The following is a 57,671-nucleotide window of genomic DNA, read 5'->3' as shown; positions in this document are numbered from 1 at the left end:
TCAACTTTGCTCAAACTCCGCTTGTTCGCGGATATGATGCTTACTGGAAAGAGAAAATGGAAGGCAAAACAGAAATGGTCCCTGCTGAACCGCTTGGTCCAATTCATATGCCTTCACCTTCTATTCTTCCGTTCTTCATGGCTGTTGGCTTGTTCATCGCAGGTCTTGGATTCATGTATGCCAAAGGCGATTACGGTACAGGCGCATGGGCGTATATTCTAAATCATCACATTATCGCGATATTCGGAATGCTAATTACACTTGCATGCATGTTCTTGCGTTCGGTGTATGATGATCATGGATTCCATATCGAAGTGGATGAGATTCAAGGGAATAAGGGGGTTAAAGCATGAGTGGACATACACACGTAGATGGCCAACTCCCTCATGAGCCTGAAAAGGCAACCCTTGAGGGACGTAATAAAGTTCTTGGTTTCTGGCTGTTCCTTGGCGGTGAAACGGTATTGTTCGGTACGCTCTTCTCGGCGTACCTGGCACTCCGCCATCAAGTCGGCGACGGCAACCCAACTCCGATGGAGTTGTTCGATCTTAAAACAGTGGCAATCGCTACATTCATCTTGTTGACTTCGTCCTTGACCAGCGTGTTCGCGATCCAATCGATGCACACGAACAAAGTGAAGTCGATGGTATGGTGGCTGGTTATCACGGTAATCTTCGGTCTTGCCTTCTTGGGGCTTGAGATTTATGAGTTCAATCATTACGTTCACGAAGGACATAAGTTCTCAACAAGCGCATTCAGTACGTCGTTCTACACGCTCGTCGGCTTCCACGGTGCTCACGTATTGTTCGGGGTTCTCTGGATTACGCTTCTGATTCTGCAGATCTTCAAAAAAGGTTTGAATGTCGTTACAGCTCCTAAGATATATGTTGCCGGTATGTACTGGCACTTTATCGACGTTGTGTGGGTATTCATCTTCACCGTCGTTTACTTGATGGGAAAGGTGGGCTAACGAATGGCTAATCAACATTCCGCTACCGAAGAGAAGAAGCATCATAAGCATGAAGGTCCGAAGAAGCATATTATCGCTTTCATCTTCTCGATTCTGCTTACAGTTATTGCATTCGCAATGGTTGCAGCAGGCGAGATCAACACGTCGTTTATCTACATCTCGCTGGTTCTGATGGCATTCGTTCAAGTCTTCATTCAAATGGGCTTCTGGATGCACATGAAAGACCGCGGTCATATCTTCCCATTGGTCGGTATTCTAACAGGTGTATTCGTAGTATTCACGATTGTCATCATGGCCGAATATTGGGCTTGGTGGTAATACGGGTTTAAATTGAAGAGAGGGAGGTCCTAGTTGGCCCCCTCTTTTGTTGTAAATGTGTGTTTGTATGGAAAGGGGTACCATCATGCTCGGATTGCAATATTTCAGCTTTGAAGAGTTATGGAGCCCGTGGTTTTTCTTCATGATGACAGCATTGGTTATCCTCTATTTCTACTTGGCTGGACCTTGGAAGGAAAAACATGCGCCCAATGAACCTCGTGTCACGGTGCTGCAGAAGATCTTGTTTGTATCTGGAATGGTGCTTTATTATTTGGCGCAAGGCGGACCGCTCGAACTGCTTGGCCATATGATGTTCACCTTCCATATGGTGAATATGTCCCTATCGTATTTAATCGTGCCGCCGCTGCTCTTGCTCGGCATTCCCGCATATATTTGGCGTTATGTGTTTGCCAGACCGTTCTGGAGAAGATACAGTTCGTTAATGAATCCAATCTTCACGTTAGTCGTGTTTAATATGCTATTCTCGGTGTATCACGTACCGGCTGTTCATGACTACGTGATGACGCATTTTACGATTCATCGAATCTACTACTTGGTACTACTTGCCACTTCGTTTATGATGTGGTTCCAGATTACCTGCCCGGTGCCGGAGTGGAATCGACTGACCGATGTCCGTAAAATGGCGTATATATTCGCAAGCGGCATGCTGCTTACGCCGGCTTGTGCGCTTATTATTTTCGCCAGTCATCCGATGTATGCGACTTACAACGACCCTGAAGTTTGGGCTCAGGCGATGGGCTATTGCGTAGCCGGCGATCCGAGTCTGCTGCTCACGAGTTATGACGGCGGACCGACCTTCTTCAATTTAATGGGCGTAACCGAGGACCAGCAGCTAGGCGGTATCGTTATGAAGCTGGTTCAGGAAGTGATGTACGGCGCAATTCTGGCCTATGTCTTCTTCCATTGGTATAAGAAAGAACATGCTGATTCCGACGATGAATTGCCGGACAGTGGTGCGCTTAGCTAATAAATAAGTTTGATATTTCATGAATGGACGGGATGCTCCTTGTCACTTTACACGTTACTACCTACTATAAGTACTTCCTTTATCGCACTTAGTGCGATTCTCGTTGCGATCGGCTGGAGCCTGGCTATCAAGAGAAGGTTTGAGTCTCACAAGAAAGTGATGATTGCAGGCGCTGTGTCTGCGATGCTTTTCTTTATCATCTATGTATCGCGTACGATATTCGTCGGCAATACAGACTGGGGCGGCTCTGATGAATTGAAGCCTTACTACCTGACATTCCTATTCTTCCACATCGTGCTGGCAACAGTAGGCGCCGTATTCGGACTGACTACGCTGACACTTGGCTTCAAGAGCCGTTTCGCCAAACATCGCAAATGGGGCCGCGTGACGTCAGTCATCTGGTTCTTCACGGCAATCACAGGAATTACAGTCTACGTGCTGCTCTATCTCTTGTATCCGGGCGGTCATACGAAGCCGGTACTGGATGTATTGTTCGGTAATTAAGCAAACAAGAGAAAATAATGTATTCAAAAGGTGGCGCAGAAGCATTTTCTGCGTCCCTTTTTTGCGTTTAGGGGCTGTCTGCTTAGGGGGAGGTGCAATGCGTGCTCTTATCGCACACCTGGTTATGAAATGTTGCAAGAAATGCATCATTTGAAGCGGTATCGGGGGGATTTGAAGGCTTATGTTTACAGACTTGTAGGGAACCAGTAAAATATGTGAATAAGGAACAAATGATGTTTGAATCGAACAGGAGAGTGCGATCGATGCAGCTGCATGGACGACAATATACACGCCGGGAAATAGAAGCCAGAGTCGGGCGAATCGAACAAATTGGCGGGATTCGCAGACTGACGCTGACGGAAGGCAATGAAGCCGGTTCATCGGTGCTGTCTGTTCGAACAGGAGCAGGCTTATCGTTTGAAGTTATGCCTGATAAGGGACTAGATATCTCATCCGCGTCATTCGGAGGTGGATCGTTATCTTGGCAGTCAGCAAATGGAGATGTGCATTCTTCTCACTATGATGATCAGGAAGCAGGGTGGCTGCGCACCGCTTCGGGTGGTTTGCTGATGACCTGCGGTTTGATTAGTGCGGGATCACCGAGCCAAGTGGATGGCCGCTCTTATGGCTTGCACGGAAGAGCCCATCATACATCTGCAAGGCAAGTGGTTGCCGAAGGTTGGTGGGAAGGCGATGAGTACGAGATGCGAATCGCAGGTACGCTGGAGGAAACGTCCATGTTCGGCGGTCATCTTCGGCTTAGACGTGAGATCAGATGCAGACTGGGCGAGAATCGAGTTGCGATCCGCGACGTCGTAGAGAATGCGGGCTTCAAAGCTTGTCCGCATATGATGCTGTATCATGTGAATTTTGGTTATCCGCTGCTGACAGAACAGTCGCGGATTAAGTTCCCGGATGGGGATAAGGTTGTGCCGCGAGAAGCGGAAGTTCCGGTAGCGGGATATGACCGGTGGGATAAGCCGGATCCGGAATACGCGGAGCGTGTGTATTATCATGAACTGCCCGAGCGTGTAGGCGAGAAAGCATCCGTAACCATTCATCAGCCTGAGTTCCCGATTGCAATGGGACATACTTCGCCGATAGCGGTGAAGCTGAGCTGGAACACGGATACGCTTCCGAAGCTGGTGCAGTGGAAGATGCCGGGTGCCGGTGTGCATGCTCTTGGCATAGAACCTTCCAACTGCGATGTTGAAGGGATGGAGACCGAACGGCAGCGGGGAAGCTTGGTCATGCTGGAGCCCGGAGCATCGCTAGTCTATGAATTGGAATTGACAGTTAGCTAAGAGCAGCGCGGAAGGGCGAGTGGGCTAGATGACGATGAGCATGAATGAGAGACAGCAGCAGCTGCTCGGGATGCTGGAGAACAGCGGCGAGGTGAAGGTAGCCGGACTCAAGGAAACATTTGGCGTGACGGAGATGACCATTCGTCGCGATCTGGAGAAGCTGGAGCTGGCGGGTTACGTGAAGCGAACCTTCGGCGGTGCCATATTGGCATCGAAGGATGTGGCGCTGCAGGATCGCTCCGTCGTGATGACCGAGGAGAAGAATCGAATCGGAAGAGCAGCGGCAGCACTCGTAATCGAGAACGATTCGATATTTATCGATGGCGGCACGACTACCCTTTATGTCGCGAGGCATTTGAGGGCGGGAATGAATATCACGGTAGTGACGAATGCACTGAATATCGCGATGGAGCTGCTGGAACGAGGGATTACCACCGTTGTCACGGGCGGGATGGCGCTGGAAACGACATCTACGTTAGTAGGTCCCGGAACAGTAGAGGCGATTGGGAAAATGGCATTTGACCGCGTGTTCCTTGGGGCAACGGGGATTACGGCAAAGCATGGCTTCAGCAACTCCAACATGTACGAGGCTGAAATCAAACGGATGGCCATCGTGCAAGCGACAGAGGTCAATGTCGTCGTCGACCATACGAAATATGGGGCGAAGGAGCTGTTCTCGTTCGCTCCGCTGTCAGCGGTCCATCGCGTTATTTGCGATCAGTTGCCAGAGCAATCGCTAATTGAGGCTTGCCGCGAGAATGGTCTGCAGCTGTTGGAAGCTTAGTTGGCATGTCATTGTGTGTTTGTTTTAAACAATTTGATAGACAGGTGTAAAGAGCTCATATAGAATAATGTTATAAACGAACATTATTTGTTCCAACAGAACAGAGGGGGATGGTAGATATGGCATCGACAGCACCACGTCTCAATCGGATGTTTAGCGAGCAAGGAAAGTGTTTTGATGTTGCGGTAGATCATGGCTTCTTCAATGAGTTTTCCTTCCTGTCCGGTATTGAGAATATGAAGCAGGCGATTGAAACGATCGTCCAGGCGAATCCGGATTGCATTCAGCTCAGCATCGGTCAGGCGAAGTGGCTGCAGGCGGTTCCCGGCAAGAAGAAGCCCGGACTTGTCCTGCGTACGGATGCGGCGAATATCTACGGAACAGAGCTGCCGCGTTTCTTGTTTAGCGAGCTTGTGGATCGTGCAATTGAGAAGGCGGTCGCGCTTGATGCCGTCGCGGTATGTGTGAACCTGCTGCTGCTGCCGGGTCAGCCGGAGCTGCACCACCAGTGTGTGCGTAACATTTCGCTGCTCAAGAGTGAATGTGAGAAATATGGCATGCCGCTTATGGTCGAACCGCTGGTTATGCTGCCGAATGCGGCGAAAGGCGGCTATATGGTTGACGGCGATATTAACAAAATCATGCCGCTTGTTCGCCAAGGCGTGGAGCTTGGCGCGGATGTCATTAAAGCCGATCCATGCGACGATGTGACGGAATATCACCGCGTTATAGAGGTAGCCTCCGGAATTCCGGTGTTGGTTCGCGGCGGCGGCAGAGCAAGTGACGAAGAAATCGTAAATCGTACGGTAGAGCTGATGAACCAAGGCGCATCAGGTATCGTTTACGGCCGTAATGTCATTCAGCACCCGAATCCGGCAGGCATGACGAATGCACTGATGTCGATCGTGCATCATGGCGCTGCGGCATCGGAAGCGCTGGCCATTCTAGGCGGAGAGGGTGCGAAGTAGGATGGAGAGACATATCGTTCGTTTCGGCGTTATTGGCTGCGGCTTGATGGGCAAGGAGTTCGCCAGTGCGGCGGCAAGATGGCTGCACCTGGAGGGAGTCGGGTTTGAACCCCGTATTGTGGCGGTATGTGATGCAAATCCATCTGCGGCGGAGTGGTTTCAACGTCAGGTGCCAAGCGTAGAGCGCGTATACTCCGACTATAAGATGCTGCTGTCCGACCCTGATGTGGATGCTGTATATTGCGCCGTTCCACATAATTTGCATGCGCAAATCTACGTGGATATTATTGCTGCAGGCAAGCATTTGCTTGGCGAGAAACCCTTCGGCATCGACAAAGAAGCGAATTCACGCATCAATGCCGCAATGATCGCGCATCCCGAGGTGATTGTCCGCTGTTCATCGGAGTTCCCTTTCTATCCGGGCGCACATCAGATCATTCAATGGGTGAATGAAGGTAAATTTGGGCGAATTATCGAGGTGGAGGCAGGCTTCTGGCATTCGAGTGACCTTGATCCGACGAAACCGATCAATTGGAAACGCCGCGTAGCTACCAATGGCGAGTATGGTTGTATGGGCGATCTGGGGATGCATGTGCTTCATCTTCCGATGCGGTTCGGTTGGAAGCCAGAGAATGTGCGGGCCTTGCTAAGTAAGATCGTATCCGAACGACCGGATAGCAAAGGCGATAAGGTTCCTTGCGAAACATGGGATAATGCGGTCCTGGCCTGTGAAGTGAAGACAGCCGATCAAGAGTTCCCGATGGTGCTGTCCACGAAAAGAATTGCACCGGGACATGCGAATACATGGTTTATTCGCATTCAAGGAACAGAGATGTCCGCGGAATTCAGCACGAAGAATCCGAAGCAAGTCTCTTCGCTCCCTTATTCACCGGGTAAGCAGCAGGCATGGCATACGGTGGATGTACCGTATAAATCCGCTTATGGGACGATTACGGGAGGGATCTTCGAGTTTGGATTTTCGGATTCGATATTGCAAATGTGGGCTGCGTTCTGTGATGAACTTGTCAGCGGCAAGGATGGGATGAGGCAGCCGTTTTATTGCGCAACGCCGGAAGAAGCGCGTGGCAGCCACCTCGTATTCACGGCGGCACTTGCATCGCAGCGCACCGGAGAAACCGTAACGATCGACTGGAGGGATTAGCCTTGAGCTTGAGCGCTTTACGCGCAAACGCGGATGTCGAAGTTGTGGTGGCCGGTCATATTTGTCTGGATGTTATCCCTGCTATGCAGGCGAAGAAAGACGGAATGGGCGCGATTCTCGTTCCGGGTAAGCTGGTGGATATTGGGGCAGCCGTGATATCAACCGGTGGGGCCGTGTCGAACACGGGACTTGCGCTGCACCGGCTTGGTGTAGGCACGAAGCTGATGGGCAAGATCGGCGATGATTTGTTCGGAGGGGCTATCTTGGATGTGCTGCGCGGATATGGACAGGAGCTTGCAGGTGGCATGATCGTCGCAGCAGGTGAGCATACCTCCTATTCGCTGGTAATCAGTCCGCCGAATATCGACCGGATTTTCCTCCATTGTACGGGGGCTAACGATACGTATTCGGCCGATGATCTGCCTATTGAAGCGCTGAGAGGCGCGCGGTTGTTCCACTTCGGTTACCCGCCGCTGATGCGGAAAATGTACGAGGACGGCGGAACGGAGTTGGCTGAGCTGCTGTCGCGCGTAAAGGGAGAAGGGCTGACGGTATCGCTGGATCTGGCGAAACCCGATCCGGAGTCGCCTGCAGGTTTGGCGGACTGGCGAAGCGTATTTGTGAAAGCGCTCCCGCACGTAGATGTGTTTCTGCCCAGCTTCGAGGAGATTCTGTATATGCTCCGGCGGGAAGAATACGATCGGCTGTCAGCCGTTCATGATACGAATGATTTGTTGCCGTTCGCAGACGGTCCGCTTCTGCGGGAGCTGTCGCAAGAACTGCTGGAGCTTGGCGTCAGCGTAGTTGTGCTGAAGCTCGGCGAGCACGGGCTCTACCTGCGGACAACAGACAACCGTGCGAAGCTGGCGGCCATGGGGGCCGGAGCGCCTGCGGATGTAGATGCTTGGCTGGACCGTGAGCTGCTCGTGCCGTGTTTTGAGGTCGACGTTGCAGGGACTACAGGAGCGGGAGATTGCACGATCGCGGGATTCATAGCCGGATTGCTGAAGGGGTTGAGCCCTGAAGCAGTCTTGAATGGCGCGGTTGCGGTAGGCGCCAGCAATGTAGAGCATGCGGATGCGACTAGCGGCGTTCCGGCGTGGGAAACCTTGCAGCAGCGCATGGTGGCAGGGTGGCGAAGAAAAGCGGTGACGTTGACATTGCCCGGCTGGAGCAGTGAAGCTGAGGCAGGCGTTTGGTATGGGCTGTTGGAAGCTGTCACGATGACTACGCGAATGGCTGAATCCTAAGGAGGCGAATGAGTGTGAAGAGAAGCGATGTGCGTGCTGCGCAGCAGCGGACGGCGGAGTTGTTTGGTCAAGTAGGGATTGTATTGACGGCAGAGGAACGTGACAACATTGAGGTTGCAACGTTTGGATTAGAAGACTTGGAATCGCAAGGGCTCGAACTCATCACGTACATTAATAATGATCGCTATTGCGCGAAAGAACTTGTTTTGTTTGCCGGCCAAACCTGCCCCGAGCATCTGCATCCGCCGGTTGGCGCGGATCCCGGCAAGCTGGAAACGTTCCGCTGCCGCTTCGGTAAAGTGTGGCTCTATGTTGAAGGAGAGCAGGCTGCCGCGATCCAAGCGAAAGTACCGGCAGGCAGCGAGCCCTATTACACGGTGTTTCATGAGATTGAGCTGAACCCTGGCGAGCAATACACCATCTCCCCGGGAACGAAGCATTGGTTCCAGGCAGGCAGTGAAGGCGCGATTGTGTCGGAGTTCTCCAGCACGAGCCGCGATGAATTTGATATTTTTACCGATCCGAACGTACTGCGTATTCCTGTCATTGAAGAAGATCTATAGGATGTGCAGAGTAAAGGAGGCTGTCCCAAAAGTCATCCATGATGACGTTGGGATAGCCCCTTTTCGCTGTTGTCCTGGATCTCTTGAATGAGTAGGTTAAGGTGGGAATCCACTCACTTGTACCTTCGCGATGAACGCATGCTTGGTCACTCCCAACTCTAACGGTTGTGAGAGTGGTTATTTGGCCTATATTCACCTTTTTTATATTCTAACGGTTGCTGTAGAGCTTATTTGGACGTTTTCCACTAGGAAACAGCCTATTTGCTGCAAATAACCTCTGTAACAACCGTTAGATTTTCAAACAGGCTAATTTTTAAGAAATAGCCTCTATGACAACCGTTAAAAATTTGCTCTTCCCCGGATTAACTCTAAGGAGCAAAAAGTAGCTTATGGTGCTGTTCCAAAAGTCATAATTAAATGACCGGAACAGCCCCGCTGTAATTTAGAAAATACAAAAAGACCCAACGTAATGTAGTTGCCGCTATAGGTTGCCGGTTTTATCGCGAAGCACCTGCTCGACCTTGGCGAGATGAATTTCCATGCGGGAGGAGGCGAGAGCTTCATCCTGCTGTTCGATTGCATCGACGAGGGCAATGTGCTCTTCGAGCAGCCTCCGCGCAGACTGCCGTTCAGCGTAGAACCAGAGGGAGCGCGTATCGCGCATGCTCTCATGCAGCCGCATCGAAAGCGACTTCATGAGCTCGATTAGCATCGGGTTATGAGTCGCGGCTGCGATTTGCTCATGTAAGCGGACATCGGCCTGCTCGCTGAAGGCTTCGTCAGGCAGTTGCTGCTCCATCTGGAGAAGCGTCTCGTGCAGAGCGGTAAGATCGTCAGCGCTGCGATGCTTAGCGGCGAGTGCGGCGCAGCCAGTTTCGAGCACTTTGCGCACCTCCAGCAATTGAAGCAGCGAGTCGGCCCGATCCAGCCAGTCTTCCTTGAGGGCGGCAGTTGCGCTGTCCTCAAGCTGAGCGGGTTCAGGCGATAAGACAAAGGTGCCGCCGCCTTGACGAATATCGAGCAGTCCTTTCGCTTTGAGCGCGCTCAATGCTTCGCGGATCGTAGAGCGTCCGACCCCGTATTCGGCGGCGAGGTCTACAACGGACGGAAGCTTGTCGCCGGGGAGAATAGCACCTGATGTAATGCGGCTGTAGAGCTCGCGAGAAACCCATTCGTTACTCTTGAGCGGGCGTTCCATTCTATTCATAGGGAGAAACCTCCTGAGTGAGCAGCTGATGTTCAAAATGACGGTTATTTATCGATGTCGCATTTCTCCATCCTATGATATACTTTTTTCAAAGCAAAGTCATCAGACGACCTGATCTATTTTCCGCTGAGGGGGAACTCTTTCATGCTTCATGATACGGTTACAAGCAAGCTGCGCTCCATTGTTGGCGGGCAGTGGTTCAAGGATGATCCGGAATCGCTAATTACACATTCTTATGATGGAACGCCGATGCTGCAATCGCTGCCGGATGGCGTCATATATCCTGAGAATACGGCACAGGTGTCGGCCATATTGAAGCTGCTGCAGGAGCATCGCATCCCGGTTGTCAGCCGTGGCTCCGGTACGAATCTATGCGGCGGAACGGTGCCGGTCCAAGGCGGGATCGTCATGGTGATGCACCGGATGAACCGCATTCTGGAAGTGGATCTCGAGAATCTCACCGCTACCGTGCAGCCCGGCTTAAATACGAAGCAGTTTATTGCGCATGTGGAGCAGCTTGGTCTGTTCTACCCGCCGGACCCGAGCAGTATGGCGATCTCGACTATAGGGGGCAATATTGCCGAGTGTTCAGGCGGGCTTCGCGGCTTGAAATATGGAACGACGAAGGATTACGTCATCGGCCTTGAAGCCGTACTCGCAAGCGGCGAGATTCTTCGTACCGGCGGGAAGCTGATGAAGGACGTTGCCGGCTATGATCTGACGAAGCTGCTGGTCGGCTCAGAAGGCACGCTTGCTGTTATTACGGAAGCGACGCTGAAGCTGATCCCGCCGCCGAAGACGAAGAAGACGATGCTCGCGATGTATAAGGATTTGTACGGCGCGGCACGCACGGTCTCCAAGATCATTGAGAACCGCATTATTCCGGCGACGCTGGAGTTTCTGGATAATCCGACGATTCGAGTCGTGGATGATTTCGCGAAGCTGGGACTTCCGCTCGATATGGATGCGATTCTGCTCATCGAGCAGGATGGCGATCCGGAGATGGTGGAGCGGGATATTGAGCGAATCGCGGAGATCTGCCGCAGCGAGAATGCGGAGCGGGTTACTATAGCAGCCGATGATGCGGAGGCGCTGAAGCTGCTGACTGCGCGGCGGAGTGCTTTTACGGCGCTGGCCAGATTGCGTCCGACGACGATTCTGGAGGATGCGACGGTACCGCGCTCGAAGATCGCCGAGATGGTGCTCGCGATCAACGAGATTGCCGAGCGGCATAACGTGACGATCTGTACGTTCGGCCATGCCGGGGATGGCAATTTGCATCCGACCGCTACGACAGACGCGCGCGATAAGGATGAAATTCATCGTGTGGAGCTGGCTTTCGAGGAAATCTTCGAGGCCGCAATTGCGCTCGGCGGCACGATTACGGGAGAGCATGGCGTTGGCCTTGTGAAAGCACCGTATTTGGAGTGGAAGGTAGGCGCGGCTGGCATGGAGGTTATGCGGGCGATCAAGACGGCTTTTGACCCGAACAACATCTTGAATCCGGGCAAAATGTTCGCCAAATCAACACGCAAAAGGGTGGTGCTCGGCCATGGCTAACTCCCTTGTCTCCCTGCTTGAATCCAGGGAAGGCGGCAAGTGCAGTGAGCTCGCGACGACGCTGAAGAGTACGCTCGATTATGATCAGCTCACCAATTGCATGCGCTGCGGCTTCTGCTTGCCGGCGTGCCCGACCTTCCGCGAAACAGGCATTGAAGCGGAATCGCCGCGCGGACGTATCGCGTTAATGAAGGCAGTTGCGGATGGGATCATGGATCCCGACTATGCGTTTGAGACACAGATGAATCATTGTTTGGGCTGTCGTGCTTGTGAGCCGGCATGTCCTGCCGATGTGAAATACGGGCAGCTGCTGGAGCAGGCGCGCGATTCCATCGAGCAGCATACGACGAGCCATCGCTGGTGGGTGAAGCTGGCACGCAAGACCGCATTTGAGGGGATGTTCCCCCATCAGAATCGGATGCGGCTGCTTGGAGGAGCGCTGCAAATCTATCAGCAGTCCGGATTGCGCAAGCTCGTTCGCGGCGTCGGTCTCATGAAGCTGTTCCCGGCCCATATGGGGCAGATGGAGCAGATCTTGCCGAATGCTTCGTATCGCGGCGTGGTCGAGCAAATCGGCTCCTATCATCCGGCTTCAGGTGAGCGCGTGGGAACGGTAGGTTTGTTTCGGGGCTGCATTATGGATGTCCTATTCACGGAAACGAATAAGCATACGGTTGAACTGCTGAACGAAGCAGGTTTCGACGTCGTTATTCCCGAGACGCAAAATTGCTGCGGCGCACTGCATGCACACAGCGGCGAGCAAGCTGGGGCGAAGGAGCTGGCTAAACGCAACATCAAGGCGTTCCAATCCGCAGGCGTCGATTGGATCGCTTCCAATGCCGGCGGCTGCGGCGCGCTGCTGGTGGAATACGACCACCTGCTGCACGATGATCCGCAGTGGGCGCAAGGAGCAGCTTGGTTTGCGAAGCGCACGCTTGATGTGAGCAAGCTGCTCGTGGAGCACGGCCGCCTGCAGGCTGCGGCGACGCAGGCCGTGGCGGCGAGCAAGGCAGCCGCGGCGCCGAGCAGCGGAGGAGGCGGCGCGGCGAAGCCGAGCTCGAGCAGCGCGGCAGCAACCGCAGCAAGCAGCAGCGGTGACGCGGCGAAGCCGAGCTCGAGCAGTGCGGCAGCAGCCGCAGCAAGCGGCAGCGGTGACGTGGCGAAGCCGAGCTCGAGCAGTGCGGCTGAAACCGCCGCTGCCGGATGCGGCAGCTCCTGCGGAGGGGGCGGCGTAAGCTTCGCATCCACCGACAAGGTCCGCATCACCTACCAGGATTCCTGCCATCTTCGCAACGCGATGCGCTCATCCGAAGCGCCGCGCAAGCTGATGCGCAGCGTGGCGAACGCGGAGTTCGTTGAACTCCACGAAGCAGACCGCTGCTGCGGCTCGGCAGGGATCTATAATTTGACCCAGCCGGATATGGCCGGTCAAATTCTCGATCATAAGATGGATCATGTGAAACGAACGGATGCCCATTACTTGCTCACGAGCAATCCCGGCTGTCTGCTGCAGATGAAGCTCGGCATCGAGAAGCATGGGATGAGCGGCAAGATGGAAGCCGTGCATCTGGTTGATTTTCTGCATGAGCGGATATGTAAGTCGGAATAGGCACATAAAGAAACAGTCCGGGGTCTCAGTCCCAAATGCAGAATGAAGAGAAACCCAACGTTTATAAACGTCGGGTTTCTTGCGTTATCTGCTTGTTTAATAGCTTTTCTCTTCGTACTCTGCACAGTCGCAGCCATGAGCGTCTGTCGGGTCGCCAACCTTTCGCTATCGCCTAGTAACGGTTGTCAGCGTGGCTATTTCATAGAAACAACTACCTTTAAAACTCTAACGGTTGTGAGCATCGTTATTTACTGCGCAAGGGGTGATTTTTGCCGGAAAATGTCCAAATAAGCCCGCTAGCAACCGTAAGAAAATCAAAACGAACTTTTGTGGCCAAATAACCACTGTCACAACCGTTACAGGTTGGAAGATGGCTCTTATGCCTGCCGTTCCGACAGTCCCGGACAGTCTCTATCTCTCACTCACATCTGCCAATGAGGAAATAATCCTCGACGTGAACATGGTCCCTGGTGACTGAAACGGCAAAAGCAACGCTGCTGCCTCCGATACCGCTTGTCTCAATACGAACGCCGAAGACATTGACCCCTGCATATACATTGTCCAGCGTATAGCTGGAGCCCGGTTCTCCGATCGGATTTAGCGAAACCAGCTTCATGACATAAGGGATTTTCTCACCGGCTCCGGTGCCGGACGGCACGACTTGATAAACTTGGATTGCTGCAGTAGAAGGCTTTCGGTCAGTACTGAACACACAAATCGAAAGGCTGGTGATTTGTGGAACCTGGCCGTTCCAAATCGGTTCTGAATCATAGATAGGCATAACTCGTCCTCCTCTTGCTTAACGAATCTGAAAGTCTACTAACTACTATATGAAAGGAGGACAGGTTCGGTTAATAGATGGCTATCTATTTAACAGATAAATCCATATAAAAAAGAGGAGCGAATTCGCCCCTCCGATGAACACCTATATATAAAGCTGAATGAGTGAGTGTGAGTGAATTACACCCACCAACCATTATCCTTCTCATCCAGCAGTTCCGCGGAAACCTCGTTCCATTGGAACGAAGTCTCTTCACCGTTCAGCACCCAGCGGCTTGGACAAGTCGTGCGCAGCCAGTCCAGCGGTTCGCCAACAGGCAACGGCTGAGCCGCCAGCTCGAAAGCGGCGCGCAGTTCGAGCTCTTGCTCCTTCGTGACAATGGCCGGATCGGCCGATACGAACAGCGGCGTGCCGCTGCCTGCAAGCAGGCGCAGCCATTCCCGGTTGTACGCCCAAGGCACATCCTTCGTTAAGCCGAGGCAATCTGCGTCGTGGCTGTAGAAGGTACCATGCTGTGCCATTCGAAAAGCCATCGTATTCACGCCCATGTACCGAGTCCGCTCCCACCAGCGTCCGCTTGTATCGTCGCCGGTCCGCTGAATTTCGAACAATCCTGCAGAGAGATGACTGAAGGTGTTGCAGCCAATGATGTCCGCCTGACCGGAGGCTTCGGCAATGGTCCGGTACAAAGCGAGCGTAATTTCGGCGGTTGTCTTGGAACGGTCATGGAACGCATAAGGCAGTGCATGAGGCTTGGATTTCATTGTGAAGCCCCATTGTCCGAGCATGTCGTACGTCGTAAAATCATGCTTCAGCATATCGAATCCGTAGCCTACCATTCGTTCTACCGATTCGCGAATATGTGCCAAGACATCCGGAATACTAGGATCGAGCACGCTGCTTCCGGTTGATGCTTCCTTATAGCGAATCCATTCTGCAGGCACGTTCTCAGTCGTCAGGAGCGGGCGGAACCAGAGGCCGGGCTTCACGCCGATCTCTTTCATTTCACCGGCAAGTCGCTCCATGTCCGGGAATTTACTGTTGCCGATCCACGGCCCCCCATTACAGGTGCCTCCGTTATCTTTGGCTGACTGCCAGCCATCGTCAATGACCATATATGGACGATTGAGCGTATTCGAAGACAACGAAGAAATGAACCGCGAATCCTCCAAAATCTCTCGATGTGAGCTTTCCCCGTAAGCATAATACCAGTTATTACCGCCATATACAGGCTGCTTCGGCATTAAAGGCTTGTCACACATCATAGCGCAGAATCGTCTTGCCGCTGCAAAAGGCGTTTCACCCAGTGTGCCCGGATCATAAATGATATCGGCTACAGAGAGAGTACGCGCACCTAGAAATACGCCGCTATTCCCGCTTGTAACATCAGCCGTGAATGTTAGTCCATCCGAATCGAGCTGCCAGTAACAGAGCGAGTTTGCGCCTGTTTTCACACCGTAACCGGCCGTGCGCAGCCCATCATGGGCAAGGAAATACCAAGGCATAACGCGCTCCGGCACGATGCCTCGCCATTCGAGGTCCCCATAACCGCGCTCCCAGTGATCGCCGAGTATGAGCAAATTTCCTGCAGGTGCTTCGTTCCAGCGCAGTTTGATTGTGCGAACTGCTGCAGTAGGCGCTTCCAATTCCAGTGCGATTGTGTTCCCTCTGCGTTTCATCGTAATTGCCAGACCGGATGCTTCCCATCTATCCGCCCCGGCGCGGGCAAGAGTGTGCCACTTATCATCCGTTCGGATGACGATAGCGCTTGGTTCGTTTGACAAAATCATAGCTGTCAAAGTAATGCCTCCTTATGTAATCGATTTATAGATCTATTCTAATACGGATAACCCCTCCCGGCATACACATAAGTAACATCGGGTGCGGGGGTGGTAGGTATGGAAGCCTTTAAGTCTCTCCTGACACAACTACTGATCCTCCTCTTTACGCTGCTGTTCATATATCCATCGATTCTGTTCGCTATGCTGGTGCTGGGCTTTACGGATTCATGGAAGTCGGGTACCGTTATGCTCGTATCGGCACTGCTGCTTCGCTTTATTTTGAAACGTGAAGTCGCCAAGCTTCCTCCCATTCGCAGAACAAAGCAAGAGCAGTTGGGCAGCTTCCCCGGTGTTTATCATCATGAGGAGTCTCCGCCGCAGCTCAGCGACATCTACTACGATATTGCCGCAAAGTTGAGAGAAGAAGAGGAGATTGTTCGAATCGTGAATCAAATGAATGAGAAGCCTGGACCTAAATAAGCTACAACCGCCAAGTTAGAGCGTGCATGATGCTCTGGTAAGGTGTTTTTTTTTGCGTTTCCAATTGTTTACAAGTGTACGGATCGTTTTCTATAATGGAGTAATCTGACTAGCGATGGGGAGTGAACGTCTATTGAAGCGTTACGTGTTTGCAATTGTTGCAGCATTTATCATGATTTGCTTAGCTCTACTCGCCTATTGGGATGTGTACAGGCCACGGGTTGGTCCGGTCGGTAATGGGCCGGATGATGCTGCCGTTCTAAGAGTACTGATTTTTCGTCTCATTTATTCCGTGGGTCTACTAGTCGCTGGCATTATTGGTTTATATAAGTATAAGAAGAAATCGTAATGAAAGTAGGTCAGCCTGCATATGTGTATGGACTATTTATCCAATTACCGTCATGTTCAATCGATTGCGAAAGCAACGATGAATGATTTGCAGACCTATATCCGTGAAGGTGTAACGGAGCGCGACATCGTGGACAGAGCGGAGAGCTTCATGCGGAGTAAGGGAATTGCTAGCTTCTGGTACTATGGGATCGGAGCCTTCGTCCATGTCGGTAAGCGGACGCTGATCTCCGAATCTGGGAGAGGCTACGAACCGACGGCGTGCGTTGTTGGTCGCGATGATATTATAACGGTTGATCTCAGCCCGGAGCTGAACGCGTATTGGGGTGATCATGCTCGAACTTTTGTCGTCTGTGATGGCAGGGTGGTAGAGGAACAGGAGTTACGGGGTAGCGACATTGATTTTGCCGGTGGCGTCGAAATGGGGATCGCACTACATGATGCGTTTATTAGCTACGTGAAGCCGGACCGGACGTTTGAGCAAGTCTATCAATATATCAATGAGCTTCTGCGCCAGCATAGCTACGAAAATCTTGATTTTGCCGGTAATGTAGGCCATACAATTGTGTTTCATAAGGACGATCGAAGATACTTCGAGCGGGGAAATACGATGAAGCTCAGTGAAGCGGCGCTGTTTACGTTTGAGCCGCATATCAGTCGGAAGAATGGCGAGTATGGGTTCAAGCGGGAAGATATCTATTATTTTGACGAGGGCAAGCTTGCTTGCTTATGAGATTGGGCGGCTGTTGAAGCCGTCTTTGTTATTTCATGGGACCAATTGGAGAAAATAATGCATTCAACGGGGTGGTTGCTCCCTGGTAGTCTGGCGCGAATGTTGCAGAAACTGCAACATATTAACCTTCATAGCAGCGGTAGATGGGCAATTGTTGCAGAAACTGCAACAATACTAAGCAGTTTGGCCTCTAGGTGGCCGAAATAGCAAGGAATGTTGCCTATTGTGCAACATTCCTCAAGATTAGAGCAATATTGCTCGGAAATGCTGCAGAAACTGCAACACTTCTGATTACATTCGGATGAATTCTGGGCTGGAGCGGGAGTAGGAGTAGGAGTAGGAGCTGGTTGTGATTGACAGCTGAACTGTCAACTGAGTATACTGTATATATGAATATATACAGTATACAGAGCGGAGGCGAGCAGGGGATGACGAGCTGGCAAGGTGCATGGAGATTGCTTCGTTTTGATGGGAGCCGTTCTTGGATCGGACTGCTGATTACGATAGTATTCGTTAGTTACATGGTTGTTGTAATGATGCCTATATTTAACGATTTGCTTCTGCATAAAGATACAGGCGGCTCAGTGTGGGGATATGATTTCGTTTATTTGTCCATTCTGCCGACCATGGGTTTCCTGATGAACCGAAGTATGGTGCAATACTGGGGAAGAGATCCGTATACGCGAAATAATGCTTACCTGCGAACAATGCCGATTAGCTGGAATACGATCATCCTGGCAAGGTTGCTGCAGTTTATCGTTGTATTGACCATCGTTTCTCTTTATTTCTTTACTTTACAATACGTCGCATTAAATGAGCTTCGTGAGCTGATGACGCCCGGAGAGTATGTTATCTTCTCGTTCATCTGGTATGGTTATGCAATGATGGCGGGGTCCACTTATATCTTCTTTGAACAGACCGTAAAAGGGAAAATTTATATGCTCATCTGCTGCTGTTACCTGCTGTTCTACGCTTTAGTCGGCTTAATGCTGTGGCTGGCAGATACGCATCTGATGTTCACCACCATTGAGGTGTCACGTGATCATGCCATCCTTTGGCCGATTCTGTCGGTGTTCATGGGAATCATGGTGGCCGCACTGATGGGCGTTTTGATTCGGAAGCGAAATACGAAACGCAATTTGCTGGAATAGCGTAATGAATGCGAGAGAAGGTGTGGACGGTGTGGATTCCTATACAGCTGAATGAACATAGTGCGGAGCCGTTATACCATCAGATCGAGGTGCAGCTTCGTGCATTCATTGTCAGCGGTCAATTGCCGGAAGGGACGCTGCTTCCATCCATACGTGAATTGGCGCACCTGACCAAGTGCAGCATCATAACCGTTCGGCGGGTGTATCAGGATTTAGAGAGTGAAGGACTGCTTCGCACTCGGCAGGGAACGGGAACCTTTGTCGCGAAGGTAGACACGGAGTCAAGGGATCGACAGCGGCGAACCGCGGTCATGGAAGCGATGGAGCAGGCGGTGGAAGCTGGACTTCGGGTACATTTTAGCGATGAAGAATTGATTGACATGCTGCAAGACGTGCTGCGCCGGAAGCGAGAAGGAAGCACGGCATACCATCAGGGCGGGGAGGCGGATAAGGATGAGTGAAGCTGCTGTTCAAATTACCGGAATGACGCAGCGCAGGCCGAATTTCGAGCTTGGTCCTATCAATCTGGTCATTCCGAGCGGCTTCGTGACGGCAATCGTCGGTCCTAACGGCTCGGGGAAGAGCTCGTTGTTTCGACTGCTGCTGGACCTCGCCAAACCGAATAATGGGCGAATTGAGCTGCTGGGCGAGACTGTCGGATCAGGTAATGATACGAAGCTGAAGGAGCGAATGGGTTATGTGCCGGAGCAACCGGTCGATCTGGAGGATGGACTGCGCGGGAATCAGAAAGCGGCTTTCGTCCGGCAGTGGTACCCGAAGTGGGATGTTCACCTCTACCAGGAGCTGCTGCGCCGGTTCGAGGTAGACCCAGCGATCAAGCTGGGCAAAATGTCTAAGGGGATGCGGCGGAAATTCGATCTATCGCTCGCGATGGCGCATCATCCGGAGCTGCTGCTGCTTGATGAACCTTCCTCGGGTCTGGATCCGATCGCTTGGAAGACCATGATCGATGTGCTGCATCGTTATATGGAGCAGGGCAATCGGACTATTCTAATGGCTTCTCATATTGTCGACGAAGTCAAGCGGCTGGCAGACTATATTGTGTTCATGGTGCAGGGTAAGGTGCTCGGGATCTATGAGAAGGATAGCTTGCTAAGCGCATGGCAGGTGATGTATATCGATGCCGCCGGAGTCAATATCAATTGGAAGCAGATGCCCGGTTACCGCGGTGCGAGCCTATCAGGCGCAACGACGTACAAAGTGGTAACAGAGGATGCGCTGCAGGCAGAACGATGGCTTATGGAACAGAAGCTTGGATTAATCAGCAAACAGAAGCTGGAGCTCGATGAGATTTTGCTGCATCATATCGAACATGCGAGGGGAGTTTTCTAGAAGATGAATGCGTTGAAGCTTGAACATGTTTTTAAGCAATATGGGGACAAAACAGCTGTTAATGGGATCAGCTTCGAAGTTGCGCAAGGTGAGATTTATGGATTGCTCGGCGCCAACGGGGCAGGGAAAACAACAACGATGCGTATGGTGCTCGGCCTTATTTATCCGGATTCCGGGAGCATTCGATATGATGGCAAAGCGTATGGGAAAGAACTGCTGAAGGGACTCGGCTATTTGCCGGAGGAACGCGGTCTGTACCCGAAGGTGAAGGTGTCTGATCAGATCCTCTATCTCGCACAGTTGCGCGGCATGTCCAAGCGAGATGCCGACCAGAACTTGAAGCGCTGGCTGGATCGATTCGGCGTGCCGGAGTACTACAACAAGAAGGTCGAGGAGCTGTCCAAGGGGAATCAGCAAAAGATCCAATTTATCGCTGCCGTCATCCATCATCCGCGCATCGTTATTATGGATGAGGCGTTCAGCGGACTGGATCCGGTTAACGTGGAACTGCTCAAGTCGACCGTTAAGGAATTGCGTGATGCCGGTTCATGTATCTTGTTCTCGACACACCGGATGGAGCACGTGGAGGAGCTGTGCCGCAATATTACGATCCTGCATAAATCGAATACGGTTCTGCAAGGCAACCTGAAAGCCATTAAGAAGCAGTTTCCCAGGGAGCGCATTATTCTGGCTACGGACGGCGAGGTAACCGGTCTTGAAGCGATCGGCGGCGTCATGAATGTGAAACGACATGAGTATGGCTATGAGCTGCTGATCACTGATGAGACAGCAGGCCGCCCTGTATTGGAGCTGGCCATGGCGCAAACCGGCGTGAATCGTTTTGAAATCTTGGAACCGACGCTCAATGAAATCTTTATTAAGACGGTAGGTGAGAGCCATGAATAGCGGATTCTGGACGGTTGTCGGCTTTACGGCGAAGAATAAGGTGCGCGGAAAAGCATTTCTGATTACGACACTCATTATTGCAATCATCATGAGCATTGTCATCAATTTACCCTACATGATCGATAAGTTCAGCGGCGAAGGGAAACCGACTGTGGTTGGTTACTTGGACAGCACGAGCGAGAAGGTGAAATCAGAGTTATTCACCACCACACGAATTGCGGATATGCTTAACAACTACTACGGGAAACAGGAGAAGCCTGAGCTGAAGCTGGTTCCAATTGCGGATGCAGGTTCGGCGGAAGCCAATGAGAAAGCGCTGAAGCAGGCTGTGGCCGATGATGTTATTCATGGCTATATTGAGTTCTCGCCGGGTAAGGAGAGCGGTTTCCCAGCGATTACCTATAAGTCCGAGAGCTTGATGGAATCGAAGGTGTCGTCATCGTTGTCCGCGGCGCTGCAGGTGGTTAAGATGGAAGCGGTCATTGGCGGAGGCGGATTGAGCGACGATGTGAAGGCGCTCCTGACGAAGCCGATTGAGCTTGATTCCGTGCAGATCTCCACAGTGGAAGGTGCAGGATCGATCGGTTCAGGCAAAACGAAGGCACAGCAGGGGATGGATTTCGGAACGGTATACGTCATCATCATCATGCTGTTCATGGCCATTATGATCAGTGGCCAGATGATTGCAAGCGAAATTACGGCCGAGAAGAGCTCCCGCGTCATGGAGATTCTCATCACGAGCGTCTCGCCGCTGAAAGCCATGTTCGGCAAAATCTTCGGTATGTTCTTAGTCGTCCTGCTGCAGATGGCGATTTATGTTGTCGTGATCGTGATCAACATGACGCTGCCACAGAACGCGGATAAGCTCGGCGATCTGGGCATTTCACTGAGCGACATCGATCCGGTACTGCTCACGTATTCACTGGTATTCTTCCTGACGGGTTACTTCTTGTTCGCGACGCTGTTCGCGGCCGTCGGCTCTATCGTCAGCCGTACCGAGGATCTCGGTCAAGCGGTATTGCCAATTACGATGCTGTCGCTCGCGGGTTTCTATATCTGCATCTTCGGCGGCATGAACAATCCGGGCTCGATGCTGATGAAGATCTGTTCGTTTATCCCGTTCTTCGCGCCTTACGCGATGGTTTCACGACTCGGCTTGTCCGACCCGCCGCTGTGGCAAGTGTGGATATCGATTGCGACACTGCTGGCTTCCATCCTTGTCTTCGGCTGGTTGTCCGCGAAGATTTACCGCGCCGGTGTGCTGATGTATGGCAAGAAGCCGTCGCTTAAGGAGCTCGGCAAGGCGATGCGCGCTTATAAGTAATTTGGTGAAATTGTAATTTAATGATGCGAGTAATGGTTATAGTTGAGACTATATACAATATTTAATGAGGATTACTAAATCTTCTAAATGAGACCAGATATTATAGCCAGTTAGATCAAACCATTGATCTAACTGGCTTTTTTACATCATCGGGATAATTGAAAAGGTCGTTGCAGTTCTTTCCATTCGAACACTAACAGGGCCTTCTTGGTGTTGCCTTGCCTAATTAAACGTTGCCAATCTCGAGCTGGGCCGCTTTGATCTCATGCGGTTGTCTGCAGGGGATTCGAACGATAATCGTCGTTCCTTTGAGCTCGGAGCTCTCCATTTCCAATCCGTAGGCTGCTCCAAACAACAGCTTGATCCGCTCGTTAACGTTGTACAATCCTATGCTTCCTCTTTCGGCAGATTGTGATGAGAGGATCAGTTTCTGCCTGATTTCGTTCAATTTATCCGGTCCAATGCCGCTTCCGTTGTCGGCTATTGTGATACGCAGATCATTCTCATCTCTGTAGCCCTGAATCGTAAGCAGGTTGTTTTGACGCTTACGGTCGAAGCCGTGCATGAGATAGTTCTCGATAAGCGGCTGGAGAATCAATTTAATGATGCCGTACCCCATAATCGACGGTTCGACTTCGATCTCGTAGTGAAAGAAGTTTTGATATCTCGCATTGAATATTTTGAGGTACATGTTACATAAGTCGATTTCTTCAGCCAGGGTGACGACCGAATCTGCTTTGAGCGATGCCCGGAAGAGAGCAGCGAGCGAATGAATCATCTCTCCGCCCTCGTCATTCCCGTCGATCTCTAGTCTAGCTCGGATCGCTTCTAGGGAGTTGTACAAGAAATGCGGATTGATCTGATTCTCGAGAATTTTCATTTCTGCGATTTTTTGCTGCAGCTCGTAAACGTAAGACTTATTAATATGGTCCTGCAGGCTGTCGCACATTTTGTTGAAATGGACGGCGATTTGTTCGAATTCATTATCTTTATTGTTCAGAGGGATACGGTAAGCCAAATTGCTTTCAACCGTTTTGCTCATTGCTTTGACGATGCGGTTAACCCGCTTGGATATTATGCTTGTTACAAGAAAATAAACCGAGAAGATGAAGAGCAACAGAATAATGGCGGCGATATAAGTGGAGTTGTTAAAAATATTCAGCTGCTTCTTCAATGCTGACTTGGGCAATACGGCTGCATAAATAAAAGGGTCTTTATCGGAGCTGGCCATTCTGACCATGCTGTCCTCGGCCAACATCACGGAATCCGACGATTGGCGGAGCTGTTCGAAGTAGGGATATTTTCGCCCGTAGAAGGCAGCTGACGAATCGAAGACAACCTCCCCATCCTTCGTTAGCACAAGCAAATAGCCTTTCATGTCTTTGCCAAACTGGTTGATGGTATATTGCAGGTCGTCCATCCCGAATTCTACAATGAACCGACCCAGAAAGAGGCTGGAGCTCGGGTAGTAAAAGTTACTGGCGACGTCAAAGTAGTTCTTGGATGCTTGGGAGGCCACGTATTTCCCAGGATGGGAAGGAACAATAAAGCTCTCCTGTGAAGAATCCCGTAGTCGGGGAATGTTCTGCAGGATCGCTTCGGTATGGTCAAAGAAGGCATAGTCCAAATCATACATGTACAAATAGGCCCTCTGTGAATGGCTGTTATAGAAGATGAGGTTGTTAATGTTACGGTCAAGGCTTAATAGGTCTTCGAGTTTGTAAGCCATGTTCTTTCTCTCATAGGAGTCTAGGGGCACAGTTTCTGACTGGTCCGTAACGTCCATCATACTCATGATATAAGCAAATAACTGTTCGTCATCGTATATTTTGAGCAGGATGTCTTTAATCGTCTTCGTACGGTCGTTCATCGTATTCTGCAGCGCTGCGATAATTTGCTGATGGATCCCGATTTGTCCTTCCTTCAGCAATGCGTAGGAGTTTCTGGATACGTACCCTGTGAAAATATAGAGCGCAACGGATAGAACCAGAATATAGAGCAACAGGATTCGGGTAAAGAGCTTGATGCGTATCCGTTTTTTCATTTGAATTCTGCCGGTGACACACCGGTCGCCTTTTTGAAAATTTTATAAAAATGGCTTGGTTCCAAATAACCGACTTTGGCTGCTATGTCCGTCATTTTCATGTCGGTTTGCAATAGCAGTTCCTTTGCCTTCTCGATTCGCAGATGGTTCAGGTAGCTGCTGAACAAGATCCCGGTTTCTTTCCGGAACAGTTGACCCAAATAAGACGCATTGATATTAAATTTATAGGACAACGTCTTTAGCGATAAATCTTGGTTTGAATGCTGCAAGACATAGTCCAAGATCGGTTTTATCGTCGCGTTGCCAGTGCCGCTCTTATCGCCGAAGAGATCCGAAGCGAGGGCAACAGTGTCATAAACAAGCTTAGCCAGATCATCGAATCGGGTAGAGGACTCGAATCGAAGGTAAAGATGCTTGAACTGATCTGGAACATGCTGCGGATTAACAACTGACTTTTTCACGGTGTTGGCGATTTGAAACAGCAGCTCAAGCAGCTCATTCTTGAGCTGTGAAAGCGGGAGATGCGATGCGTCTTGAAGACCTCCTAACGCGGCCCGCGTCAATTCCAAACACTCTTCTTTCCTTCCGGCCAAAATTAGGTTATTGATGGTTTCGTAAGGAAGGCTCGGTATCTGTTCTTGTCCGGAGTGGTTCTTCATATCATCGTCGGAATCGATCAGACTGTTCGGCGGCAATAGAAAACTGTAGCCTTGCAGCTCTTTGGCGGACTGATAGCTGAGATCTGCGCCAAGCAGATCGGTTGTCCGTTGCCCGATCGTGATTAAGATTTGGAGGTCATTTCGAGCTTTAATCTCGGAAAGAAATAGCTTTAGCTGGCCTAGAAGGGGAGCGCCGCCGCTTGTTTCAGTGGGTTCAGAGAAAATGGCAACCACGTCGTAGGAAGAGTCACAGAAAGACAAACGCAGCGTATCGTGGTTAAACCATTGAGCCAGTTGATCGCGGATCGTTAAGGCAACCTTGTGCTTCTGTGCGTTATCTTCGCCGCTCAGAACTCGAATTAACGCAATGCGAAAACAATCGAGATTCAGCTCGATTTGAGCGATTTGTGATTTCTCTTGCAATTCGGCTCGTGAGATAGAACCTGAAACCCATCGAAGCAGGATGTTCTCGCGAAATGCATTCAACTGTTCGGCAAGTCCGATCTGACGGTTCGTGGTATCCTGCAGCTTCAGGGCGATCGCTGAAATGCTTGCAACGAATTCGTTCTTATCCAGCGGTTTCAGCATGTAATTCTCGACACCAAGCTTGACAGCCTGCTTTACATATGAGAAATCGTCATGACCGCTTAGGATAAGAATCTTGACGTCCCATCCACGCTGATGGATGCTGCGAATGAGTTCGATTCCATCCATTTGCGGCATACGAACATCCGTAATCAGAAGATGGACTTGGTGTTTCTCCATCAACTCAAGGGCTTCAATTCCGTTGTAAGCGTCCCCAATTACATCAAAGCCAAAATCATCCCACACGGTCGATTTCCTCAATGCTTCGACTACGATCGGTTCATCATCTACGATCAGCACGTTATACATGTGACAGGTCCCTCCAGTTAGCATCTAAGATAGCACAATTGATGATCGTGTGAAAAGGCTCTAGAGTTTTGACAGTTCGATTAAGAGTTTTGACAATTGAGCGTCATCCTCCATCTCCGTTACCATTAGTGTCAAGGGAGGTGACACTCAACCATGAGCAGCACAGCAAGCAGTAAAACTGTAACCGTTTCCGAGAAGGAAGGCAAGAAACTGTTTTATATGGCTTTGCCATTCATAGCGCTGGTATTCGTCTTCAGCTACTTGCCTCTTTACGGATGGATGTACGCGTTCTTCGATTACAAGCTCGGCCATAAGTTGTTCGATTCGGAGTTCAAAGGGTTCTTCTTCTTCAAAATGATTTTAAGCGATCCGATCACAGTCGACGAAGTGAAGCGGATTATGTCGAATACGCTAGGCATTAGTTTCCTAAGCCTGCTCGTTCAAGTATTGCCGCTAATATTCGCGCTATTCCTCGTGGAGATGAAGTTTGAGCCGCTGAAGAAAGCCATTCAAACGTTGACGACGCTTCCGAATTTCTTAAGTTGGCCGTTAGTGTATGCGTTTGCATTCTCCATGTTCTCGGAATCCGATGGCTTTATCAACAAGCTGCTGATACAGCTTCATATCATTGAGGATCCGATCAACTTCTTGGTTAGTTCGAGCCATGTCTGGTTGACTCAAACGGCGTACTTGGCTTGGAAAACGATCGGTTGGACAGCCATTATTTACATTGCCGCCGTAACGTCGATAGACAACGAGCTGTATGAAGCAGCCAGGATCGACGGCGCCGGGAGGTTCCGGATCATGTGGTCCATCACGGTACCGCATTTAATGCCTACCTTCTTCGTACTGATGATGCTCAGCATAGCCAACTTTTTGAATAACGGCCTCGATCAGTACTTGGTATTCCAGAACGCACTGAACACCGATTCCATCGAGGTGCTCGATCTCTATGTGTACAATGTCGGCATACGAAACGGCATGTCAGGCTATAACTATTCGTTTGCCACGGCGGTCGGCATACTGAAGTCGGTTGTCAGCATTGCGCTCTTGTTCTCGGTGAACTTTGCCTCGAAGAAGGTTCGCGGAGAAGGAATCATTTAAAGAGGGGATTGCCCATCATGAAACAAAAGGCATCATTCGGGAGCTTCAGCTTCAGCTTCATCAACAGTACGGCGTTTATCCTGTTTGCGCTGTTATGTATTTTTCCCTTGTATTACATCTTCGTGCTCACGGTGAGCGACAACAAATGGGTAACTTCCGGTGCGCTGGTCGTATTCCCGAAGGGGTTCAATATCCAGAACTATATTCAAGTTCTAAAGCTTGACGGAATCGGCATGGCGCTGTGGGTTACGATTCTCAAAACGGTTGTCGGTACAGCTTGTACGCTCGCAGGCTCGTCATTCCTTGCATTCTTGTTCACAAAGCCCCACATGTTTATGAGGAAATTTCTATACCGGTTCGTGCTGGTCACGATGTACTTTAATGCAGGCTTGATTCCATGGTTTATCAACATAAAAAACCTTCATCTGATGAATACGTTCGCCGTTTATATCATTCCGTACATCGTTGCTCCGTTCTATATCATTCTGATCAAGACGTTTCTGGAGAGCATCCCGAGCGCCTTGGAGGAGTCAGCCCAAATCGACGGAGCCGGTATATTTCGGGTATTCTGGAGCATCTTAGTACCGCTGTCCAAACCGATTCTTGCCACGGTTGCCGTATTCGAATCGGTCAATCAATGGAATAACCTGCGCGATAATTTGTTTCTTATCACAGATTCACGGCTGAATACGCTGCAATTTGTCTTGTACAAGTTCATGTCGGAAGCGGATGCGTTAGCCAGCAAAATTATGGTTAACGGTGGAGCGGGCCTATCGGCCTCGAATTTCACGCTCACACCGACCGCGGTCAGCATGACGATTGCCATGGTTGTTATTCTCCCGATTGTCTGCATCTATCCTATTATGCAACGTTATTTTACCAAAGGGATTATGCTAGGTGCAGTGAAAGGGTAGAACTACAATATAGACGCATGTATACAAATGGGGAGGCACACAAGAATGAAGAAGAAGGTTTCAGCTTTAGCGGCGGTGACAATCGCTACGATGCTCACTGCAAGTTTGGCTGGCTGTGGAAGCTCGAACACGGGGAATAACGGTAATGTTACCGGAAACACGAAGAGTGATGCGGCTTCGAACGACACGGCGAACGCGGCGAATTCGAATAACACGACGACTGCAACTGAGGAGAAGGCGCCGCTTGAAGCAGTCAAAATTTCGGCGTTGATTGGGCCAAGCAGTCTTTCCGGCGTTCAGAGCGATGAGATTTCAACAGAGATCTTCGAGAAGAAATTCGGCTTGAAAATCGATCATATCTTCGCCGGCGATAAATTCGACGAAAGGCTCTCCGCAATCATGGCAAGCGGCGATATGCCGGACCTGATCGAGTTCAAAGATAAAAAGCAATTCGAAAGCGCTGTCAAGGCAGGCGTTCTGATGTCCTTGGATGATCTGGTCGCGCAGTACGGTCCTGACATCACAAATAATCTTCCTTCGATGCTTCAATACATGAGAGACAACTATAGCGATGGATCAGGCAAGCTGTATGGCTTGGCATCGCAAATCGGCGTCAGTCAGCCAACGAACCTTCTTCATATGGCTCTCTATTCCAGATATGATCTCTACAAGAATGCCGGATCTCCGGAACTGAAAACCTATGATGATCTGCTGAACACATTGAAAACAATGCAAACGGAATATCCGAAGAATGACAAAGGCCAGAAAGTATATCCATTGCAGCTGTGGAGCGATTGGGATTCCATCAGTATGAGCTTGGTCGACTTTACGATTCCGGGATACATGGGTGTCAGCGCAAACTCGGGAACGCTGCAATTCACGGAATACGATCCAACTACCAAACAGCTTAAGAGTGTATTTGATCCTTCCAGCGATTACATGAAAGGCGTAGAATTCTTCCATAAAGCGAACCAACAGGGTATCCTTGATCCCGATTCGATCTCCCAAAAATGGCCCAACGCTGAGAGTAAAACGAAAGAAGGCCGCGTACTGACGACAATGTGGGGCTGGCAATCGCAAATCTTTAACGGCAATGATCTCGTTAAATCTAATCCTATGGCAGGCATGATTCCGCTGTTCCCGAAAGACGAAGCGAAAATGCTCGTACAAGCAGAATTGCCGGTCGGCGGGGGTTATGTGTTCGGCATTGGCAAAAACTCCAAAAATGCGGACCGCATTATCCAGCTGCTGAACTACTCCGCAACGGTACAGGGCTCGACTGAACTGATGAACGGCGTCGAAGGTAAGGCATGGACGCTCAACAACGGAAAAGCCGAATATGCACCTGAATACTTGGAAAAAGTGGCGAAGAACGATCCTTCCACAGCCGGCTATGAAAGCTTCTTGATGCTAAATAAATGGAACATCGATCCAAGAACGAACGAGTCGATTACGCATGAAGGCTGGTCGCAGTTCGTGAAGAAAAACCTGACGGCTGCAGAGCAGGAGTGGGCAACTGCGAATAATTCGTTGAATGTGTATGACTATGCCAAGAAGAATCTGACGGTCGTTCAAGACGATGGTGTAGTGGCACTCGCAGGAGCTCCTTCGGATGATATCAAGGTTATCCAACAGAAGCTGGGTGAAATCCTCAAAACGATGTCATGGAAAATGGTATACGCGAAGAATGACGCGCAATTCAACGAGCTTAAGCAAGAGCTGATCGATAAGGCAACACAATTAGGTGCGGATAAAAACTTCCAATGGGCTCAAACCGAGCTTACTGCCGCATCTGCAAAAGCATCCAAATATACAGAATATCACGTTCAATAACAGACTGATTTATCCATAAGTGTTATGGGTGCCGCGGCTATATTTGGAATCTACGGGCTCCAAATATAGCCGCTTTCTGTTTAAGAACGGGTTGAAGGAGACGTTGAACTTGAATTATTACGTATCTGTTCATGGTAGTGATTGGAACCCCGGTACGGAACAAGAACCGTTTGCGACGCTTGCGAAGGCGCGCGACTGCGTCCGCTCCATTAATGGCCTAATGACGAAGGATAACGTCGTTTATTTGCGTGGAGGCATCTATTATCTGGATAGCGAGTTCGTGCTTGACGAACGAGATAGCGGTTCAAACGGATTTAACGTTCAGTACCGCAATTACCCGGGCGAAACGCCGATTCTCTACGGAGGACAACGAATTACAAACTGGGAGCACATCAAATTTAGCGTCTATAAAGCGAAGGTTGGTCGTAATTGGTCATTTCAATCCTTAATCGAACACGATGAATGGGGGATTCGTTGCGCAAGCAGCTCGCTTACAGGCCCAGGGCAATGGTATTTAGATACACAAGAAGGAGAACTGTTCTATTGGCCGCGAAGCGGGGAAATCACGAACGCGGTAATTGCCGCACCGACCATGACAGATATGTTCCGTCTGGTTGGAAGCTCGCCTTCTACCCCGGTAAAGAACATTCAAGTTATTGGACTGCAGCTTCAATTAACGGATACTATCCAGCATTTTGATTATGTGGACTCCATTGATTTTGTAAACGGCAACGCAGAGCGTGAAGAAACAAAGCACGGTCTCATTTATATGGAAAATGCGGAATCCATTAGGGTTGTGAATTGCAAGCTCTTGAATGCCGGCGTGTGCGGAATATGGCTCAACAAGCATGCACAGCATAACGAGATTTATGGAAACTGGATTGAAGGCTCCGGTTTAAACGGGGTTTATTTTACGGGTTGGTCCTTTGACCAAGGACCGTTTCTGTCTGCAGAAGATGCTTATGTCAACAAGTTCAATATCGTATCCAACAATTTCATCTTTGACAGCGGCAAATTCGAGCTGACGCGAGGCTCCGGTATACAGCTTCATCAAAGCGGTGACAACGAGATCTCTCATAATCGCATTTTGAAGGCGCCTCGATATGGCATTTCCATGAAAGGCGATCGTTACGGAGTCCTCGAAAATCATGGAGCTATCTATGGGATCCCGGTGACGAGAGACAATCGCTATGATTTTCTTTATACCCGAAATAATCGGATCTTGTTTAATGACATCTCCAATGTGATGACGAATTCAGAAGACGGTGCAGGCCTTGAATCTTGGGGAGTAGGTACGGGGAATGTATACGATCATAACTGCGTACACGACTTTGTCAATCTCAACCATTGGCGCAACTGGTTCGGAGGCATCTACTTAGATGACTGCTCGGATTACATGACAGTCACGAACAATATCGTATATGGGATACACGGCGGTCATGCTTTCGGCATTATGGAGAAAGGCATTGAGAATCGGGTATTTAATAACATAATTGCGAATAACGGACTGACTTGGGCGATCTGGATGCAAGAATTTGCCGAGGTCTCTTATGGTTTGAAGCTTGGCTGCAACATCCTATACAACAATAATACGACCGCGATTTATGGCTTTGAACACCTTCCCGAAGGCTTTGCGGGGAATCCCGTTTATACATCTGTTTATGATGGTGAGCTGCCAGAGAGGATTGCGGGCTTCGATCATAATCTCATTTACGAGCCGATGGGGTCAACAGATGTACTTATGGGCGATAAAAGTACCGTTTATCTCTCCTATGAGAACTGGAAGGCGGCTTATGGACACGATGCACATACCGTATTCGGCAAGGATCCGCTCTTCGTGGATGCCGAGAATGGAGATTTCAGACTTCGTTCGGACTCGCCTGCTTGGGCGCTCGGTTTTAGACCGATCGATCAGAGCTTGATCGGTCTGAAGAGCGATTTCCCATGGGAGCCAATTCAAACAACGCCTGTCAGTGCGTTAATAGAAGTTAACGGTATTCGCAATCCTCCTCGTTTACATCAAGCAGCGAAAGAGGTAACGCTATGATTTATACAACATTCGGCCAAACCGGCCTTAGAGTCTCCAAGCTCGGCCTTGGCGGTGCACCGCTTGCAGGCGACTTCGGTAAGACGGATGAAGCGGAGGTGCAAAGCCTCGTGCACGAGGCAATCGATTCCGGAATTAATTTTATCGATACCGCGCCTAAGTATGGCATGGGCGAATCCGAACGCCGAATCGGCAAAGCGCTTGCTGGACGTCGAGATAAAGTCATTCTCGCATCGAAAGCGGTCCGCTCGGATCTTCGCTACGATTACGACAGCACGATCCGCTCCGTTGAAGAGAGCTTACAGAGGCTGCAAACCGATTGGATCGATATCCTGCAGCTGCACGATGTGGAATCGCAATCGGTCGATCTCATTATGAGCGAAACTGTTCCTGCTCTCGAGAAATTGAAACAGGATGGGAAAATTCGTTTCACAGGCGTAACGACGCGTGTTCTGCCTCTACTAATGGACTATATGAGGACAGGCAGCTTCGATGCCGTTCAATTCTATACCCGTTATATGCTGATCGACCATACGGCTAAGGATGAAGTGATGCCTCTTGCGCAGGAAACCGGTATCGGCGTCATCAACGGCAGCGTTCTGGGACTGGGCATGCTGGCGGATGCTCCCGCTCATTTTCTGGAAGAGGAAATCTCAAGTAAAGCGCAAAGCCGCATCGACCAGCTGCAATTCCTGCGCAAATCGGAGCCAAAGGGCCTTATTGAACCGGCCATGCGGTTTAGCATAAGCCATCCCGCTATTCATGTGACATTAACGGGAACATCCTCGCGAACGTCTCTTCGAACCAACCTGTCCTACTGCGATGGGAGAGGCTTGGAAGAGGAAGAACTTCAGAGCGTTTATGATCTGTTCCAAGGTCAGCCATTGTTTGACTAGTTTTTAGAGGAGTGAATGTAATGACATCAAGCATTAACGTGGTGGCTAAAGTACGCGCGGAGACACGTATCGTTCCTCCGCAATGGGCGCTTCAGGAGCAGCAGCTATTCGAAACCTTGAACAAGGCGGCCAGGGAATTCGTCGAACGTTATACGCGTCCGGACGGGACGCTCATTTGGTTTGATCATTGGCCGGGTATGGACGGATCGGACGATCCTTATGAAGGCTTCATGAACCTGGCACTGCTCTATGTGCTTGGCGGAAGCAGCGAGCTTTATGAAGTGTCGCGTAGGATCTGGGACGGTATCACCTGGCAGTGGACAGAGTACGGTCAACTTCACCGGGAATTTGATGCCTATTATGACTGGATGCACCACGGAGAAGGCTATCTCTATCTCTATTTCCTTGGATTGGCGGGGCCAGCGACGCTGAAGGACCGCCAGCGCGCCGTTAATTTTGCGCGCATGTACACAGGGGAAGACTCGGAAGCGCCGAACTATGATTCCGATATGAAGCTAATCCGCTCCCCGCTAAATGGGAGCCGAGGGCCGCGTTTTGAAGTCGATGGAGAGGATTGGAGCACGCACCGTGGCATCCTCGACGATTATTTAGCTCCATATGAGGATATTCCGGGCGTGGATTTCGATAGCATGAAATGCGCTTGGTCGAACGACGGCATCTATGAGCACATCATCCGAATAATGAATGAACGAATGAACCGCGGCGATGTTCCGCTTAATTTGAACGCTACGGGATTGATTACGCATGCATTTCTTCACACAGGGAATCAGAAGCTGAAAGACTGGGTGATCGAGTATGTGGATGCGTGGCAGGAACGGACACGTATAAACGGAGGCATCATTCCCGACAACATCGGATTGACAGGGCAAATCGGAGAGTATAACGACGGCAAATGGTGGGGCGGATATTACGGTTGGCGCTGGCCACATGGGTTTATGACGATTATTGAACCGCTGACGAACGCATGCATGAATACCGTGTTGCTAACCGGGAATATGAATGGGCTGCGGTTAGCAAGGGAGCAGTTAGACGCTAACTGGAAGCTGGGACGAGAGAGAGATGGCAAATGGCTTGTTCCCTATAAGCATTTTGACTCCGGCTGGACGGACTTCCGTGAAGCGCTGCCCAAATATCCGATCTATCTATGGACGATGTCGATGGCGGACGAAGACCTAGGCCGCGTCGAGCGAATTGCGAAGGACCATGACTGGAACGAGGTTATTGTACCGGCTTTTTCCGGAAGAGATCCAAGAACAGGCCGCGAAACGAAGCATTACATTGGCAATACGCAGCCATGGTTTCAATATATCCGCGGACTCAATCCGGACTACCCGGGACGAATTCTTAGCGCCAATTCCGAGATGATCGGCAACCAATTGGCCAAAATGCGGTCACCGGAAGGCGATCCGCGCAGCTGGACGGAGCATTATAGCGAAGGGATGTACTCCGCCATTCACATTTGGCAGGAGATGTGTCCGCTCTACTTTGAAGGTCTTGTTCAGTTGACTTTGGGAGGGCCGATGCATATTTCTCATGGAGGGCTTCAGCATGGCCGCGTTCGATATTTTGACGTGACGGCTGAACGCCCAGGTTTGCCTGTCGGAGTTTCAGCCCTTGTAGAGAAGCTGGAGGCGGATTCCATGACACTGCATTTGGTCAATACGAGCTCGTTCGATGACCGGGAGTTAATCGTTCAGGCAGGTGTATTCGGCGAGCATAGCTTTGGCCTTGGAGAAATAATCGACCAGATAGGCGAGGTTCAGGGATCCGTAGAAGTAAACGGGAAATGGCTGCACGTTTCGCTGCCTGCAGGAACAGGCATCACGCTGCGTTTATCGATGGAGCGTTACGTGAATGAACCTTCGTACGACTTGCCTTGGCCAAATCCAAGCCCAGAGCTACCGATTCGAGGAAGGAGCATGTCATGATGATAGATGCCAATCAGCAAGTCTTCAATCCAGTACTCCCCGGAGATAACCCGGATCCCTCGATAGTCAGGGTAGGCTCCGACTATTATATGGTGACGTCGACGTTTCAGTATTTTCCTGGCGTTCAAGTTCTCCATTCCCGCGATCTGGTGAAATGGAAGTCAATCGGTCATGTCATTACGCGGAAGAGTCAACTCGATCTAACCGGGATGCCGGACTCTTTCGGCGTATTTGCGCCGGATATCTCGTACTATAACGGAAAGTTCTGGGTAGTCGTTCCCTATTACCACGGTCAGCCGCGCTGCACGACGCTGCTATTCACGGCCGACAGACCGGAAGGGCCTTACAGCGAGGCGACTATGCTCAATCATCATTTTATTGATCCGTCGATCTTCAACGATGACGATGGGAAGCGCTATTTAGTGTTTGGCGGGGGCTGGGTGCATGAAATGAAGCATGACGGTTCCGGCCTCGTCGGTGAAGCTAAGCAGGTGTGGTCGGGAACGGGAGGCGCTGCCCCGGAAGCGCCACATATCTTGAAACGAAACGGATGGTACTACCTCATGCTTGCTGAAGGGGGGACCTTCTTCGAACACATGGAAACGCTTTCGCGGAGTCGCTCGATTTGGGGGCCTTATGAGCCTTGCCCGCATAATCCTGTGCTCATGCAGCGTGACTCCGAGAAATCAATACAGCGGGTGGGGCACGGCAAGCTTGTTCAAGATGAGGAAGGAAACTGGTGGATGTTCCACCTCGGAGGTCGACCATTAACGTCAGGGGGCTTTTGCCCGCTTGGCAGGGAGACATTCCTTCAGCCGGTGCAATGGACGGATGATGAATGGTTCACGGTCGGAGAAGCGGGTGAACCCTGCGTGTCTATAGTGCTGCCGCAAAGCGGGGTGGCACAAGAACCGGCCTTCGATCTCCATAATCAGTTAACCGGTACCGAGCTTTCTCCTGATTGGGAGTGGGTTCGACATCCTGTTGATGAGGGGTATTCTTTGTCATCCGAAGGGCTTCGGATAGCTTGCAAACCGTTTATCCCATTCTCTCTGCAATCTACCCTCATATTAACGAGACGCTGGCAGAGTTTTGGATTTGAGGCGACGGCCACGGTGGCCTTCCATTCTGAGAGCAGGGGCGAGGAAGCAGGGATGACGATGTATCGGGACACCGATGCGTTCCTTTTCTTCAATGTTCGGAACGGGCTCGGCCAGACAGCGGCCCAGTCTTTTGACGTCAGACGCTTGCACGAGAACCAAGAGCACGAAGGCCTCTATTTAGAGGTGGGACAATATGTGAAAGTGCTAAAGACAACGCTTGGTACATGGCGCCTGTCTATTCGGCCTGGCGAGCGGCTTTGGCTCAAAATCCGTTTAGAGCCGAAAACACAGATTATTACGCTGCTCTATTCGATAGACGGCCAAGTCTTCGAAGCAACCGGCATCGCATTATCAGCGGAATTTCTGTACCCCGAACGAAGCAACCGCTTCTTGTGCTTCACTGCGCCGCGAATTGGTCTCTATGCCAAAGGGGTATACGGAGAGTCAGAGGGTTTTACTAAATTCAGCTCCTTTACGATGCAGCCGCTCTGATAATAAGCAATGCAGCTTAAATATTCCCGACACCCTACTCATTATTTGTTTGTAGGGCGGTATTAAACTAAGGCTTTTTTAAAACATTGACAGGGTTGAGAGCACTATATCCTTTTGAAAGTGTCGGGCGACCGGCAAATCTCATTTATAGACAGAATCAGTACGGTAAGTCTCAATGTGAAATATCGAAAATCTCAATCGTAGCCATAAATCCGCTTGATTTGATTTTATTATAAAATCCGAATGTAAAGCCAGTCAGGTCAAACAATTGATCTGACTGGCTTTATTCATTTTATTAAATAAAGGACACCAAACTTGGAGATCGGGCACCGTAGGGATATAACCCCTAATGCCGCCCTTTCTTCATATTTACGTTTTTTTTGATTTAAGCGAGTGGTCTGCAAAGTGAGCGGACTAGCCTCTTTGTATGCGTACACCACCATTAGTGAGTGTCTTATATCTATTAAGAATTGTGCTCGAATATTATCTCAGACTGTCCGCACCCTAAGATGAAATATGAATATTCTATGAAAGATAATAGAGTATTTAAAATAGAAAAATAGCGGATTGGATGTTGGCTCATCAAAAGTAGAGAAGGGGGAATCAAGTAATAGGTGTGTTGATTTTCTCCTATGCCCAAAATGATAAAGAAGGGAGAATCAAATAAATGGCTATTTTATCAACTGGACCGATAGAAAATAACCCGGTCAGTGGTGTAAGGCCAACACAACAGCTGACTATTAAAATTGATAATAGAGACTTAAACAATAATGCGAATATATTGCTTCAGGGATATTACCTAAACGGAACAAGAACGTTATATGTACTTGAATTATTTAATGTAATGCCAAATGAAGCAATAACGAAGAGTTATTTTGTGAATCTAGATACCTTTGAATTTGTCTTTACAACGAACGGTTTAGCAAGTCAACAAATAGAAATTTCAGTTTGGGGAAAAAATTCTGAGGGAGAGCTAGTAACTCCTCATCGTATCGTATCTTCGGAATTGTTAGGTGCAAATGGAACTACGGGAGGAGCAACAGGTGCTACAGGAGCGACCGGAGTCACTGGAGTTACAGGAGCTACAGGAGTTACGGGAGTTACGGGAGCTACAGGAGCAACCGGAGTCACAGGAGTTACCGGAGTTACCGGAGCAACAGGAGTTACCGGAGTTACCGGAGTTACGGGAGCAACAGGAGTCACAGGAGCAACCGGAGCAACGGGAGCGACGGGAGCAACGGGAGTCACAGGAGCAACGGGAGCAACGGGAGCAACGGGAGCAACGGGAGCGACGGGAGCAACGGGAGCAACGGGAGTCACAGGAGCCACAGGAGCAACGGGAGTCACAGGAGCAACCGGAGCAACGGGAGTCACTGGAGCCACAGGAACAACTGGAGCAACCGGAGCCACTGGAACCGTCTCTTCCGCATATGCTTATGTTTACAACTTAGGAAATCAGGCTGTAGGGGCCAATGTTGATGTTATTTTCAGCAATAACGGTCCACTGATAGGCGGGATCTCCCATACCGCAGGAACAGCTGCTGTAACAATCTTAGTTGCAGGTGATTACCATGTCCAATGGAGTGTAACTGTTAACCAAAATATACAAACTGCATATGCGATCGTGTTAAATGGCACACCGCTTCCGCAAACACTTTTTGGGTTTGGTGTAAATAATTCAGTAAATAGTTTCTTTCAGACAGCTGGCCATTCTATCATTACCGTTCCGGCAAGTGCAACCATAACTTTAAGAAATGTAGGCTTTGCGGATAACTTGACTAATAGTCTGGATGGTCAATTGATTGTAAATGCCTCATTAGAGATTATTAAACTGACTCTTTAATGTAGCTTACATGCAGTGATGTTTTTGTTATAAATTAGAGACTGAAATTAAGCTTACTAATTTAATACTGGCTTAGAAACTATTCACATGAAAGAGCCTGAACGACATGAATATACACAAATAAACTTGGAGATCGGGCGGCGCAGGGATAACCCCTAATGCCGCCCTTTCTTCTTTTTTACGTTTTTTTTGATTTAAGCGAGTGGTCTGCAGAATGAGCAGACTAGCCTCTTTGTATTCGTACACCACCATTAGTGCGTTTCTCTCATCTATTAGGAATCGTGCTCGAATATTATCTCAGACTGTCCGCACCTTGAGATGAAATATGAATATTCTATGAAAGATAATAGAGTATTTGAAATAGTAAAATAGTGGATTGGTCGTTGGCTCAACAAATAGTAGAGAAGGGGGCAATCAAGTAATCGGTGTGTGGATTTTCTCCGATTCTCAAAATGAAAAAGGAGGGAGAATCAAATAAATGGCTATTTTATCAACTGGACCGATAGAAAATAACCCGGTCAGTGGTGTAAGGCCTACACAACAGCTGACTATTAAAATTGATAATAGAGACTTAGACAATAATGCGAATATATTGCTTCAGGGATATTACCTAAACGGGACAAGAACGTTATATGTACTTGAATTATTTAATGTAATGCCAAATGAAGCAATAACGAAGAATTATTTTGTGAATCTAGATACCTTTGAATTTGTCTTTACAACGAACGGTTTAGCAAATCAACAAATAGAGATTTCGGTTTGGGGAAAAAATTCTGCAGGAGAGCTTGTAATTCCTCATCGTATCGTATCTTCAGAATTATTAGGTGCAAATGGAACTACTGCAGGAGCGACCGGAGTCACAGGAGCTACAGGAGCTACAGGAGCTACTGGAGTTACAGGAGCAACAGGGGCAACTGGGGCAATAGGTGCAACTGGAGTCACTGGAGCAACGGGAATCACAGGAGCGACAGGTGCACCCGGAGTCACTGGAGCAACAGGAGTCACAGGAGCGACAGGGGCAACCGGAGCAACTGGAGTCACAGGAGCAACCGGAGCTACCGGAGCCACAGGAGCCACAGGAGCCACAGGAATTACCGGAGTTACGGGAGCAACCGGAGTTACCGGAGCCACAGGAGCACCTGGTGGAGCAACTGGTGAAACAGGAGCAATGGGAGTCACAGGAGCAACAGGAGCAACAGGGGCTACCGGAGTCACTGGAGTAACAGGCGAAACAGGAGCAATAGGGGCAACTGGGGCAATAGGTGCAACCGGAGTCACTGGAGCAACAGGAGCGACAGGGGCAACCGGAGCAACGGGAGTCACAGGAGCGACAGGTGCAACCGGAGCAACCGGCGAAACAGGCGAAACAGGTGCAACGGGAGTAACCGGGGCAGCCGGAGCAACAGGAGCAACCGGAGGAACCGGAGCGACGGGGTCAACAGGAGCAACCGGAGTCACAGGAGCAACGGGAGTCACAGGAGCGACAGGTGCAACCGGAGTCACTGGAGCCACAGGAGCCACAGGAGTAACAGGTGTCACTGGAGCAACCGGCGAAACAGGAGCAACGGGAGCAACGGGAGTAACAGGAGTAACAGGTGCAACGGGAGTCACTGGTGAAACCGGTGCAACAGGGGCAACTGGTGAAACTGGAGTAACAGGGACAACAGGGGCAACCGGAGCTACAGGGGCAATGGGAGCAACGGGAGTCACTGGTGAAACTGGGGCAACAGGAGTTACAGGAGCAACGGGAGCAACGGGAGTAACAGGTGCAACAGGGGTAACAGGAGCAACGGGAGCAACGGGAGTCACTGGTGAAACCGGGGCAACAGGAGTTACAGGAGTTACAGGAGTTACAGGAGTTACAGGAGTAACAGGAGCAACAGGAGCAACGGGAGCAACGGGAGTAACCGGAGTAACAGGTGCAACGGGAGCAACAGGAGCAACAGGAATAACAGGAATAACAGGAGCAACAGGAGCAACAGGAGCAACAGGAGCAACAGGAGCAACAGGAGCAACAGGAGCAACAGGAATAACAGGAGCAACGGGGTCAACAGGAGCTACAGGAGCAACTGGTGTAAATGCCACGATACAAAACGGACTATTTAATGTCAGTGTAGTATCTGTAGCAAATGGGACAGCAATTTCGTATACAACCTCATTTATTAATGGATCTAACATTTTGCATCCAACAAGTACGACCTTTGTACTAGCAATAGGGCACATTTATATGGTTTCGTACACTTTCAGGGCAACTAGTTCTGTAAATGGAAACGTTACAGTTACACCAAGATTTAATACCGTATTTCAGAGTCGTTTTTCAGGTAGATCAGTTACTGGCACTTTAGACGCTAATGTAAGCGTATCTGGTACATTCTTAGCTGATGCTACCTCAACTGCTATTACAATAGATTTTCTTTATAATGGATCGGCAACAACCACTTTCACGGATGGTTCTGTTTCGATTATTCAGGTGCAGTAAATATAGATTGACTATTATGAGTTGAATAATTACCGGGAATGTGGTTTCCGTTAAAAAATTTGCAAGTAAAGGAGAATCTAATAAATGGCTATTTTATCAACCGGACCGATAGAAAATAATCCAGTCAGTGGTGTGAGGCTAACACAACAGCTGACCATTAAAATTGATAATCGAGATTTAGTCAATATCGCGAATATTTTGATACAAGGATATTACCTAAACGGGACCAGAACGTTATATGTACTTGAATTAATAAATGTAAATCCAAATGAAGCCATAACGAAAAATTATTATGCGGACTTTAATGCTTTTGAATTTGTCTTTACAACGAACGGTGTAGCAAAAGATCTAATTGAGATTTCGGTATGGGGAAAAGATGGTGCGGGGCAACTTGTAACTCCTCACCGAATCGTAGCTTCGGAAATGTTAGGAGCAAATGGAGCAAATGGAGCAAATGGAGCAACAGGAGCAACAGGTGCAACCGGAGCAACCGGAACAACAGGTGCAACAGGTGCAACAGGAGCAACGGGAGCAACGGGAGCAACGGGAGCAACGGGAGCAACGGGAGCAACGGGAGCAACAGGAGCAACGGGAGCAACGGGTGAAACAGGAGCAACAGGAGCAACAGGAGTAACCGGAGCAACCGGAGCAACAGGCGAAACCGGAGCAACCGGAGCAACCGGAGCAACAGGAGCAACGGGAGCAACAGGAGCAACAGGAGCAACAGGAGCAACAGGAGCAACAGGTGAAACTGGAGTAACAGGAGCAACAGGAGCAACAGGTACTATCGACCCTACCCCAACCATTGTGGGAGTAGGGCCAAATGTTAGCTCTCAATTTAGTGAAGTAAGAACAAATGAAAAAACTCCAATCATTGAACTGACTTCGGTATATGGTTTATCCAATCTAAGAGACATTGTTTCCACATTAGGCGGTGCCACAGTTGGCAGTAATAATACGGAGTTTCAATTAACTACGACAGCATCAGGAGCAGATATTGCCATCCTTCAAAGCTCGGAGAGAGGAAGGTATGAATCAGGTTTTGCAGCAGAAGCAGGAATAGGTATTCGTTTACCTGTTGCACCAACAGGAGCCCAAATGGTGAGATGGGGTCTTTTTGACGATCAAAATGGCTTATTCTTTGGCCAGAGTGTAGCGAATGGAATATTTGTAGCGATCAGAAGAGCAAGTGTTGACACTATTATTCCTCAAGCATCTTGGAACGTAGATAAATTAGATGGAACAGGGTCAAGCGGGGCGACGCTTAGCTTATCTAAAGGGAATATATTTCAAATTATTTTTACTTGGTATGGGTATGGTGTAATTGAATTTAGAGTAGTCATCCCGGATCCGACGACTTTAGCGCAAGAAGTGATTACCGTTCATCGATTCTCGCCGAATGGGCAAACAAGTCTTGCTGATCCTAACCTGCCTCTTCGTGCAGAAATCTTTAATAACGGTACGGCATCTGGACTCAATTTATTTGTTGGAGGAAGACAATATAGCATCCTAGGCCAATATAGTCCGGTATTCAGGGTTACTTCAGAAAGAAGAACAGTAACGGCAACAGGAACTCTTACACCGATCTTATCCTTCCAAAGAAAGGCAACCTTCCCGCCAGGTTCAGGTAGAACGAATTCAGTTAGTGTGAAATTAGAAGGTATTGACCTTGTAACTTCAGATGATATTTACTATCAAATCATACTAGGCGGAACAATTAATGGAGCGTTTACAACCTTTCCAACTGCGACGACTAATATCCCGGCTTCTGAGACAGCTCTTCTGGTAAATAATAATCTAACGACAATTTCGGGTGGTCAAGTATTATTACAAGGCTTAGCAGCTGGAGTTAACGGTAGTGCTAGAATTTTAGCCTCTGCTTCATTATTGGATTTCCAATTGCCAGATGCTGAAATTGTCTCGCTAGCTGTAGCGAATTTAAGTGGCGGTACTAATCCTGTTACTGCAACCTTTAGCCTTACAGAAGAATGGTGAAAAATAATAGGAAAGGGGGGAAATATCGTGTCAGATATTATTATCTCAAATATTGGCCCAAATTTAAGTTCGCAATTTGATGAGCTAAGAGTATCGCAGAAAACCCCAATTGTGGAGCTAACTTCTGTATACGGTCTATCTAGTTTGCGAGATGCTGTAACGACTGCTGGAGGCGGGACGGTTACAAATAATGCAACGGAATACAATTTAAGTAATACCGCTGGTGGAACAGATTCAGCCATTTTAGAGAGTGTATTGAGAGGCAGATATGAACCAGGCTACGCAGGGGAAGCAGGAATAGGTGTCCGGATACCTACTTTGCCCACAGGCAATCAGGTTGGGCACTGGGGGTTATTTGATAGTCAGAATGGGGCCTTTTTTGGAGTCAATGGCACAAATGTGTTCGTGGCAATTCGCAGAGGTGGAACCGATACAACAATCCCTCAAGGCTCATGGAACGTAGATAAACTAGATGGAACAGGACCAAGCGGAGCGACGCTTAATCTATCTAAAGGGAATATATTTCATATCGTGTTTACTTGGTATGGGTATGGAGTAATTGAATTTAGAGTGGTCATCCCTGATCCTACGACTTTAGCGCAAGAGGTTATTATCGTTCATCGATTCTCGCCAATAGGTCAAACTAGTTTTATTGACCCCAATCTTCCTTTAAGAGCACAAATCGATAATAATGGAACCGCAGCAGCCTATAGCCTGTTTGTCGGAGGAAGACAATATAGCATTATTGGAAAGTATGTTCCTACTTTCAGAGTTACTTCGGAAAGAAGGAGAATTACAAATGTTACATCAACGCTGACCCCTGTTATTTCTTTTACAAGAAAAGCGGTTTTCCCAACGGGTTCAGCTAGAACCAATTCAGTTCAGGTGGAGCTAGAAGAAATCAATATTATTTCATCCGTGGATCTAAGCTACCAATTACTCGTTGGAGGAACGCTAAATGGATCATTTGTTAATTATCCCACAGCTACCACGATCATTCCTGATAGTGAAACGGCTCTGCTGGTAAACAATACTTCCACAACGATTACTGGAGGGCAAGTGGTGTTTCAAGGTGTTACAGGAGGTGGGGCAGGTGATTCCAGAATACTAGCTTCTTCAGAACTTTTGGATTTTACTCTTCCTGAGAATCAGGTCGTGACATTAGCTGTGACGAACATTGGCGGAGGAGGTTCAAACACGGTTGATGTGGTGTTTAGGGTAACGGAGAGTTGGTAAACCCTGATGCATATGTATTTGTCTTTACAACGAGCGGTTTATCAGAACAACAAGTACAAATTTCGGCTTGGGGTAAGGATTCAACTGGACAGCTTGTATCAGCAAACCGTCTAGTGGCTTCTGAAGAACTTGGAGAAGCATAAGATCGTTAAAGCGCTAAATCCGGGTTCCATTTGGTTTTACTTTACTCCGGACGCAGCCTATGACGGCGAGCTTTATATCGACCACATAGCGTTCTACGCTGAAGGTGTGGAAGGTCCAGCTATTCCTGAGGGGTATACCCTGGTTAATTTCTCTTACAACACCTCAACATTGCCTGATGGTTATGATAGTTGGGGGCAGAGAGGGATTACAGTGGCTGACTTTCATGATGATGGAGAACCTGGAGACATCAAGATTTACCTTGTTAACGATGATTTTTCGGTTGGTGCGGCAGTGCCGACCAATAGCAATGGACCTGATGGCAATGGTTCTATATCAGGAATTGCCGACAATCATTTTTCGATTTACATTAAGAATGAAGCTGCAACCAAGTTTAAACTCGTTTTAAGAACAGGTAGTTGGTGGCAGACAAAGATTGATTCAAACATCGATATTGCCGGATTTGAAGGAAAGGTACTCAACCTTTCGGCGGATTTGGTGCCCGATGCGGTCGAATGGGAGTAAGGTACTTTAACGCTGTTGGCGTGAACGAGAATTGATGGTTAATGAATAACCTTTGTACGGCAGGACAAATCCCCCATTGGATATCGATGGGGGATTTCTTTCGTATATGGATGTAAACGTTGTCATTAAGTGATGAAAAAGACAATACCGTGAGGGTATGTACATGCTCCATTCTAATAAAGTCCCCTAATATAAGAGGTGATGCAAAGCAGTGAATCGAACTACTACTAGAGGGGGGATTGGTGTGCATACCATACAAACCAGCGACCGTTGGTCGCTAAACAGTCCGCATACGATTAATTGGGATATCAAGAAGGATAATAAGCTTCCGCACGAGGACCATATTGAAATGAGCGGCAAGCGAATATCCATGATCGTCAATTATGGGATTGATCATCAGGGAGAGTTGGTGCTGAAGCGTGGCGTGATCTGGCCTATGCTCAGGACGATTCCTAATGATACCCATGCAAGCTTAATCCAAGAATATGGTGCGGAAATCATACCCGAGTTCACAATCAACAGTGAGCGGGTTCGGTCGGAGAAACCATACGAAGTCACGTTTAATGGGATGCTTGCCATAAAGAGCCGTACGGACAACAACCTTCGAATCGAACATTTGCTCTTCCCGACCACGGATTCCAGCGCGGCAATGGAGAAATATACGCTTGTTAACGATTCGCAGCAGTCCATGACGATCGAGATATCCCCTCTAACGCATACGATCACCCGAAGAGGGGTCTACGGGATCTATGTACTTGATGTTAGCCACGATGCGCCATCCGAAGTTACCTTACAGCCGGAAGAGAAGCTTTCCTTCTATTTGACGATCAGCGGAAGAAAGCTGCTTGAAACGATTCAAGTCTGTAGCGGGGAAGAAGAAGAGGCGAAGCGAGCAGAATTCGTAAGTCGGATCCGTTCCAGTCTGCAGCTTGAAACGCCGGACCCCGTGCTTAACCAAATGTTTGATTTTGCTAAGCTGCGGGCGTCGGAGAGCATATTCGCTACAAAGGGAGGTTTCATGCACGGACCTGGAGGAGGTTCCTATTATGCTGCGATCTGGGCCAATGATCAAGCGGAGTATGTGGGTCCTTTCTTTCCATACCTGGGAGATCCTGCGGGAATCGAGGCTTCCTTAAACTGTTACCGTTTATATCGCAATTTTATGGGTCCTGATTACTCGCGCATTCCTTCCTCTATTATTGCGGAAGGCGTTGATATTTGGGAAGGCGCCGGGGACAGGGGAGATGCGGCCATGTATGCTTATGGCGCCTCATTATTTACGCTTGCCCAGGGGGATTTATCGATTGCTCAAGAACTGTGGCCGGCGATTCAGTGGTGCTTGGAATACTGTAAACGCAAGCTAACGACAGATGGGGTGGTTGCATCAGACTCGGATGAGCTTGAAGGTAGATTTCCTACAGGGCAAGCTAATCTCTCTACTTCTTCCCTCTACTACGGGGCTTTATGTGCGGCCTCTAAATTAGCGCGAGCTTTGAGTGATGAAACGATGGAAGAACAATATAGTACGGAAGCTGTACAGTTAAGGCAAGCGATAGAACGTTATTTCGGCGCAACAGTCGATGGATACGAAACTTATCGTTATTACGAAGGCAATGATAAATTACGCTCTTGGATTTGTTTGCCTTTGACCATGGGAATTATGGATCGACAAGAGGGCACGGTTAGCGCGTTATATTCACCTAATCTGTGGACGATTGATGGTCTTGCCACACAGTCGGGAGACAAGACGTTCTGGGATCGCTCTACGCTATACGGATTTCAAGCGACATTCATGGCGGGAGAAGTCGAACAATCGCACCGATATCTGAAGGCCTATTCAAGAAGAAGGCTTCTGGGGGACCATGTCCCTTATGCGGTTGAAGCGTTCCCTGAAGGCAACCAGAGACATTTATCCGCAGAGAGCGCATTATATTGCCGTATCTTTACGGAAGGTGTTTTTGGGATAAAGCCGACAGGGCTAGATTCCTTCACCTGCGCCCCGCAGCTTCCTGCTGAGTGGAACAACATGGCGCTTCGTGCCGTTAAAGCCTTCGGAAGAAGCTTTGATCTTCATGTGACCAGAATGGAGAACGGACTTCATATTCAAGTGGATGCTCATGGAGTAGAGTTAACCTACGAGTGTTTGCCGGGAGAGAAAATAGAAGTTATCTTTCCGGCCAGCAGGTAACAGATTTGAGATAAACGAACAAACCTTGATGTCCAAACCTTGGGCTATCGAGGTTTTTTCTATTGTTCATGAGCAGAGCAGAACATCGTATATTTTTACTTGTTATCATATTTTTGTATATATTATCCGGCTCTGTTCCAATGCTAGAATAGACCTGTAAGCGTTTCCAAACTATTGAAACCTATCGGTTGGAGGGTAAACATGAACAGAACAAAGATAATCATTGATACGGATATTGGCGACGATATCGACGATGCACTGGCGATAGCGTTTGCTCTGGAGTCGCCTGAACTGGATGTAATAGGCATAACGACGGTATTCAAGAATGTTACAGCCAGGGCCAAATTAGCAGTGAACATGCTCGAGATGGCTGGACGGGGGGATATTCCCGTATATGCCGGAATTGGAAGTCCGATCTTGAACAAGGTGGACGTGAATGAAATCCCGTGCCAGTTCTCCGAAGAGAAGGATGGAGATGCGGAGGGGTTCGGAACAGATGCGATCGATTTCATTATCGATTCGGTGATGAAGTCGGATGGAGATATCACATTGGTTCCGATCGGCCCCTTGACCAATATAGCGATCGCAATCCTCAAAGAGCCCAAGCTCAAGCATAAGGTGAAGGAGATTGTGATGATGGGAGGTTGTTTCTACAGCCACCTAAGTGAGTGGAACATAAGATGCGATCCCGAAGCCGCAAGAATCGTGTTTGAATCAGGCATACCGATAAAGGCAGTCGGACTGGATGTTACGGTTCAATGCGTGCTGACCAAGGAAGATGTCGACCGTTTGTTCACCAAGCCTAAACGATCGGCTGCTTACATTCGAGAATTAGTCGGACGATGGCAGACGATAACGGATCACTATCCGATGATGCATGATCCTCTGGCGATCTGCGCCGTATTCGACAATGAAATGCTGGAATTCCAACGGGATGAGATTGTGGTGGAGACCCAAGGCGAGTTTACGCGCGGGGCGACTTATAACAAAACCGCACTTTACTGGCGCGGCAATGCCGAGCAGTCCGTCATTCAGGCTGCCAAGAACGTGGACTCGGAAGCATTTATAAAGCTTTATATGGACCGAGTTTGCCTGTAACTCACAGAACGAAGGAAGTGATCGCGTTTGAACAAGCACGGCTTTCTATACGAACTCCGAAAGAACAGAACCTTATTTCTAATGGCTTTACCTGCAATCGGTTTGATTCTATTAATCGCTTATATCCCTATGGCTGGCATCATACTGGCATTCAAGGATTATAGGTTTAACCTTGGCGTGTTTGGCAGTCCATGGAATGGGTTCGAGAACTTCAAATACTTCTTTACGTCCGGAACAGGTTTGCTGGTAACGAGAAATACGATCCTTTATAACATGCTGAATCTTGTAACCTCTCAATTGACTGCCATTATGATCGCGATTTTTATCAATGAGATGAGGGGCCGCTATTTCAAGAAAATATCGCAATCGATTATTTTCTTGCCCTTCTTCATTTCGTGGACGATTGTTGGTGTCTTTGTTTTCAACATCTTCAACTATGAGACGGGAACGCTGAATACGGTGCTTAAGGCTCTGAACCTGGATCCGGTCAATCTGTACAGCATGCCTTATGTGTGGGTGCTCATCATTTGCTTCTTCAACTCGTGGAAATGGGTTGGCTATACGTCGGTTATTTATATCGCCTCTATTGTCAGCATCGATTCCGAGTGCTTTGAAGCGGCTGAAATGGACGGGGCCAATATTTTTCAGAAAATATTTTATATCACCATCCCATCGATCATGCCAACCATATTCATCATTTTCCTATTGAATCTGGGCAGGATTTTACGCGGCGATTTCCAGATGTTTTACCAAATTGTCGGCAATAACGGTCAGCTCTTTGACGCTACCGATGTAATCGACACGTTCGTATTCAGATCGCTTATTACAAGCGGCGATATCGCGATGCCGGCTGCGGCAACCTTCTATCAATCCGTGCTCTGCTTCGTCACGATCATGGTGGTGAATGGAATTATCAGAAGGACTAGACCGGATAACGCTCTGTTCTAGGAACAGGAGAGGAGAACTATGCAGCAACCTTATGCTTCCGGCACTACTGAAAAGGTTTACAAGAAGATGGAGGGCACGTACCTCTTATTCAACATCATCAGCTATTCGGTGGTTATCTTGGCGGTCGTTCTATGCCTGCTGCCATTTGAAATGCTGGTATCCGGATCATTCACTTCGGAAAGCGCCATAACGAAGCATGGTTACGGAATCATCCCGAGTGAATTTTCACTAGAGGCTTATCGAATCCTGTTCAAGTACCCTCAGGACATCTTAAGGGCCTATGGAGTGTCTATTTTCATTACGGTCGTTGGCACCAGCGTAGGACTTTTTGTGACTTCCATGACGGCATATGTGCTGAACAGAAAGGACTTCTTATATCGCAACAAGCTGGCGTTTTTCTTTTACTTCACCACGTTGTTCAATGGCGGGATCTTGTCGCTCTACATCTTCTTCGTCAAATACCTGCATTTGAAGAACAGCCTGCTTTCCTTAATCATCCCGCTGATCATCAATGTGTTTTATTTGATCGTGATGCGAACCTTTATAAGCTCGATCCCCGATTCCATAAGCGAATCGGCGAAGATCGACGGAGCGGGAGACTTCACGATTTTCTTAAAGCTGATTTTACCGCTAACGAAGCCCGGTCTTGCGACAATCGGACTGTTCTATGCCCTGGAATACTGGAATGACTGGTATAACGCCATGCTGTTTATAACGGATATTAAATTATATCCCCTTCAATATTTATTGTTCTCGACGCTGCAATCCTCTGAAGCCATATCCAGACTGGCAAGCGTAGCAAGCGTATCTATGATTGAAGTTCCCACCTTATCGCTCAAGCTGGCTATGGCGGTTATTGCTACGGGTCCCATTATTCTGGTCTATCCCTATGTACAGAAGTATTTCGTAAAGGGCCTTACTGTTGGTGCAATAAAAGGATAATCTCGGTTAAGCCGGTTTATCACATAAACAACATCTTTAAGGGGGAGTACGTGTGAGGAAGGCAAAGGTACTAACACTGCTGTTAAGTGTGGCACTCACGATGGGGCTTGTACTTACAGGCTGCGGTGGTGCGAATTCCGATGAATCAAACGGCAATACAAGCAGCACGAAAGAAAATGCCGGTAATACAGCTGTAGACATTTCCAAGAAGGTTGAATTAAACATGTACCTGATCGGCTCGCCTGCCAAGGATTATGACATGGTGCTTGCCGAGGTAAACAAGAAGCTAGAGAAAGATTTGAATGCTACGGTCAAAGTAAATTGGGTAGGCTGGGCCGATTTCGGTACGCAATATCCGCTGCTTCTGGCTTCAGGCGAACCTATTGATCTTATCTATGCATCCACGTGGACGAATTTCTATTCCAATGCTCGTAAGGGCGCTTTCCTGGCGATTGAAGATCTGGCTAAGACCTATGCGCCGAAAAGCTTGGCTCAAATCACACCTGATGCTTATAAACAGACAGAAGTTGACGGTCATCTCTTCGCCATGCCGGCACAATTCTTCCAGTATGGTGACATGGGGTACATCGTTCGCGGTGACCTGATGGATAAATACGGTCTGAAAACGATCGACAACTTGGATGATTACGGGAAGTATCTGGATGCCGTCGTGAAGAACGATTCGCAGCTCGATCCAAGCGGTCAAATCAGCTCTTCGGGCGGTCTTGAAAGCTATTACGCAAACGCAAATGGCTTCTACAATATCCTGGCGACGCAGTACTCCCCATTCATGGTGAGCATGGATGATGCTTCCGCTAAAATCTTCAACTTGTATGAAGCCGACGGCATATCGGATTATTACAAGAAAATGAAGGAATGGGGCGATAAAAACTACTGGTCGAAATCGATCTTGTCCAATAAAGACGATAAAATGTTCGAGAACGGAAAAGCGGCCAGCAATCTGCATAACCAGGATTCCTGGAAAGGTGCTTACATGAAGCATCCGGACTGGGATGTGAGATTCTTCCCGAACAGCAAATACACGTATAAAACGTCAGCCATGCAAGATGGAATGGCGATCCCGGCATCGGCCGCCAACCCTGAGCGGGCGCTGATGTTCCTGGAATTGCTAAGAACGGATCAAAGCTACTATAATCTCCTCACTTACGGCATCGAGGGCAAGCATTATGAGATTACCGCGGACAACAAGCTGAAAGCACTTGATTTGGACGGCTTTGCACCTGAAGGGTATTGCTCGTGGGGCTTTAAATCGCCTGAGTTCTATAAAGAGCCGGTCGATTCTCCGCCAAATATTGATGAAGTGAGAAAGCAGCTGGCAGACAGAGCCCTTGACAATCCTTATGCACTATTCACGCCTGATTTCGAGCCTGTTAAGAACGAAATGGCTGCCGTGAATAACGTCGTGCAGCAGTACGCGCTTCCGCTCAACTATGGCTATATCAAGGACCCGGCAGAAGGTCTGAAGACGCTGGTGGATAAAATCAAGAATGCCGGCTCGGATAAGATCATGGCCGAGATGCAGAAACAGCTGGACGCCTTTCTTGCAGCTAATAAAACCAGCTAAAGAGAAGTAGATGAAAATAGGTTCAGGAGGGATCAAGTCGATCCTTCCTGAACCTTTTGTTATGCTGAGATACGCACAGCCGGTATTCTGATTTCGACCAATGTTCCGTTACCCAGCGAGGAGCGGTAGGTTAGGCCGTATTCCTGGCCATAGCAGAGCTTGATCCGGTGGTTGATGTTTCTAACGCCATAGCCATGGACTTCATCGGCTGCGTTTCCGTTGGCCAAGATATCTTCGGCTTTGTCCTGCGGCATTCCGACGCCATCGTCTTTGACCGTCAGGACCATATCGGTCTTATCCAGAAATGCTGTGATCGTAATAGAGCCTTGCTCTCTATCCCTGGCTTCACGTATGCCGTGAATAATGGCATTCTCGACGATAGGCTGGAGGATTAATTTCAGGATGCTGCAGTTATATAAATCAGGGTCAATATCAGTGGTGAGCTTGATCTTATCGTCGAATCGGAGATTCTGGATTTTGACATAGATTCGGATATGATCGAGCTCATCCTCGAGACTTACGATATCTTTGCCTTTATTCAGACTGAGCTTATAAAATTTAGCCAGCGATTGCGAGATGACGGCGATTTCCGGAACATCGTTGTCAATGGCTTTCCAGTTGATCATTTCGAGCGTATTGTACAGAAAATGCGGATTGATCTGCGCCTGCAGCGCTTTGAGCTCCAGATTCTTGATCTCCTTGCCGTTCTGATATTGTTCATCAACAAGAAGTTTGATTCGTTTGACCATATGATTGAAGCTGTCGGTCAAGTCGCCGATCTCATCGTGAATGTTGGAATTCACTTCGACATGAAGAAAGCCTTCCTGTACCTGTCTCATCTTCTTCCTTAGCAGTTGGAGTCTCTTGACGGTGGCGCCTGTAATGAAATAGGCAAGTCCATACGAAACCAGTCCGCATACGAGCATCAATACGAGCATGAGGTCTCTGATTCGGATGCTTTGCGCGTATATTTCCGTAAACGGAATGGCCGTAACCATCGTCCAATCCGTATTCGTTACAGCTCTTGCTTTGACAACGAAATTGCTGCTGCCGATTGTCGCGTCATTCCATGACGTGCTGTTCTCCTGAACTTCCTTGATGAGATCGATATTCGGGTTAATGCGATTGAAATTCAGCAGGTTGGAGCAGCTTACGATATCGCCCATTGCATTTTGAATATAGACGACGCCGTCGTAAGTGATATTTGCTTTCTGAAGCATATCTTCAATATTCTCTTTCAATAGGCTTAGCTGGATAATCCCGATAATTTCGGAGGTCTGTTCACTGTTTCTGATTTTTCTAAGCAGCGAAATCACTTGGACCGGATCGAGATTATTGTTGTTGTTTGCGATTGTATGTGAGGGAAGCCAGCTGACCTTATCCTTGGACGACATGAGATTGCGATAGCTTGCCGTCTGGGAGAAGGCGTAGATATTAAAGAAGTTGAAGTTCTGATCCGCATACATAAACCATCCGGGAACATAAAGACTTGCCCGGTAGACGTCTTCCGTGTTCTGCAAGCTGTTCAAGAGATATTCCAATTTCTGTCGATCCATATTTTGCTGTACCAAATCATTCTGATAATTGTTCACGTTCCTCGTTAGAATCGTTTGAATATCCGCATTGAAATAGATGACATCGGATGCCTTGATAAGCGTGTTCACCTTATAGTTTAAGAACGTATAAGCTTGGTCAAACGACTGGTCAGCGGAGTGGAGAATTTGTTTCTCGTAATCACGGGATACATTAATGTAGGAAATCGTAGTCAGCAGAGCCAGAGGAAAGAAGATGAGAATGAAATAGGAGATGAGAAGCTTTCCCCTAATATTCAGATGTGTAAAAAATCCGACTAGAGTCCGGAATCCGTTTTTCACGATTTGTGTCTTCTCCTGAACTGTGAAGGTGTCATTCCCTTTATTTTCTTAAAGGCCTTCGCGAAATAATTGGCATCATTATAGCCAGATCGAACCGCTACCTCATAAAGCTTGGCTTGCGGCTCCATTAACAGGTCCGCAGATTTCTCAATTCTGACCTTTGCTATATACTCGCTTATGGTTTCACCTGTTTCTTTTCTAAACAATGAGGAGAGATATGTAGGGGTCAGGTGTACGTGATCGGCGAGCATATTCACGGAAATTTCCTTGTCGCTATAGTTGCCTCGTATATATTTCTTAACATCAAGTACGGCTCTGCTATTGGATTCCATCGTTTCGATACGGTCATGAATATAGGCTGCCCTTTGCAGGAAGTAATCTTTAAGCTGCTTGAGGGTATCCATCTTGGACATCATCGCCCAGTAATATTCCACGTTCTGATGGCTTGATATGCTGAGGGGAAGTCCGCTCATCCCAGCCTGCTCAACAAGCATGCGCATCATTTGATAGAATAGCTGCTTGACTTCGTCTACCGGTGTTCCGGGCTTTCTTCTAAGTTCTTGATACAGCATTTCTGTAAATGGCAAGATTGTATCTGGCTGAAGGTCTGGGAGCAGCTTTGCGTAGGATGTTATTAATGCTTCATTGATTGTATAGAAGTCGGAGTCCGTCCTGGTAGACGCGCGGACAAAATGCCCACTGTCATAATAAAAAAGATGCCCAAGAAAGCCGGCTGCTGTTTCATAGGAATGACGGATATCCGATAATTTGGACGAAGTGCTGCCAACGATCCAGGATAGGCCGGAGCATTTCGTTTCTTTATCTTTCACATGTTCAGAGAGCAGCTGATAGATCGTAGCCAGATCATTCGTACTCTCCGGTTTATGTGCAGATAGGACGATAATAGAGCCGGAATCCTTCATGACCGCCAAATGTGTAAAGCCGTGTGAGGCATGATGAAGAAAGGCCATAATCCGATTGCAGCAGCTTTGTTTGACTTCATTGGCAGTCTCGGCATCTTCATAGGAAGGGACGATGATAGAAATCGTGTAAGAGTCTCTTCGATCGTCAAAAGATACACCTGCCAGATTTAAGTTGCGTTGCAGTTCCTCCCAATCGAGCGTGTTATGAATCAGCCCATTTACAATGTTCTGTCTAATGAACGGCAGGCTGTCCGAAAGTGCCATGTTGATATGCTGGACTTTATTATTCTCGATACACAGCTGTACCGCCTTCTGTATAACCTCTTGCAGCTCTTCGATAATAATAGGTTTCTCCACATAGCTGACCGCATGAAGGCGAATAGCCGCCTTAAGGTATTCCTTATCGGAATAGCCGCTCATATAAATGATCTGACATTCAGGAAATTGTTCTCTGAGACATGTAGTAAACTCAATACCGTTCATTCCGGGCATTCTGATATCCGATACAACAATATCGGGGTGCAGCCGGCGAGCTGCTTCGAGCCCTTCAACGCCGTCTCTGGCTTCCTCAACAACGTCGACTCCCAGTTCGTTCCACTTGATGTGCTTCATTAGGCCTTTTCTGGTAACGGACTCATCTTCAACGATTAGAAGCTTGATCATGCGAGCTCACTCCCGATTATGTAATGATCTACCTCCATGTTACCACAAACGTTTATCTTAAAAGGAATATAGTAGACATGAAGTGTAAAAACAGAAAACCGCCAAGGGAACTAATCCCTAGCGGTTTCCTTGAGCTTACTTTATGCCTTACCCATGCATGTGAGTTCCCATATCCATATGCTTCGCTATTGCTAGGAAGGGGGGGGGCTTATTGTTCTATTATTTTACATAAACACGGAAGTAATCCAAGGAGAATACGGCTGGAAACGATGTCGATACGGGATTATTGTTCGTGTTTCCACCCATAGCAAGGTTGATAAGAACCTGCGGAGCCGGTCCATCCCATCGGAAGAGCGTTCCTTTAACTAAGGTACCATCCACCCACTTCTGAAGGTTGCCTTCCTTCCAGATGAGGGTATAGAGATGATAGTCATCGGAGAAATCCGTTCCAGGATGCCATACCCATTGATTGGTCATGATGCTGTAGTAATCCTCAAATACGCCGGCACCATGGTCAAATCCCGTCCAGTCATAGGTGTTCTGTGTTGGCGTATCAAAGAATTCGAAAATATCAATCTCAGAGCTGGTTGAACCTGCACCGCCGGGGGAATACAGCCAGAATGCCGGCCATGCTCCGACTTTTTTAGGGACTTTGGCTCTCAGCTGGAAGATATACGTTTTCCCGTCATACGGATAGAACGTTTCTTTCGTGGTGATCTGACCGCTGCTTATTCCTCCGTCATATACACCGCCTAAGTTTGGCGTTGCCGTTAACTCTAACGTTGTAGAAGTTAAATGGTGATTGGTGCTATTAATAGGTTGATACCGCTGCCATTCATTGTTAATGACCGTTGTTCCTGCAACACCGTAAGCATTGAATGAATTGGTGAGCGATGTAAGGCTGTTCGTGTTGCGTGAGGTTCCAAACGAGTAGTCTCTTAATAAGGTGTACCCGGTAAGGTCCGGTCCGGTTGGCGGCGGCGTTGTTGTAGTGGATGTAACCACATTCGGGATCGTTGTACCTTCTTTCGTCGAGAAGGTGACTTCTCCTCCGGTAATGCCCTTTAAGATGATCGAATAGGTTCCATTGGCATTAATAAGCGGCAGGACATTGAACGAATAAACGGTTCCTGCAACGAAGGTTGTGTTCTTGGAATCAAGTAAGGAACCTAGGGCAGGTTGGTTATTCCATGCAAGGGTCGTCTGATTCCAGGTCGTATTACCCGTTCCTGCGTATGCACCGATATTCGCGGTTCCGCCTGTAATACACTTCACGTTCAGTACGGCAGAAGTAATTGTGCCCGAGTTACTGACACTGAATTTCAAGTACGATCTCTTGTCTTGGCCAACATTTACAGCCATCGTGTTTGCTGTAGGACCGATTAAGCTTGTTCCCCACATGGTTGCATCATCGGATGCATTACTGGTCACAGTAGCCGCATTAGCTTCTTTGTTATTAACCAACAAGAAAGTAGACAGAACCAATAACATAACCAGAGCAGACAATACAATTGATTTACTCTTCTTCATCATGCGCACCTCCAAGTTAGTTACTCTTAAATGACACCGCTTACAAAAGAAGAGCCGTTTTCTCTTCTCGAGACATGCTTCCCTCCTTTCCGAGGATGTGTAACTCTTGACTGGCATCATTACTATATACCTGAGATCCGGGCCGCAACAACGAACTGCTGTGACCCGAGTGACGTTATTATGACTACCTGCCAACCCAATAATATCGAACACCGATTCTATGAAATCCGAACTATCCCATCTTTACCTCATGGGTTCATAATATATAATGAAATAGAATCCGGCCAGACCTGCACGGTCAGACCGTTTACTCTATCTAAGGCGGGCGCCACACTTATGAGATGGACAACAAGGCTGTTATCCCTGTTCCGGTTCCGCAAAGTCAGAAGCCGATTCCTCGCTGCCATGATTCTATTATCCGTGCCTCCCTATTCCTCCTCGGTTATATATCCTTTAACATTGCCAAAGATACATTGACGCTTAACAATACGCAGACGAATATCGATCACCTGGAGACGTCGCGGCTGTCTCGAATTAATTGCAGGCTTGCCTGCGGTTGCAAACAAGCTGCATTTTGCAATGGTGTCCGGACGTGAAACGATACTTCGTGACCTGCAATCGTCAACGCCCGATCGAGACGTATCGCTGGATACTATTCGCAGCGCCTTCGAGCAAGGGGATGCACTCACTTGCGATATCGTCGGTGAGATGGCTCGCGACTTGGCATTTGGCATTACGAACGTCGTACATCTGCTCAATCCGCAAGCGGTGCTCATTGGGGGTGCCGTCACGCAGCTTGGCGAACGATTTTTGGCTGAGGTGAAGAGAGGTTTGGCGGAAACGGTTATACGTTCCGAGGGGGAGCGGCTGCAAGTAGGCTACTCGGAGCTAGGCGATGACGCGGTAACGCTCGGCGCTGCTCGTTACATGCTCGACCACATCGGCAAGAGGCTGACGATGCTGTAGCCGTACAAGTACAGAAGATGCAAGAATGAAGTAATTCTCTTACCATAACGGCCAACCTCTCAGAGGTAGCCGTTTTTTATGCGTTTTTATTCATTCGAGTAATTGCGGGCTTTCTACAACGTCGTGAAGAACTCATCCGGAGAAACCTTCAACACGTGTTACTACAACGTTGCATTCGGCAATTTCGATCGTGCCTACCTCGGCGCAAACGCTCATATTATTCGCAATGCCTTCCACTGGACTGCACCCGTAAACCGGATCAAGCCGGCTTTCGGTCATGCACTCCCACTTGAAAAGTCTGTAGTTGTTTAAGTAAGCTCGAACGTAGACGGCCGTTCTCGGTTATTAAACTGGGGACGGCCGTTTAGCGTATCAATAGAAAGGGTATAAGTATTCTAGCAGCAAGAAAATTAATTTCAAAAAACAGTTGCGCTTTCCTATTCATCCATGGTATATTCTATTTCCGCCTCCGAGACACCAACTTGGAAGCGATGATCGAGACAAAAACAAGTTGAAAAATAAAGCTTGCAATCATGTTTCGAATCATGGTAAGATCTAATTCCGGTCATGAGCCGGAAGGAAATAAACAAGAATAACACGAAGTATTTGTTCTTTGAAAACTGAACAATGAGCGACCAGTCAAACGGTCATAAATCGCGAAACTAACGTTTCGCAAAGCTAGTTTTTTGAATGAGCTAACAAGCGAATTCTTAAAAATGGCCAAGCCTTCGGGCTTACCACTTTTATGGAGAGTTT

The 57,671-nt window shown here is 48.7% G+C and carries 48 protein-coding genes (1 of these 48 running past the window's edge); 40 read left to right on the top strand and 8 right to left on the bottom strand.

The features are described from left to right. The 11 genes from ctaD to AC0YN4_RS29005 all read left to right on the top strand — a co-directional run. Nucleotides 1-353, top strand: partial view of a cytochrome c oxidase subunit I gene (gene ctaD, locus AC0YN4_RS29055; RefSeq protein WP_475784299.1) — the 3' portion only. The gene continues 1,558 nt to the left of window position 1, outside the view; 353 of the gene's 1,911 nt are visible here — the last part of the coding sequence; the start codon falls outside the window, past its left edge; the stop codon is at nucleotides 351-353. Further along, the gene (locus AC0YN4_RS29050) at nucleotides 350-970 is read left to right on the top strand and encodes a cytochrome (ubi)quinol oxidase subunit III (RefSeq protein WP_475837415.1); all 621 of its coding nucleotides are present in this window, start codon (nucleotides 350-352) and stop codon (nucleotides 968-970) included. Before ctaD ends, AC0YN4_RS29050 begins: the two co-directional genes overlap by 4 nt. A 3-nt stretch (nucleotides 971-973) precedes the next feature. Continuing rightward, nucleotides 974-1,288 carry a cytochrome C oxidase subunit IV family protein gene (locus tag AC0YN4_RS29045; RefSeq protein WP_475784301.1) on the top strand — a complete coding sequence of 105 codons (315 nt, stop codon included), beginning with the start codon at nucleotides 974-976 and terminating at the stop codon, nucleotides 1,286-1,288. A gap of 85 nt (nucleotides 1,289-1,373) precedes the next feature. Then, a complete protein-coding gene (gene ctaG / locus AC0YN4_RS29040) occupies nucleotides 1,374-2,276 on the top strand; it encodes a cytochrome c oxidase assembly factor CtaG (protein ID WP_475837414.1) in 903 nt (300 codons plus the stop codon). A gap of 39 nt (nucleotides 2,277-2,315) precedes the next feature. After that, complete coding sequence (locus AC0YN4_RS29035; RefSeq protein WP_475837413.1) at nucleotides 2,316-2,780, top strand: DUF420 domain-containing protein; 465 nt, start codon at nucleotides 2,316-2,318, stop codon at nucleotides 2,778-2,780. A 263-nt stretch (nucleotides 2,781-3,043) separates the two neighbouring features. Next, the gene (locus AC0YN4_RS29030; RefSeq protein WP_475837412.1) at nucleotides 3,044-4,084 is read left to right on the top strand and encodes an aldose 1-epimerase family protein; all 1,041 of its coding nucleotides are present in this window, start codon (nucleotides 3,044-3,046) and stop codon (nucleotides 4,082-4,084) included. Between the two features lie 34 nt (nucleotides 4,085-4,118). Beyond that, nucleotides 4,119-4,868 carry a DeoR/GlpR family DNA-binding transcription regulator gene (locus AC0YN4_RS29025; protein ID WP_475837411.1) on the top strand — a complete coding sequence of 250 codons (750 nt, stop codon included), beginning with the start codon at nucleotides 4,119-4,121 and terminating at the stop codon, nucleotides 4,866-4,868. Nucleotides 4,869-4,987: 119 nt separating this feature from the next. Next, nucleotides 4,988-5,836 (top strand): class I fructose-bisphosphate aldolase, encoded by an 849-nt coding sequence (locus AC0YN4_RS29020; protein ID WP_475837410.1) that lies wholly within the window; start codon nucleotides 4,988-4,990, stop codon nucleotides 5,834-5,836. Between the two features lies 1 nt (nucleotide 5,837). Beyond that, nucleotides 5,838-6,998: a Gfo/Idh/MocA family protein gene (locus tag AC0YN4_RS29015; RefSeq protein ID WP_475784307.1), complete on the top strand. Its 1,161-nt coding sequence runs from the start codon at nucleotides 5,838-5,840 to the stop codon at nucleotides 6,996-6,998. 8 nt (nucleotides 6,999-7,006) lie between these two features. Further along, nucleotides 7,007-8,248 carry a carbohydrate kinase family protein gene (locus AC0YN4_RS29010; protein ID WP_475837409.1) on the top strand — a complete coding sequence of 414 codons (1,242 nt, stop codon included), beginning with the start codon at nucleotides 7,007-7,009 and terminating at the stop codon, nucleotides 8,246-8,248. A gap of 8 nt (nucleotides 8,249-8,256) precedes the next feature. After that, nucleotides 8,257-8,811: a D-lyxose/D-mannose family sugar isomerase gene (locus tag AC0YN4_RS29005; protein WP_475784309.1), complete on the top strand. Its 555-nt coding sequence runs from the start codon at nucleotides 8,257-8,259 to the stop codon at nucleotides 8,809-8,811. A 481-nt stretch (nucleotides 8,812-9,292) separates the two neighbouring features. On the opposite strand, the gene AC0YN4_RS29000 is transcribed toward AC0YN4_RS29005, so the two are convergent. After that, a complete protein-coding gene (locus AC0YN4_RS29000; RefSeq protein WP_475837408.1) occupies nucleotides 9,293-10,018 on the bottom strand; it encodes a FadR/GntR family transcriptional regulator in 726 nt (241 codons plus the stop codon). A gap of 144 nt (nucleotides 10,019-10,162) precedes the next feature. On the opposite strand from AC0YN4_RS29000, the gene AC0YN4_RS28995 reads away from it, so the two are divergent. Together AC0YN4_RS28995 and AC0YN4_RS28990 are read left to right on the top strand one after the other, a co-directional pair. Then, on the top strand, nucleotides 10,163-11,578 hold the full coding sequence (locus AC0YN4_RS28995) for an FAD-linked oxidase C-terminal domain-containing protein (protein ID WP_475837407.1): 1,416 nt from the start codon (nucleotides 10,163-10,165) through the stop codon (nucleotides 11,576-11,578). Continuing rightward, nucleotides 11,571-13,187, top strand: a complete 1,617-nt coding sequence (locus AC0YN4_RS28990; RefSeq protein ID WP_475837406.1) for a (Fe-S)-binding protein — start codon at nucleotides 11,571-11,573, stop codon at nucleotides 13,185-13,187. The genes AC0YN4_RS28995 and AC0YN4_RS28990 overlap by 8 nt, the downstream gene beginning before the upstream one ends. 418 nt (nucleotides 13,188-13,605) lie before the next feature. Here the strand turns inward: AC0YN4_RS28990 and AC0YN4_RS28985 are convergent, their stop codons facing one another. Together AC0YN4_RS28985 and AC0YN4_RS28980 are read right to left on the bottom strand one after the other, a co-directional pair. Then, nucleotides 13,606-13,968: a hypothetical protein gene (locus tag AC0YN4_RS28985; protein ID WP_475784313.1), complete on the bottom strand. Its 363-nt coding sequence runs from the start codon at nucleotides 13,966-13,968 to the stop codon at nucleotides 13,606-13,608. 179 nt (nucleotides 13,969-14,147) lie between these two features. Then, on the bottom strand, nucleotides 14,148-15,758 hold the full coding sequence (locus AC0YN4_RS28980) for an alpha-amylase family protein (protein WP_475784350.1): 1,611 nt from the start codon (nucleotides 15,756-15,758) through the stop codon (nucleotides 14,148-14,150). 108 nt (nucleotides 15,759-15,866) lie between these two features. Here AC0YN4_RS28980 and AC0YN4_RS28975 point away from each other — a divergent pair, with 108 nt between their 5' ends. The 8 genes from AC0YN4_RS28975 to AC0YN4_RS28940 all read left to right on the top strand — a co-directional run bounded on the left by AC0YN4_RS28975 (nucleotide 15,867) and on the right by AC0YN4_RS28940 (nucleotide 22,044). Continuing rightward, nucleotides 15,867-16,229 (top strand): hypothetical protein, encoded by a 363-nt coding sequence (locus AC0YN4_RS28975; RefSeq protein ID WP_475784314.1) that lies wholly within the window; start codon nucleotides 15,867-15,869, stop codon nucleotides 16,227-16,229. A 133-nt stretch (nucleotides 16,230-16,362) separates the two neighbouring features. Beyond that, on the top strand, nucleotides 16,363-16,578 hold the full coding sequence (locus AC0YN4_RS28970; protein ID WP_475784315.1) for a hypothetical protein: 216 nt from the start codon (nucleotides 16,363-16,365) through the stop codon (nucleotides 16,576-16,578). Nucleotides 16,579-16,605: 27 nt separating this feature from the next. Continuing rightward, a complete protein-coding gene (locus tag AC0YN4_RS28965; protein WP_475837405.1) occupies nucleotides 16,606-17,310 on the top strand; it encodes a M24 family metallopeptidase in 705 nt (234 codons plus the stop codon). Nucleotides 17,311-17,738: 428 nt separating this feature from the next. After that, entirely contained in the window at nucleotides 17,739-18,461 is a 723-nt protein-coding gene (locus AC0YN4_RS28960; protein ID WP_475784317.1) for a hypothetical protein, read from the top strand. A 29-nt stretch (nucleotides 18,462-18,490) separates the two neighbouring features. Next, nucleotides 18,491-18,922 (top strand): GntR family transcriptional regulator, encoded by a 432-nt coding sequence (locus AC0YN4_RS28955; protein WP_475784318.1) that lies wholly within the window; start codon nucleotides 18,491-18,493, stop codon nucleotides 18,920-18,922. Continuing rightward, nucleotides 18,915-19,814: an ABC transporter ATP-binding protein gene (locus AC0YN4_RS28950; RefSeq protein ID WP_475837404.1), complete on the top strand. Its 900-nt coding sequence runs from the start codon at nucleotides 18,915-18,917 to the stop codon at nucleotides 19,812-19,814. Before AC0YN4_RS28955 ends, AC0YN4_RS28950 begins: the two co-directional genes overlap by 8 nt. Nucleotides 19,815-19,817: 3 nt before the next feature. Continuing rightward, nucleotides 19,818-20,720 carry an ABC transporter ATP-binding protein gene (locus tag AC0YN4_RS28945; RefSeq protein ID WP_475784320.1) on the top strand — a complete coding sequence of 301 codons (903 nt, stop codon included), beginning with the start codon at nucleotides 19,818-19,820 and terminating at the stop codon, nucleotides 20,718-20,720. Beyond that, nucleotides 20,713-22,044, top strand: a complete 1,332-nt coding sequence (locus AC0YN4_RS28940; RefSeq protein ID WP_475837403.1) for an ABC transporter permease — start codon at nucleotides 20,713-20,715, stop codon at nucleotides 22,042-22,044. The genes AC0YN4_RS28945 and AC0YN4_RS28940 overlap by 8 nt, the downstream gene beginning before the upstream one ends. A gap of 226 nt (nucleotides 22,045-22,270) precedes the next feature. Here AC0YN4_RS28940 and AC0YN4_RS28935 read toward each other — a convergent pair whose 3' ends face one another. Together AC0YN4_RS28935 and AC0YN4_RS28930 are read right to left on the bottom strand one after the other, a co-directional pair. After that, nucleotides 22,271-24,088, bottom strand: coding sequence for a sensor histidine kinase (locus AC0YN4_RS28935; RefSeq protein ID WP_475837402.1), 1,818 nt, complete (start codon nucleotides 24,086-24,088; stop codon nucleotides 22,271-22,273). After that, nucleotides 24,085-25,641 carry a response regulator transcription factor gene (locus AC0YN4_RS28930; RefSeq protein WP_475837401.1) on the bottom strand — a complete coding sequence of 519 codons (1,557 nt, stop codon included), beginning with the start codon at nucleotides 25,639-25,641 and terminating at the stop codon, nucleotides 24,085-24,087. Before AC0YN4_RS28930 ends, AC0YN4_RS28935 begins: the two co-directional genes overlap by 4 nt. 153 nt (nucleotides 25,642-25,794) lie before the next feature. On the opposite strand from AC0YN4_RS28930, the gene AC0YN4_RS28925 reads away from it, so the two are divergent. From AC0YN4_RS28925 to AC0YN4_RS28845, 17 genes are all read left to right on the top strand, one after another. Further along, nucleotides 25,795-26,745 (top strand): ABC transporter permease subunit, encoded by a 951-nt coding sequence (locus tag AC0YN4_RS28925; protein WP_475837400.1) that lies wholly within the window; start codon nucleotides 25,795-25,797, stop codon nucleotides 26,743-26,745. A 17-nt stretch (nucleotides 26,746-26,762) separates the two neighbouring features. Next, nucleotides 26,763-27,659, top strand: coding sequence for a carbohydrate ABC transporter permease (locus tag AC0YN4_RS28920; RefSeq protein ID WP_475784325.1), 897 nt, complete (start codon nucleotides 26,763-26,765; stop codon nucleotides 27,657-27,659). Nucleotides 27,660-27,704: 45 nt separating this feature from the next. Then, complete coding sequence (locus tag AC0YN4_RS28915; protein ID WP_475837399.1) at nucleotides 27,705-29,492, top strand: type 2 periplasmic-binding domain-containing protein; 1,788 nt, start codon at nucleotides 27,705-27,707, stop codon at nucleotides 29,490-29,492. A 109-nt stretch (nucleotides 29,493-29,601) separates the two neighbouring features. After that, nucleotides 29,602-31,539: a right-handed parallel beta-helix repeat-containing protein gene (locus AC0YN4_RS28910; protein ID WP_475837398.1), complete on the top strand. Its 1,938-nt coding sequence runs from the start codon at nucleotides 29,602-29,604 to the stop codon at nucleotides 31,537-31,539. Continuing rightward, on the top strand, nucleotides 31,536-32,435 hold the full coding sequence (locus AC0YN4_RS28905; RefSeq protein WP_475784328.1) for an aldo/keto reductase: 900 nt from the start codon (nucleotides 31,536-31,538) through the stop codon (nucleotides 32,433-32,435). Before AC0YN4_RS28910 ends, AC0YN4_RS28905 begins: the two co-directional genes overlap by 4 nt. A gap of 20 nt (nucleotides 32,436-32,455) precedes the next feature. Next, entirely contained in the window at nucleotides 32,456-34,384 is a 1,929-nt protein-coding gene (locus AC0YN4_RS28900) for a DUF8034 domain-containing protein (RefSeq protein WP_475837397.1), read from the top strand. Further along, nucleotides 34,381-35,979, top strand: coding sequence for a family 43 glycosylhydrolase (locus AC0YN4_RS28895; protein ID WP_475837396.1), 1,599 nt, complete (start codon nucleotides 34,381-34,383; stop codon nucleotides 35,977-35,979). Before AC0YN4_RS28900 ends, AC0YN4_RS28895 begins: the two co-directional genes overlap by 4 nt. 667 nt (nucleotides 35,980-36,646) lie before the next feature. Continuing rightward, the gene (locus AC0YN4_RS28890) at nucleotides 36,647-37,822 is read left to right on the top strand and encodes a hypothetical protein (protein ID WP_475837395.1); all 1,176 of its coding nucleotides are present in this window, start codon (nucleotides 36,647-36,649) and stop codon (nucleotides 37,820-37,822) included. Nucleotides 37,823-38,300: 478 nt separating this feature from the next. Next, nucleotides 38,301-40,301, top strand: coding sequence for an exosporium protein (locus tag AC0YN4_RS28885; protein WP_475837394.1), 2,001 nt, complete (start codon nucleotides 38,301-38,303; stop codon nucleotides 40,299-40,301). A gap of 84 nt (nucleotides 40,302-40,385) precedes the next feature. Then, nucleotides 40,386-42,296: a hypothetical protein gene (locus AC0YN4_RS28880; RefSeq protein ID WP_475837393.1), complete on the top strand. Its 1,911-nt coding sequence runs from the start codon at nucleotides 40,386-40,388 to the stop codon at nucleotides 42,294-42,296. Between the two features lie 27 nt (nucleotides 42,297-42,323). Further along, nucleotides 42,324-43,532 (top strand): hypothetical protein, encoded by a 1,209-nt coding sequence (locus AC0YN4_RS28875; RefSeq protein ID WP_475837392.1) that lies wholly within the window; start codon nucleotides 42,324-42,326, stop codon nucleotides 43,530-43,532. Nucleotides 43,533-43,661: 129 nt separating this feature from the next. Beyond that, nucleotides 43,662-44,198 carry a hypothetical protein gene (locus tag AC0YN4_RS28870; RefSeq protein ID WP_475837391.1) on the top strand — a complete coding sequence of 179 codons (537 nt, stop codon included), beginning with the start codon at nucleotides 43,662-43,664 and terminating at the stop codon, nucleotides 44,196-44,198. Between the two features lie 244 nt (nucleotides 44,199-44,442). Continuing rightward, nucleotides 44,443-46,386 carry a glucosidase family protein gene (locus tag AC0YN4_RS28865; RefSeq protein WP_475837390.1) on the top strand — a complete coding sequence of 648 codons (1,944 nt, stop codon included), beginning with the start codon at nucleotides 44,443-44,445 and terminating at the stop codon, nucleotides 46,384-46,386. Nucleotides 46,387-46,587: 201 nt separating this feature from the next. After that, a complete protein-coding gene (locus AC0YN4_RS28860) occupies nucleotides 46,588-47,484 on the top strand; it encodes a nucleoside hydrolase (protein ID WP_475837389.1) in 897 nt (298 codons plus the stop codon). A gap of 27 nt (nucleotides 47,485-47,511) precedes the next feature. Further along, nucleotides 47,512-48,432, top strand: coding sequence for an ABC transporter permease (locus AC0YN4_RS28855; RefSeq protein ID WP_475784338.1), 921 nt, complete (start codon nucleotides 47,512-47,514; stop codon nucleotides 48,430-48,432). Nucleotides 48,433-48,450: 18 nt separating this feature from the next. Further along, entirely contained in the window at nucleotides 48,451-49,374 is a 924-nt protein-coding gene (locus tag AC0YN4_RS28850) for a carbohydrate ABC transporter permease (protein WP_475784339.1), read from the top strand. Between the two features lie 52 nt (nucleotides 49,375-49,426). After that, complete coding sequence (locus AC0YN4_RS28845) at nucleotides 49,427-50,959, top strand: ABC transporter substrate-binding protein (RefSeq protein ID WP_475784340.1); 1,533 nt, start codon at nucleotides 49,427-49,429, stop codon at nucleotides 50,957-50,959. Nucleotides 50,960-51,018: 59 nt separating this feature from the next. Here AC0YN4_RS28845 and AC0YN4_RS28840 read toward each other — a convergent pair whose 3' ends face one another. From AC0YN4_RS28840 to AC0YN4_RS28830, 3 genes are all read right to left on the bottom strand, one after another. Next, nucleotides 51,019-52,833 carry a sensor histidine kinase gene (locus AC0YN4_RS28840; RefSeq protein WP_475784341.1) on the bottom strand — a complete coding sequence of 605 codons (1,815 nt, stop codon included), beginning with the start codon at nucleotides 52,831-52,833 and terminating at the stop codon, nucleotides 51,019-51,021. Then, complete coding sequence (locus tag AC0YN4_RS28835) at nucleotides 52,830-54,419, bottom strand: response regulator (RefSeq protein ID WP_475837388.1); 1,590 nt, start codon at nucleotides 54,417-54,419, stop codon at nucleotides 52,830-52,832. The genes AC0YN4_RS28840 and AC0YN4_RS28835 overlap by 4 nt, the downstream gene beginning before the upstream one ends. A 219-nt stretch (nucleotides 54,420-54,638) precedes the next feature. Continuing rightward, nucleotides 54,639-55,949 (bottom strand): CBM96 family carbohydrate-binding protein, encoded by a 1,311-nt coding sequence (locus AC0YN4_RS28830; RefSeq protein WP_475837387.1) that lies wholly within the window; start codon nucleotides 55,947-55,949, stop codon nucleotides 54,639-54,641. Between the two features lie 546 nt (nucleotides 55,950-56,495). Between AC0YN4_RS28830 and AC0YN4_RS28825 the strand changes: the two genes are divergently transcribed. After that, complete coding sequence (locus tag AC0YN4_RS28825; protein WP_475837386.1) at nucleotides 56,496-56,915, top strand: ROK family protein; 420 nt, start codon at nucleotides 56,496-56,498, stop codon at nucleotides 56,913-56,915. Between the two features lie 123 nt (nucleotides 56,916-57,038). After that, nucleotides 57,039-57,227 (top strand): hypothetical protein, encoded by a 189-nt coding sequence (locus AC0YN4_RS28820; protein WP_475837385.1) that lies wholly within the window; start codon nucleotides 57,039-57,041, stop codon nucleotides 57,225-57,227. Nucleotides 57,228-57,671: the final 444 nt, after the last annotated feature.

Source organism: Paenibacillus sp. J22R3 (assembly GCF_056269305.1).
The sequence above is the reverse complement of the archived record's forward strand: the minus strand, read 5'-3'. Positions and strand labels throughout refer to the sequence as shown.

Excerpts from the sequence above, each read along its gene's own strand:
- AC0YN4_RS29050 (WP_475837415.1), top strand. The coding sequence starts at position 350 with ATGAGTGGACATACACACGTAGATGGCCAACTCCCTCATGAGCCTGAA.
- AC0YN4_RS29045 (WP_475784301.1), top strand. The coding sequence starts at position 974 with ATGGCTAATCAACATTCCGCTACCGAAGAGAAGAAGCATCATAAGCAT.
- ctaG (WP_475837414.1), top strand. The coding sequence starts at position 1,374 with ATGCTCGGATTGCAATATTTCAGCTTTGAAGAGTTATGGAGCCCGTGG.
- AC0YN4_RS29030 (WP_475837412.1), top strand. The coding sequence starts at position 3,044 with ATGCAGCTGCATGGACGACAATATACACGCCGGGAAATAGAAGCCAGA.
- AC0YN4_RS29025 (WP_475837411.1), top strand. The coding sequence starts at position 4,119 with ATGAGCATGAATGAGAGACAGCAGCAGCTGCTCGGGATGCTGGAGAAC.
- AC0YN4_RS29020 (WP_475837410.1), top strand. The coding sequence starts at position 4,988 with ATGGCATCGACAGCACCACGTCTCAATCGGATGTTTAGCGAGCAAGGA.
- AC0YN4_RS29015 (WP_475784307.1), top strand. The coding sequence starts at position 5,838 with ATGGAGAGACATATCGTTCGTTTCGGCGTTATTGGCTGCGGCTTGATG.
- AC0YN4_RS29005 (WP_475784309.1), top strand. The coding sequence starts at position 8,257 with ATGAGTGTGAAGAGAAGCGATGTGCGTGCTGCGCAGCAGCGGACGGCG.
- AC0YN4_RS29000 (WP_475837408.1), bottom strand. The coding sequence starts at position 10,018 with ATGAATAGAATGGAACGCCCGCTCAAGAGTAACGAATGGGTTTCTCGC.
- AC0YN4_RS28995 (WP_475837407.1), top strand. The coding sequence starts at position 10,163 with ATGCTTCATGATACGGTTACAAGCAAGCTGCGCTCCATTGTTGGCGGG.
- AC0YN4_RS28990 (WP_475837406.1), top strand. The coding sequence starts at position 11,571 with ATGGCTAACTCCCTTGTCTCCCTGCTTGAATCCAGGGAAGGCGGCAAG.
- AC0YN4_RS28985 (WP_475784313.1), bottom strand. The coding sequence starts at position 13,968 with ATGCCTATCTATGATTCAGAACCGATTTGGAACGGCCAGGTTCCACAA.
- AC0YN4_RS28980 (WP_475784350.1), bottom strand. The coding sequence starts at position 15,758 with ATGATTTTGTCAAACGAACCAAGCGCTATCGTCATCCGAACGGATGAT.
- AC0YN4_RS28975 (WP_475784314.1), top strand. The coding sequence starts at position 15,867 with ATGGAAGCCTTTAAGTCTCTCCTGACACAACTACTGATCCTCCTCTTT.
- AC0YN4_RS28965 (WP_475837405.1), top strand. The coding sequence starts at position 16,606 with ATGGACTATTTATCCAATTACCGTCATGTTCAATCGATTGCGAAAGCA.
- AC0YN4_RS28960 (WP_475784317.1), top strand. The coding sequence starts at position 17,739 with ATGACGAGCTGGCAAGGTGCATGGAGATTGCTTCGTTTTGATGGGAGC.
- AC0YN4_RS28950 (WP_475837404.1), top strand. The coding sequence starts at position 18,915 with ATGAGTGAAGCTGCTGTTCAAATTACCGGAATGACGCAGCGCAGGCCG.
- AC0YN4_RS28945 (WP_475784320.1), top strand. The coding sequence starts at position 19,818 with ATGAATGCGTTGAAGCTTGAACATGTTTTTAAGCAATATGGGGACAAA.
- AC0YN4_RS28940 (WP_475837403.1), top strand. The coding sequence starts at position 20,713 with ATGAATAGCGGATTCTGGACGGTTGTCGGCTTTACGGCGAAGAATAAG.
- AC0YN4_RS28935 (WP_475837402.1), bottom strand. The coding sequence starts at position 24,088 with ATGAAAAAACGGATACGCATCAAGCTCTTTACCCGAATCCTGTTGCTC.
- AC0YN4_RS28930 (WP_475837401.1), bottom strand. The coding sequence starts at position 25,641 with ATGTATAACGTGCTGATCGTAGATGATGAACCGATCGTAGTCGAAGCA.
- AC0YN4_RS28925 (WP_475837400.1), top strand. The coding sequence starts at position 25,795 with ATGAGCAGCACAGCAAGCAGTAAAACTGTAACCGTTTCCGAGAAGGAA.
- AC0YN4_RS28920 (WP_475784325.1), top strand. The coding sequence starts at position 26,763 with ATGAAACAAAAGGCATCATTCGGGAGCTTCAGCTTCAGCTTCATCAAC.
- AC0YN4_RS28915 (WP_475837399.1), top strand. The coding sequence starts at position 27,705 with ATGAAGAAGAAGGTTTCAGCTTTAGCGGCGGTGACAATCGCTACGATG.
- AC0YN4_RS28905 (WP_475784328.1), top strand. The coding sequence starts at position 31,536 with ATGATTTATACAACATTCGGCCAAACCGGCCTTAGAGTCTCCAAGCTC.
- AC0YN4_RS28900 (WP_475837397.1), top strand. The coding sequence starts at position 32,456 with ATGACATCAAGCATTAACGTGGTGGCTAAAGTACGCGCGGAGACACGT.
- AC0YN4_RS28895 (WP_475837396.1), top strand. The coding sequence starts at position 34,381 with ATGATGATAGATGCCAATCAGCAAGTCTTCAATCCAGTACTCCCCGGA.
- AC0YN4_RS28890 (WP_475837395.1), top strand. The coding sequence starts at position 36,647 with ATGGCTATTTTATCAACTGGACCGATAGAAAATAACCCGGTCAGTGGT.
- AC0YN4_RS28885 (WP_475837394.1), top strand. The coding sequence starts at position 38,301 with ATGGCTATTTTATCAACTGGACCGATAGAAAATAACCCGGTCAGTGGT.
- AC0YN4_RS28880 (WP_475837393.1), top strand. The coding sequence starts at position 40,386 with ATGGCTATTTTATCAACCGGACCGATAGAAAATAATCCAGTCAGTGGT.
- AC0YN4_RS28860 (WP_475837389.1), top strand. The coding sequence starts at position 46,588 with ATGAACAGAACAAAGATAATCATTGATACGGATATTGGCGACGATATC.
- AC0YN4_RS28850 (WP_475784339.1), top strand. The coding sequence starts at position 48,451 with ATGCAGCAACCTTATGCTTCCGGCACTACTGAAAAGGTTTACAAGAAG.
- AC0YN4_RS28835 (WP_475837388.1), bottom strand. The coding sequence starts at position 54,419 with ATGATCAAGCTTCTAATCGTTGAAGATGAGTCCGTTACCAGAAAAGGC.
- AC0YN4_RS28830 (WP_475837387.1), bottom strand. The coding sequence starts at position 55,949 with ATGAAGAAGAGTAAATCAATTGTATTGTCTGCTCTGGTTATGTTATTG.